At 73.6% G+C, this 57,671-nt stretch carries 44 protein-coding genes and 1 other RNA gene (1 of these 45 running past the window's edge); 20 read left to right on the top strand and 25 right to left on the bottom strand.

Features of this window, described 5'->3' with window-relative positions; all coding sequences use genetic code 11:
• Both ACFY15_RS25330 and ACFY15_RS25325 read right to left on the bottom strand, forming a co-directional pair.
• On the bottom strand, positions 1 to 872 hold the 5' portion of the coding sequence (locus tag ACFY15_RS25330) for a nitrate/nitrite transporter (RefSeq protein WP_390687523.1). 550 nt of this gene lie to the left of the window's left edge; only the first 872 of its 1,422 coding nucleotides appear in the window; its start codon is at positions 870 to 872; its stop codon lies off the left edge, out of view.
• Between the two features lie 97 nt (positions 873 to 969).
• Positions 970 to 1,938 carry a LysR family transcriptional regulator gene (locus tag ACFY15_RS25325; RefSeq protein ID WP_390826091.1) on the bottom strand — a complete coding sequence of 323 codons (969 nt, stop codon included), beginning with the start codon at positions 1,936 to 1,938 and terminating at the stop codon, positions 970 to 972.
• A gap of 84 nt (positions 1,939 to 2,022) precedes the next feature.
• Between ACFY15_RS25325 and ACFY15_RS25320 the strand changes: the two genes are divergently transcribed.
• Together ACFY15_RS25320 and ACFY15_RS25315 are read left to right on the top strand one after the other, a co-directional pair.
• The gene (locus ACFY15_RS25320) at positions 2,023 to 3,501 is read left to right on the top strand and encodes an MFS transporter (protein ID WP_390826090.1); all 1,479 of its coding nucleotides are present in this window, start codon (positions 2,023 to 2,025) and stop codon (positions 3,499 to 3,501) included.
• Positions 3,502 to 3,622: 121 nt separating this feature from the next.
• Positions 3,623 to 4,744 (top strand): SH3 domain-containing protein, encoded by a 1,122-nt coding sequence (locus tag ACFY15_RS25315; protein ID WP_390687526.1) that lies wholly within the window; start codon positions 3,623 to 3,625, stop codon positions 4,742 to 4,744.
• Positions 4,745 to 4,864: 120 nt separating this feature from the next.
• On the opposite strand, the gene ACFY15_RS25310 is transcribed toward ACFY15_RS25315, so the two are convergent.
• The 6 genes from ACFY15_RS25310 to ftsE all read right to left on the bottom strand — a co-directional run bounded on the left by ACFY15_RS25310 (position 4,865) and on the right by ftsE (position 9,476).
• Positions 4,865 to 5,413 (bottom strand): GNAT family N-acetyltransferase, encoded by a 549-nt coding sequence (locus ACFY15_RS25310; RefSeq protein ID WP_390687527.1) that lies wholly within the window; start codon positions 5,411 to 5,413, stop codon positions 4,865 to 4,867.
• Positions 5,414 to 5,527: 114 nt separating this feature from the next.
• Positions 5,528 to 5,916, bottom strand: a transfer-messenger RNA (tmRNA) gene (ssrA, locus tag ACFY15_RS25305).
• Positions 5,917 to 6,017: 101 nt separating this feature from the next.
• On the bottom strand, positions 6,018 to 6,503 hold the full coding sequence (gene smpB, locus ACFY15_RS25300) for an SsrA-binding protein SmpB (protein WP_390687528.1): 486 nt from the start codon (positions 6,501 to 6,503) through the stop codon (positions 6,018 to 6,020).
• A gap of 18 nt (positions 6,504 to 6,521) precedes the next feature.
• On the bottom strand, positions 6,522 to 7,715 hold the full coding sequence (locus ACFY15_RS25295; RefSeq protein WP_390687529.1) for a S41 family peptidase: 1,194 nt from the start codon (positions 7,713 to 7,715) through the stop codon (positions 6,522 to 6,524).
• 67 nt (positions 7,716 to 7,782) lie between these two features.
• Positions 7,783 to 8,769 carry a permease-like cell division protein FtsX gene (gene ftsX / locus ACFY15_RS25290; protein WP_390687530.1) on the bottom strand — a complete coding sequence of 329 codons (987 nt, stop codon included), beginning with the start codon at positions 8,767 to 8,769 and terminating at the stop codon, positions 7,783 to 7,785.
• A gap of 17 nt (positions 8,770 to 8,786) precedes the next feature.
• The gene (gene ftsE / locus ACFY15_RS25285) at positions 8,787 to 9,476 is read right to left on the bottom strand and encodes a cell division ATP-binding protein FtsE (protein WP_351887067.1); all 690 of its coding nucleotides are present in this window, start codon (positions 9,474 to 9,476) and stop codon (positions 8,787 to 8,789) included.
• A gap of 228 nt (positions 9,477 to 9,704) precedes the next feature.
• Here ftsE and ACFY15_RS25280 point away from each other — a divergent pair, with 228 nt between their 5' ends.
• Positions 9,705 to 9,893, top strand: a complete 189-nt coding sequence (locus tag ACFY15_RS25280; protein WP_042810246.1) for a hypothetical protein — start codon at positions 9,705 to 9,707, stop codon at positions 9,891 to 9,893.
• Between the two features lie 109 nt (positions 9,894 to 10,002).
• Here the strand turns inward: ACFY15_RS25280 and prfB are convergent, their stop codons facing one another.
• Positions 10,003 to 11,112 (bottom strand): peptide chain release factor 2, encoded by a 1,110-nt coding sequence (gene prfB / locus ACFY15_RS25275; RefSeq protein ID WP_390687531.1) that lies wholly within the window; start codon positions 11,110 to 11,112, stop codon positions 10,003 to 10,005.
• 319 nt (positions 11,113 to 11,431) lie between these two features.
• Between prfB and ACFY15_RS25270 the strand changes: the two genes are divergently transcribed.
• Positions 11,432 to 12,460 carry an isopenicillin N synthase family dioxygenase gene (locus ACFY15_RS25270; RefSeq protein ID WP_390687532.1) on the top strand — a complete coding sequence of 343 codons (1,029 nt, stop codon included), beginning with the start codon at positions 11,432 to 11,434 and terminating at the stop codon, positions 12,458 to 12,460.
• 215 nt (positions 12,461 to 12,675) lie between these two features.
• On the opposite strand, the gene ACFY15_RS25265 is transcribed toward ACFY15_RS25270, so the two are convergent.
• The gene (locus ACFY15_RS25265) at positions 12,676 to 13,947 is read right to left on the bottom strand and encodes a serine/threonine-protein kinase (RefSeq protein WP_390687533.1); all 1,272 of its coding nucleotides are present in this window, start codon (positions 13,945 to 13,947) and stop codon (positions 12,676 to 12,678) included.
• 189 nt (positions 13,948 to 14,136) lie between these two features.
• Positions 14,137 to 15,903 carry a serine/threonine-protein kinase gene (locus tag ACFY15_RS25260; RefSeq protein WP_390687535.1) on the bottom strand — a complete coding sequence of 589 codons (1,767 nt, stop codon included), beginning with the start codon at positions 15,901 to 15,903 and terminating at the stop codon, positions 14,137 to 14,139.
• A 478-nt stretch (positions 15,904 to 16,381) separates the two neighbouring features.
• On the opposite strand from ACFY15_RS25260, the gene ACFY15_RS25255 reads away from it, so the two are divergent.
• The 5 genes from ACFY15_RS25255 to ACFY15_RS25235 all read left to right on the top strand — a co-directional run bounded on the left by ACFY15_RS25255 (position 16,382) and on the right by ACFY15_RS25235 (position 25,582).
• Complete coding sequence (locus tag ACFY15_RS25255) at positions 16,382 to 19,432, top strand: FHA domain-containing protein (protein ID WP_390687572.1); 3,051 nt, start codon at positions 16,382 to 16,384, stop codon at positions 19,430 to 19,432.
• 103 nt (positions 19,433 to 19,535) lie between these two features.
• Entirely contained in the window at positions 19,536 to 20,987 is a 1,452-nt protein-coding gene (locus tag ACFY15_RS25250; RefSeq protein WP_390687536.1) for an ABC transporter substrate-binding protein, read from the top strand.
• A gap of 4 nt (positions 20,988 to 20,991) precedes the next feature.
• Positions 20,992 to 22,320, top strand: a complete 1,329-nt coding sequence (locus tag ACFY15_RS25245) for a carbohydrate ABC transporter permease (RefSeq protein ID WP_390687537.1) — start codon at positions 20,992 to 20,994, stop codon at positions 22,318 to 22,320.
• A complete protein-coding gene (locus tag ACFY15_RS25240) occupies positions 22,317 to 23,156 on the top strand; it encodes a carbohydrate ABC transporter permease (RefSeq protein WP_390687538.1) in 840 nt (279 codons plus the stop codon). Before ACFY15_RS25245 ends, ACFY15_RS25240 begins: the two co-directional genes overlap by 4 nt.
• Before the next feature lie 134 nt (positions 23,157 to 23,290).
• Positions 23,291 to 25,582, top strand: coding sequence for a CDP-glycerol glycerophosphotransferase family protein (locus ACFY15_RS25235; protein WP_390687539.1), 2,292 nt, complete (start codon positions 23,291 to 23,293; stop codon positions 25,580 to 25,582).
• Between the two features lie 9 nt (positions 25,583 to 25,591).
• Here the strand turns inward: ACFY15_RS25235 and ACFY15_RS25230 are convergent, their stop codons facing one another.
• The 3 genes from ACFY15_RS25230 to ACFY15_RS25220 all read right to left on the bottom strand — a co-directional run bounded on the left by ACFY15_RS25230 (position 25,592) and on the right by ACFY15_RS25220 (position 28,600).
• On the bottom strand, positions 25,592 to 26,488 hold the full coding sequence (locus ACFY15_RS25230; RefSeq protein ID WP_390687540.1) for an RNA polymerase sigma-70 factor: 897 nt from the start codon (positions 26,486 to 26,488) through the stop codon (positions 25,592 to 25,594).
• 136 nt (positions 26,489 to 26,624) lie between these two features.
• Positions 26,625 to 27,854, bottom strand: coding sequence for an NAD(P)/FAD-dependent oxidoreductase (locus ACFY15_RS25225; RefSeq protein WP_390687541.1), 1,230 nt, complete (start codon positions 27,852 to 27,854; stop codon positions 26,625 to 26,627).
• Positions 27,855 to 27,958: 104 nt separating this feature from the next.
• Positions 27,959 to 28,600, bottom strand: a complete 642-nt coding sequence (locus ACFY15_RS25220) for a TetR/AcrR family transcriptional regulator (RefSeq protein WP_390687542.1) — start codon at positions 28,598 to 28,600, stop codon at positions 27,959 to 27,961.
• Positions 28,601 to 28,782: 182 nt separating this feature from the next.
• Here ACFY15_RS25220 and ACFY15_RS25215 point away from each other — a divergent pair, with 182 nt between their 5' ends.
• Positions 28,783 to 29,688 (top strand): ABC transporter permease, encoded by a 906-nt coding sequence (locus tag ACFY15_RS25215; RefSeq protein ID WP_390687543.1) that lies wholly within the window; start codon positions 28,783 to 28,785, stop codon positions 29,686 to 29,688.
• The gene (locus ACFY15_RS25210; protein ID WP_390687544.1) at positions 29,681 to 30,487 is read left to right on the top strand and encodes an ABC transporter ATP-binding protein; all 807 of its coding nucleotides are present in this window, start codon (positions 29,681 to 29,683) and stop codon (positions 30,485 to 30,487) included. Before ACFY15_RS25215 ends, ACFY15_RS25210 begins: the two co-directional genes overlap by 8 nt.
• An 80-nt stretch (positions 30,488 to 30,567) precedes the next feature.
• Here the strand turns inward: ACFY15_RS25210 and ACFY15_RS25205 are convergent, their stop codons facing one another.
• From ACFY15_RS25205 to ACFY15_RS25190, 4 genes are all read right to left on the bottom strand, one after another.
• A complete protein-coding gene (locus ACFY15_RS25205) occupies positions 30,568 to 35,535 on the bottom strand; it encodes an NAD-glutamate dehydrogenase (RefSeq protein ID WP_390687545.1) in 4,968 nt (1,655 codons plus the stop codon).
• A gap of 364 nt (positions 35,536 to 35,899) precedes the next feature.
• Positions 35,900 to 36,586: an HAD family hydrolase gene (locus tag ACFY15_RS25200; protein ID WP_390826089.1), complete on the bottom strand. Its 687-nt coding sequence runs from the start codon at positions 36,584 to 36,586 to the stop codon at positions 35,900 to 35,902.
• Positions 36,583 to 37,083, bottom strand: a complete 501-nt coding sequence (locus ACFY15_RS25195) for a DUF6912 family protein (protein ID WP_390687547.1) — start codon at positions 37,081 to 37,083, stop codon at positions 36,583 to 36,585. The genes ACFY15_RS25200 and ACFY15_RS25195 overlap by 4 nt, the downstream gene beginning before the upstream one ends.
• Before the next feature lie 61 nt (positions 37,084 to 37,144).
• Complete coding sequence (locus ACFY15_RS25190) at positions 37,145 to 37,504, bottom strand: Rv3235 family protein (RefSeq protein ID WP_390687573.1); 360 nt, start codon at positions 37,502 to 37,504, stop codon at positions 37,145 to 37,147.
• A 929-nt stretch (positions 37,505 to 38,433) separates the two neighbouring features.
• On the opposite strand from ACFY15_RS25190, the gene ACFY15_RS25185 reads away from it, so the two are divergent.
• Both ACFY15_RS25185 and ACFY15_RS25180 read left to right on the top strand, forming a co-directional pair.
• Positions 38,434 to 38,556 carry a hypothetical protein gene (locus ACFY15_RS25185; protein WP_390687548.1) on the top strand — a complete coding sequence of 41 codons (123 nt, stop codon included), beginning with the start codon at positions 38,434 to 38,436 and terminating at the stop codon, positions 38,554 to 38,556.
• The gene (locus ACFY15_RS25180) at positions 38,549 to 38,806 is read left to right on the top strand and encodes a hypothetical protein (RefSeq protein WP_390687549.1); all 258 of its coding nucleotides are present in this window, start codon (positions 38,549 to 38,551) and stop codon (positions 38,804 to 38,806) included. Before ACFY15_RS25185 ends, ACFY15_RS25180 begins: the two co-directional genes overlap by 8 nt.
• 429 nt (positions 38,807 to 39,235) lie before the next feature.
• Here the strand turns inward: ACFY15_RS25180 and secA are convergent, their stop codons facing one another.
• Positions 39,236 to 42,037, bottom strand: coding sequence for a preprotein translocase subunit SecA (gene secA / locus ACFY15_RS25175; protein ID WP_390687550.1), 2,802 nt, complete (start codon positions 42,035 to 42,037; stop codon positions 39,236 to 39,238).
• Between the two features lie 238 nt (positions 42,038 to 42,275).
• Here secA and ACFY15_RS25170 point away from each other — a divergent pair, with 238 nt between their 5' ends.
• Both ACFY15_RS25170 and ACFY15_RS25165 read left to right on the top strand, forming a co-directional pair.
• On the top strand, positions 42,276 to 42,920 hold the full coding sequence (locus tag ACFY15_RS25170; protein ID WP_390687551.1) for a GNAT family N-acetyltransferase: 645 nt from the start codon (positions 42,276 to 42,278) through the stop codon (positions 42,918 to 42,920).
• A gap of 10 nt (positions 42,921 to 42,930) precedes the next feature.
• Entirely contained in the window at positions 42,931 to 44,106 is a 1,176-nt protein-coding gene (locus ACFY15_RS25165) for a winged helix-turn-helix domain-containing protein (protein WP_390687552.1), read from the top strand.
• 27 nt (positions 44,107 to 44,133) lie between these two features.
• On the opposite strand, the gene ACFY15_RS25160 is transcribed toward ACFY15_RS25165, so the two are convergent.
• The 6 genes from ACFY15_RS25160 to mtrA form a co-directional block, all read right to left on the bottom strand.
• The gene (locus tag ACFY15_RS25160; RefSeq protein ID WP_390826088.1) at positions 44,134 to 44,898 is read right to left on the bottom strand and encodes a response regulator; all 765 of its coding nucleotides are present in this window, start codon (positions 44,896 to 44,898) and stop codon (positions 44,134 to 44,136) included.
• Positions 44,899 to 45,086: 188 nt separating this feature from the next.
• Positions 45,087 to 45,785 (bottom strand): ribosome hibernation-promoting factor, HPF/YfiA family, encoded by a 699-nt coding sequence (gene hpf / locus ACFY15_RS25155; RefSeq protein WP_390687554.1) that lies wholly within the window; start codon positions 45,783 to 45,785, stop codon positions 45,087 to 45,089.
• Positions 45,786 to 46,182: 397 nt separating this feature from the next.
• Entirely contained in the window at positions 46,183 to 46,923 is a 741-nt protein-coding gene (locus tag ACFY15_RS25150; RefSeq protein WP_390687555.1) for a ComF family protein, read from the bottom strand.
• A 72-nt stretch (positions 46,924 to 46,995) separates the two neighbouring features.
• Entirely contained in the window at positions 46,996 to 48,840 is a 1,845-nt protein-coding gene (locus ACFY15_RS25145) for an LpqB family beta-propeller domain-containing protein (protein ID WP_390687556.1), read from the bottom strand.
• Positions 48,827 to 50,785, bottom strand: coding sequence for an MtrAB system histidine kinase MtrB (gene mtrB, locus ACFY15_RS25140; protein ID WP_390687557.1), 1,959 nt, complete (start codon positions 50,783 to 50,785; stop codon positions 48,827 to 48,829). The genes ACFY15_RS25145 and mtrB overlap by 14 nt, the downstream gene beginning before the upstream one ends.
• A 1-nt stretch (position 50,786) precedes the next feature.
• The gene (gene mtrA, locus ACFY15_RS25135; RefSeq protein WP_007264442.1) at positions 50,787 to 51,476 is read right to left on the bottom strand and encodes a two-component system response regulator MtrA; all 690 of its coding nucleotides are present in this window, start codon (positions 51,474 to 51,476) and stop codon (positions 50,787 to 50,789) included.
• 237 nt (positions 51,477 to 51,713) lie between these two features.
• Here mtrA and ACFY15_RS25130 point away from each other — a divergent pair, with 237 nt between their 5' ends.
• From ACFY15_RS25130 to ACFY15_RS25110, 5 genes are read left to right on the top strand one after another with little or no spacing between them, the layout of a single operon-like run.
• Positions 51,714 to 52,952 (top strand): hypothetical protein, encoded by a 1,239-nt coding sequence (locus ACFY15_RS25130; protein ID WP_390826087.1) that lies wholly within the window; start codon positions 51,714 to 51,716, stop codon positions 52,950 to 52,952.
• An 8-nt stretch (positions 52,953 to 52,960) separates the two neighbouring features.
• The gene (locus ACFY15_RS25125; RefSeq protein WP_390826086.1) at positions 52,961 to 53,623 is read left to right on the top strand and encodes a DUF4129 domain-containing protein; all 663 of its coding nucleotides are present in this window, start codon (positions 52,961 to 52,963) and stop codon (positions 53,621 to 53,623) included.
• Positions 53,620 to 55,182 carry a DUF4350 domain-containing protein gene (locus ACFY15_RS25120; RefSeq protein ID WP_390826085.1) on the top strand — a complete coding sequence of 521 codons (1,563 nt, stop codon included), beginning with the start codon at positions 53,620 to 53,622 and terminating at the stop codon, positions 55,180 to 55,182. The genes ACFY15_RS25125 and ACFY15_RS25120 overlap by 4 nt, the downstream gene beginning before the upstream one ends.
• Positions 55,179 to 56,141 (top strand): AAA family ATPase, encoded by a 963-nt coding sequence (locus ACFY15_RS25115; protein ID WP_390687561.1) that lies wholly within the window; start codon positions 55,179 to 55,181, stop codon positions 56,139 to 56,141. Before ACFY15_RS25120 ends, ACFY15_RS25115 begins: the two co-directional genes overlap by 4 nt.
• Positions 56,141 to 57,451: a DUF58 domain-containing protein gene (locus ACFY15_RS25110; protein WP_390687562.1), complete on the top strand. Its 1,311-nt coding sequence runs from the start codon at positions 56,141 to 56,143 to the stop codon at positions 57,449 to 57,451. Before ACFY15_RS25115 ends, ACFY15_RS25110 begins: the two co-directional genes overlap by 1 nt.
• Positions 57,452 to 57,671: the final 220 nt, after the last annotated feature.

Raw genomic sequence — 57,671 nt, 5'->3', positions numbered from 1 at the left:
GACGCGGCCTGGAGCGGGGTGCGCCCGAACTGGGTCTGGAGGACGAGCCCGAAGGCGAAGCTGTAGCCGATGAAGGAGCCGAAGCAGCCGACGTACAGCAGGGCCATGATCCAGGTGTGCGGCTCGCGGACGGCTTCCCGGACCGCGCCCGCGTCGCCCCGGACGGGGGCCAGGTTGTCCATGCGGGCGAGGGCCAGCGCGGCGGCGGCCACGATCAGCGGGAGGTACGCGGCGAGCAGCAGCCGGGGGTGTCCGGCGCCGGCGGCGGCGATGACGAGGAGCGCGGCGAGCTGGACGACCGGGACGCCGATGTTGCCGCCGCCGGCGTTGAGGCCGAGGGCCCAGCCCTTCTTCCGGAGGGGGAAGAAGGCGTTGATGTTGGTCATGGAGGAGGCGAAGTTGCCGCCGCCCACCCCGGTCAGCGCGGCGACGGCGAGGAAGGTCCCGTACGGGGTGCCGGGTTCCATGACGACCAGTGCGGCCGTGGTCGGCGCGAGCAGCAGCAGGGCGCTGACGACGGTCCAGTTGCGGCCGCCGAAACGGGCGACGGCGAAGGTGTAGGGGACCCGGACCAGGGCGCCGACGGCGGTGGCGGTGGCGATGAGGAAGAACTTCCCGGCGGGGTCGATCCCGTAGGCGGGGCCCATGAAGAGCACCATCACGGACCACAGCGACCAGATGGAGAAGCCGATGTGCTCGGAGAGGACGGAGTAGAGGAGGTTGCGGCGGGCGGTGCGCTCACCGGTCTCCCGCCAGAAGGCCTCGTCCTCGGGGTCCCAGTGCTCGATCCAGCGGCCTCCCCGGCGACCGCGCGGGCCGTCCCCCCGGCTGCCGCCCCCTTCGTGCGGTGCGGTCCTCGTCGTAGCGGTCATCACACGCCTCCACAGCTGTCGCGTACGTGGCGACGACGCTAGGAACGGCGCGTTTCGGCCCCGGTCCCCGCCGGATGACCGGGGGGAAACCTTGCTCTCACCCGCCGCGGGCGCCGGATGTGAGACCTCCCGGGAGCCAGCTGTCCGGGGGGAGTTCCAGCCAGCGGTGGGCGTCCTGGAGTTCGGCGGCGGCGCGGGCGAGGGCGTCCAGGCCGGGGTGGCGCAGCCCCGCGCGCCAGACCATGGACAGCGGGGAGAGCGGTACGGGGTCCACGAGGAGGCGTTTGACGCAGCCGGGCATGTCGAGGAAGCCGATGGTGACCAGGACCGGGTTGCGGGTCTTGGCCATCACCCGCATGAACTCCTCCTTGCCCATCGCCACCGGCGCGGGCGGCGCCACCGCGATGCCCCGCCCGGCGAACAGCTCGTGGGCCAGCCGGGTCCACTCCAGGGTGCGCGGGTTGCCCGCCCCGGCGTAGACGGTCTCCCCGGCGAGCGCGTCGAGCGGTACGGATTCCAGCGCGGCCAGGGGGTGTTCCTCGGGCAGGAGGACGGCGAGGGGTTCGTGGCGTACGGGCAGGTGCGCGAGCCTGGCCCGCAGGGCGGGGTCCAGGCCTGCGACGTAGCCGAAGGAGACGTCGAGCCGACCCGCGGCGATCTCGGTGGCGGCGTGGGTGAGGCCGCTCTCGAAGCGGGCCATCAGCTCGTGGCCGGGGGCGAGTTCGCGGGCGCGCTCCAGGACGAGGCGGGCGGTGGTGGGGCCGTCGGTGTTGAGGTCGACGAGGAGGGCGGGGGGCGGCCCGGCGAAGGCGGCGGCCAGTTCCTCGTGGGCGCGGAGCACCTCGCGGGCGTGGGGCAGCAGGCGCACCCCGTCGGCGGTGAGCTCGACGGCGCGGGTGGTGCGGGTGAACAGGGTCGTTCCCAGGGCGTGTTCGAGCCGGCGGACGTCGCGGCTGAGGGCCTGCTGGGCCACGTAGAGGCGGGCGGCGGCGCGGGTGAAGTGCAGCTCCTCGGCGACGGCGAGGAAGCCGCGCAGCAGCCGGGGGTCCACGTCGGGGGAGGTCACCCGGAGAGATTAACAACAGGGTGGCGTGAATGGCCCCGGAACAGGTGTTGGACCAGTGCCGGGGCCGGGCCGCAGGCTCGTGGCATGCCGCAGGAAACCCCGCTCATGGCCGTCACGGGCACCACCCTCGTCCTGGCCGCCCCGACCCCGCCCCCGCTCGGACCCCGCGCCCGGACCCGCGCCGCGACCCCGGCCCGGATCCCGCTCGGACCCCGCGCCCGGACCCGCGCCGCGACCCCGGCGCCGGCCGCCGCCCCGACTCCCGCAGGGGCACACGCCCCGGAATCCGCCGGCACCCCGGCGCCGACGGCGGCCGCCCACGACCTCCGGGCCCCGCGCACGGCCGGCGCACCCGCCCCGGACCCCGCCGGACCCCGCGCCCGGTCCCGCGCGGGGACCCGTGTCCTCGGCCCCTACGCCCGGCTGTTCACCGTCCCCGGGGCGCGCGGGTTCACCGCCGGGAACCTGCTCGCCCGGCTCCCCATGGGCATGTTCGCGATCAGCGCGGTGATGATGATCGCCGGGCAGCGCGGCTCGTACGCCCTGGCCGGCGCGGTCACCGCGACCGGCATGGCCGCCACCGCCGTCGTCGGGCCGTGGACGGCCCGCCTCGTCGACCGGTACGGGCAGGCCCGGATCGCCGTGCCCGCCACGGTGATCGCCGTCCTCGGCTCGCTCTCCCTGGTCCTGTGCGTCCGTACGGAGGCCCCCGCCTGGACCCTGTTCGCCTCCTACGCGGCCACCGCCACCACCCCCAACATCGGCGGCATGTCCCGGGCCCGCTGGACGCACCTGCTGCCCCGCTCCGCGCACCACACCGCGATGTCCTTCGAACAGGCCGCCGACGAGCTGTGCTTCATGCTCGGCCCGGTCCTCGCCGCCTTCCTGTGCACCGCCGCCTTCCCGGAGGCGGGCACCCTCACCGGGGCGGCACTGCTGCTGACCGGCATGCTGGTGTTCACCGCGCACCGCGCCACCGAGCCCCCGGCCGGCGGGGCGCCCAGGGCCGCGGGAGGCCGGTCCCCGCTGCGCGCCCTGCTCCCGCTCCTCGGCCTCTTCCTCGCCACCGGCCTGGTCTTCGGTTCGATGGAGGTCACCTCGATCGCCCACCTCTCCGCCCTGGGCCTCGGCGGCACGTCCGGCCCGGTGCTCGCGCTCCAGGCGGCGGGCTCCTGCGTGGCCGGACTGCTGTACGGGGCGCGGCGCCCGAGGAGCCTGCGGACCTGCCTGGTCGCGCTGGCCGGGGCGATGACCCTGCCCTGGGCGGCGGCCGCCACCGGCTCCCTCGTCCCGCTGGCCCTGGCCCTGCTGCTGGCCGGGATGTCCACGGCGCCGGTGATGGTCACCGCGATGGGCCTGGTCCAGTCCCGCACCCCCGAGGGCCGCCTCAACGAGGGCATGACGCTGGCCGTCACCGCGATCCTCGCCGGAATCTCGGCCGGCTCCGCCACGGCGGGCCTGGCCGTCGACCGCCTCGGCACGGGGATGGCGTACCTCCTGCCGGCCGCCGCGGCACTGGCCGCACTGCTCATCGGACCGGCGACTCCGCGACCGGGCCGTTGATCGGGATTTCATCCGGCTGCCGGGTGACGCCGCTCGCGTGGGTCGCACCCTTCCCGGCCGCGATCGGCCATAACTGGGGAGGCCTTCCCCCAGCACCCTTCCCTTCGCGGAGGAACCCCCCTTGTCTGCTTCGCGTTCCGTCTCCTCGGCCCTGATCGTCGCGGCCGTCACCGCGTCCTGCCTGATGCCGGCCGTGCCCGCCCTGGCGGACTCCCCGCACGTCCGCTTCTCCCAGCCGTACGTCCCCTCCATCGCCCCCGGGAAGACGGGCCGCGTCGTCATCGCGGCCCTGAACGGGGCGGACCCGGCGCACAGCGGCACCTTCCGGATCACCGCCCCGGAGCGGACCACGTTCCCCGAGGCCCGGTTCTACTGGAACGGCCAGCGGGCGGGCGGCTCGTGCACCCGGTCCTCCGACGCGCGCCGGCTGACCTGCTCCGCCGGGACCCGCGCCGGCTTCGCCTTCCCGGCGAACACCCAGACCCGGCTGGCGGTTTCCCTCGCCGTGGACGCCGCCGCCCCGGAGGGCACGACGCTGGACGGCGGCGAGTGGTCGGACGGGGAAGGCGCACCGGCCCTCTTCGCCGTGGCCACCCCGGTGCGCGGCCCGAAGGGCGACGACGGCCCGCCCGGACACGACGGCCACGACGGCCACGACGGCAAGCCGGGCCACCACGGCAGGCCCGGCCGCCCCGGCCCCAAGGGCGACAAGGGAGACAAGGGAGACACCGGAGAGCGCGGCCCCAAGGGCGACCGGGGCGACACCGGCGACCGCGGCCCGAAGGGCCACACCGGCGACCGCGGCCCGAGGGGCCCCAAGGGCGACAGGGGCGACCAGGGCCCGGCCGGACCGCAGGGACCGCAGGGCGACCGCGGCCCCAAGGGGGACAAGGGAGACCGGGGCAAGCCCGGCGACTGCAAGTGCGGCAGCGGCCACGGCGGCAAGGACGAGCACCACGGCAAGGGCGGCAAGGACCACCACGGCAAGGGCGACCACCCCGGCGAGGGCGGCCCGAAGGCCCGCATCGTCACCTCCGGCCAGGGCCTCGGCATCCGCTCCGGCCCCGGCACGGGCTACGGGAAGACCGGCAGGATCGCGGCCGACACGGTCGTCGCGCTCCAGTGCAAGGTCGACGGCGAGCAGGTCGACGACAACGCGATCTGGTACAAGCTCGCCGACGGCCGCGGCTGGATCGCCGCCCGCTACGCCCTGAACCTCAACAAGGTCCCGTACTGTTCCTGACCGCACCCGACGGCCGCACCGCCGCTCCCCCGCCGCCCGCACCGGCGGCGGACCGGCCCCGGACCGGGCACGACGAAGCCCCGCGGCCGGCCGGCCGCGGGGCTTCGTCCGCACCACCCGTCACACGCGCTTCGCCCACTCCTCGCGCAGCATCCCGAAGAGCACGCGGTCGTAACGCTCCCCCGCCACCAGCACGGCCGCCCTCAGGCGCCCCTCCTCGCGGAAGCCGAGCGCCGAGAACGCCCGCACGGCACGCTCGTTGCCGCTCCAGGTGTCCAGCTCCAGCCGGTGCAGCCCGTACGCGCCGAACAGGTGGTCCACGAGCATCCGCGTCGCGTCCCGGCCGTGGCCGCGGCCCCAGAACTCCCGCTCGCCGATGGTGACGCCCAGTGTGGCCACCCCGAGGTAGGGGTCGAGGTCGCGGTAGTCGGCCATGCCGATGACCCGCCCGCTCGCCAGGTCCTCGACCGTGAACACGGCCGACTCCCTCGGCACGAGCCGCAGCATCCGCTCGAACGCGAGCCCGACCGCCTCGGCGGTGACCGGCCCGAAACAGGGATCACCGGCCGAGGCCAGGCGCACGACCTCCGGGTCGTTGCGCCACCGCAGGTGGTGCTCGGCGTCTTCGGCGCGCAGCGCGCGCAGTCTCACCAGGTTTCCTTCGAACATCGCGCCACCCTAATCGATCATGGACGCGGATCAAGGGCCCGCACGCCCTGCGGGCGCCGCACATGACGAAGGCCCCGCAGCCGACCGGCTGCGGGGCCCTCGCCCACATGGGATGAGTGGAGATGGCGGGAATCGAACCCGCGTCCAACGGTGCAGAAGCAGGGCTTCTCCGAGCGCAGTCCGCTGCGCTTTTCTCGGCCCCGGAGATCACACGGACAAGTCTCCGACGGGCTCAGTCACTGTTTGGTTTCCCTCCAGCCCCCGTGACCGGGGCTAGAGGTTTAGATCCCTTGTTGACGCCAGGATCCGGACCGGGACCACTTCCGGGCTGACGCTCCTCACAGAGGCTTCAGCTCACTGTTATTAGGCAGCGAGGGTGAAGCGGGAGTTATCGCTCTTGGAGTTGGCGATTATTTTTTGCGACATGTGGTTAGCGAGATCATTGCCGCTTCCTCGGCTCGCTTCCCCTGCATCGACATCCGCTGTCGAAACCGATCATCCCCATGTTGTCACTCTTGAATTAGGTACTGCTCACGCTGCGCCGCCCCCTGGGGGGTGGTGCTGACGCCATGGTACGCGAAGTGGCCCACCGCGTGCCAGGAGATTAAACCGTGCCCCGCTGCTTGCGGCGGATCGCGGAGATCGTCCGCTGGGTCTCGCGCGTGTCCTGCTTCTCGCGCAGGGTCTGGCGCTTGTCGTACTCCTTCTTGCCCTTCGCCAGCGCGATCTCGACCTTCGCGCGGCCGTCCTTGAAGTACAGGGCCAGGGGCACGACCGTGTGACCCGACTCCTCCGCCTTGCGCTCCAGCTTGTCGATCTCCTCGCGGTGCATGAGGAGCTTGCGCTTGCGGCGGGCGCTGTGGTTGGTCCAGGTGCCCTGGCTGTACTCCGGGACGTGGACGTTGTACATCCACACCTCGCCGCTCTCGACCGACACGAAGCCGTCGACCAGCGAGGCCCGGCCCTGGCGCAGGGACTTGACCTCGGTGCCCGTGAGCACGATGCCGCACTCGTAGGTGTCGATGATCGCGTAGTCGTGCCGCGCCTTCTTGTTCTGGGCGATCAGCTTGCGCCCTTTTTCCTTAGCCATAGTGCGGCCATTTTCGCACTACGACCCCACCCCGAGGCCACCCAATACCGCCCGCGCCCGCTCCTCGGCCCCGTCGCCGACGGCCAGGTCCGGGGTGATGCCCCCGCCGTCGAGGCTGCGGCCCGCCGGAGTGCGGTACGTGCCGACCGTCAGCTCCGCCACCGCGCCGCCCGGGAGCTGGGTCGGCATCTGGACAGAGCCCTTGCCGAAGGTGCGGGTGCCCACCGTCACCGCGCGGCCGCGGTCCTGAAGGGCGCCGGTGACCAGCTCGGCCGCGCTCATCGTGCCGCCGTCCACGAGGGTCACCAGGGGGCGGGCCGTGTCCCCGCCGGGGGTCGCGTACAGGGCGCGCTCGGAGCCGTGCACGTCGTACGTCGCCACGAGCCCGCCGTCCAGGAAGGCGGAGGCCGCGGTGACCGCCTCGGCGACCAGCCCGCCCGGGTTGCCCCGCAGGTCCAGCATCACCCCGCCGCCCGGCGGGGCCTCGCGGACGGCCTCCTTGACGCGCTCGCCCGAACCCCGGGTGAAGGAGGACACCTTGATCACGGTGATGCCGCCCGCGAGGCGGCGCACGGTCACCGGGTCGGCGCGCAGCTCCTCCCGGCGGACGGTCTCGGTGAGGACGGCGCCGTCCCGGCCGAGGCCGAGGACCACCGGAGTGCCGGCCTCACCGCGCAGCCTGGCCACCACGTCGGCCACGGGCAGGCCGCTGACCTCCTGCCCGTCGACGCTCAGCAGCCGGTCGCCGGCGCGCAGGCCGGCCCGGGCGGCCGGGCTGCCGGGCTGGACCCGGTCGACCTCGATGCGGCCGTCTGCGCGGCGCCCGGCCCAGAGCCCGACGCCGGTCCAGCGGCCGTCGAGGTCCTCGGCGAAGGCGGCGTACTCGCCCTGGTCGTAGACGGTGCCCCAGCGGTCGCCGCTGCGGCTGACCACCTCCTGGGCGGCCTTCTTCCCGGACTTCCCCTCGGCGACGGCCTCGGCGGCGGCCCGGGCGACGGCCTCCCGGTCGGCGGTGCCGGGCGCGGGAGCCGGCGGCAGGCTCCGCTGCGGCTCCTCGGCGCTCGCGAAGGCGGTACGGGTCTCGTCCCCCTCGGGGGACCCCCAGCACCCGGTGGCCGCGGCGGCGCCCACGGAGACGGCGAACAGCAGCGTCAAGAAGGCCCCGCGACGCACGTCACGGGGCCGGAGACAGAGAGCGGGCAGACCCGGCATGCGGCCGAGTCTAGGACAATCCCCTCCGCCGCAAGCGGGGTTGACCGCACACGCCGGAGGGCGCTCGTCACACCTTCAGGTACTTGCGCAGCGCGACGAAGGCCGCCAGGGAGGGCATCAGGAGGCCGATGACCAGGACCAGCGGGAGCTTGGTGAGGACCGCGTCCCAGCCGATGAAGTTGATCAGCTGGAGCTTGTCGCGGAGCCCGATGCCGTGGTCGATCACGAAGTACTGGCCCGCGCCCAGCATCGCGCAGGCGAAGCCGGCGCCGATGAGGCCGGCCACGGCCGCCTCCATGATGAACGGCACCTGGATGTAGAAGCCGGAGGCGCCGACCAGGCGCATGATGCCGGTCTCCCGCCGACGGCTGAACGCCGAGACGCGCACGGTGTTGACGATCAGCAGCAGCGCCACGATCAGCATGATCATCATGATGCCGAGGGCGGCCCAGTTGAGGGTGCCCAGCAGGGCGAAGAGGTTGTCGAGCTCGGTGGACTGGTCGGCCACCGACTGGACCCCGTCGCGGCCGGCGAAGGCGGAGGTGATGACCTCGTACTTCTCCGGGTTCTTCAGCTTGACCCGGAAGGAGTCGGGCATCTGGTCGGGGGTGACGACGGAGGCCAGGGCGGTGTGCCCGAAGCGCTCCTTGTAGTGCTTGTAGGCCTCGTCCGAGGACTCGTACATGACGGTCTGGACGAGGGGCATCTTCTTGAGCTCGCGCTCGATGCCCTGCTTCTGGTCGGGCGTGACGGCGCCCTTGGAGCAGGGCTTGCCGTTGCCGGCGGCGGGTGCGGCGGGGGTGCCCGGCGCCCCGGCCGCCGCCGGGGCACTGCCCGCGGCGGCGTCGATGGCGTCGTTCTTGGTGCAGAGGTAGACGGTGACGTTGACCTTGTCGTACCAGTACCCCTTCATGGCGCTGACCTGGTCCCGCATGAGCAGGGAGCCCCCGAAGAGGGCCAGCGACAGGGCCACGGAGATGATGACCGCGAAGGTCATGGTGAGATTGCGGCGGAGGCCGACGCCGATCTCCGACATGACGAACTGGGCGCGCATGGCGTCTCAGGTGCCTTTCAGTGCTGGTAGCCGTAGACGCCGCGCGACTGGTCGCGTACGAGTCGGCCCTGTTCGAGTTCGATGACGCGCTTGCGCATCTGGTCCACGATCTGCTGGTCGTGCGTGGCCATGATGACGGTGGTGCCGGTCCGGTTGATCCGGTCCAGCAGCTTCATGATCCCGACGGAGGTCTGCGGGTCGAGGTTGCCCGTCGGCTCGTCGGCGATCAGCAGGGCGGGGCGGTTGACGAAGGCGCGGGCGATGGCCACGCGCTGCTGCTCGCCGCCGGACAGCTCGCCCGGCATCCGCCCCTCCTTGCCGCCGAGGCCGACCAGTTCCAGCACCTGCGGGACGGCCTTGCGGATCTCACCGCGCGGTTTGCCGATGACCTCCTGGGCGAAGGCGACGTTCTCGGCCACCGTCTTGTTGGGCAGGAGGCGGAAGTCCTGGAAGACGGTCCCCAGCTGGCGCCGCATGTGCGGGACCTTCCAGTTGGAGAGCTTCGCGAGGTCCTTTCCCAGGACGTGCACCTGCCCGTGGCTCGCCCGTTCCTCGCGCAGGACCAGCCGCAGGAAGGTGGACTTGCCGGAGCCGGAGGAGCCGACCAGGAAGACGAACTCGCCCTTGGCGATGTCGAGGGAGACATCTCTGAGTGCGGGCCGGGATTGCTTCGGGTAGGACTTGGAGACGTTGTCGAATCGGATCACGGGTGCACCACGGTCGCCGGGAGTAGGTGTGCGTGACCATACGCGAACGGGCGCGGAGTGGGGACCCGGCATCCTGAGTTGCCCGATTTATCCCCGACTCCCGGGGGAGTCGGACCGCTCGTGCCCGGACGGGCCGCGCCGAATGCCGGCGGAGCTGGCACAGTGGTAGGGGGAACGGACTCGGTCCCCCTGCCGTTATGCGTCACGAGGGGACGAGAGGAGGAGCGCATGACAATTGACCGGCTCGTGTGCGCGAACTGCGCCGCACCTGTCAGCCAGGGCCGCTGCCCGGTGTGCCGGGCGAACCGGGAGCGCCTCCAGCAGGAAGGCCCCTTCGCAGGGCTGAATCCGATGGCGCTCATCGCGCTCATGGTGGTGCTGGTGGCCGCGCTGGCACTCGTGGCCCGGACCGCGTAGGCCGCGCCGCGTCCCGATCGCAGACGGTTCACAGGCGAAGAGGAAGGGCTCGGACACCCACGGTGTCCGAGCCCTTCCTCTCTGTTCTGTCGCGCGTCGCCGCCGTCGGCTAGGCGGTCTGCTCCTGCTGCTTGCGCCAGCGGATGCCGGCCTCCAGGAAGCCGTCGATCTCGCCGTCGAGGACCGCCTGCGGGTTGCCGACCTCGAACTCCGTCCGCAGGTCCTTGACCATCTGGTACGGGTGCAGGACGTAGGAGCGCATCTGGTTGCCCCAGGAGCTGCCGCCGTCCTTGAGGGCGTCCATCCTGGCCTGCTCCTCCTGACGGCGCCGCTCCAGCAGCTTGGCCTGGAGCACGTTCATCGCGCTGGCCTTGTTCTGGATCTGGGAGCGCTCGTTCTGGCAGGAGACCACGATGCCGGTCGGGATGTGGGTGATGCGCACGGCCGAGTCGGTCGTGTTGACGCCCTGGCCGCCGGGGCCGGAGGCGCGGTACACGTCGATGCGCAGCTCGGACTCGTCGATCTCGACGTGGTCGCTGGTCTCGACGACCGGCAGCACCTCGACGCCCGCGAAGGAGGTCTGGCGGCGGCCCTGGTTGTCGAAAGGCGAGATGCGGACCAGGCGGTGGGTGCCCTGCTCGACGGAGAGGGTGCCGTACGCGTACGGGGCCTTGACCACGAAGGTGGTCGACTTGATGCCGGCCTCTTCCGCGTAGGAGGTCTCGTAGATCTCCGTCGGGTAGCCGTGGCGCTCGGCCCAGCGCAGGTACATGCGCTGGAGGCGCTCGGCGAAGTCGGAGGCGTCGACGCCGCCGGCCTCGGCGCGGATGTTGACCAGGGCCTCGCGCTCGGCGTACTCGCCGGAGAGCAGGGTCCGGACCTCCATCTCGTCCAGCGCCTTGCGGACGGACACCAGCTCGGCCTCGGCCTCGGCCAGGGTGTCCGCGTCCTCCATCTCCTGCGCGAGCTCGAAGAGCACCGCGAGGTCGTCGATGCGGCCGCGCAGCGCCTCGGTCTTGCGGACCTCGGCCTGGAGGTGCGAAAGCTTGCTCGTGATCTTCTGGGCGGCGTCCGGGTCGTCCCACAGGGACGGCGCGGCGGCCTGCTCCTCGAGCACGGCGATTTCTGCCCTCAGCTTGTCGAGGTCCAGGACGGCCTCGATCGACCCCATGGTCGAGGAGAGGGACTTCAGCTCTTCGGAAACATCGACGACTGCCACGGGTCCAGCGTAGCCGGTCCGCGGACGGCCATCTCCGGCCAGGCCCGATGAACGTGTTCGAAGGAGGGTGGGTACGGGCGTACGCTCACCGTATGACCGTTCTACTCGTGAAGCGCCGCCATGTGGACCACATGCGTGTCACCACCACGAGCTGTCTGCCGCCGGACCTCGCACAAGCCTGATCAACCCGATCCGACTTCGGTCCTGTACGCGGCCACCGCCCGCCCGGCGCCATCCCTGCCGGCGGTCCGTTCCATGCTGCCCGCCGCCCCGCCATCTCCGGGGCACAGGACCCCGTGACATCCGAAACGGAGCCGTCATGCCGTCCGCGCACCCCTCCTCCAGCCCCTCCTCCTCTTCCCTCGCCGTGATCGACCTCTCCCGGGCCGACGACCCCGCGGAGCGGGACGACTTCCTCAAGCAGCTGCACGCCGCCGCCCGCGACACGGGCTTCCTGTACCTGACCGGGCACGGGATCACGGAGGCCGAGACCGCCCGCATCCTGGAGCTGACCAGGGCCTTCTTCGCGCTCCCGGAGGCCGACCGGCTGGGCGTGAGCAACCTGAACTCCCCGCACTTCCGGGGCTACACCCGCATCGGGCACGAACTGACCGGCGGGGCCTCCGACTGGCGGGACCAGCTGGACGTCGGCGCGGAGCGCCCCGCGCCGGAGGTCGGACCGGACGACCCCGCGTACCTGTGGCTGGAGGGCCCGAACCAGTGGCCGCCGGCGCTGCCGGAGCTGCGGCAGGCGGTGCTGGACTGGCAGGAGCGGCTGGCGGGGGTGGCACACCGGCTGCTGCGGGAGCTGCTGACCGCGATCGGGGCGCCCGCGGACTTCTTCGACGCGGCCTTCGCGGACCGGCCGCACCTGCACACGAAGCTGATCCGCTACCCCGGATCGGCCCCGTCGGGCGCGGACCAGGGGGTCGGCGCGCACAAGGACTACGGCTTCCTGACGCTGCTGCTGCAGGACGGGGTGGGCGGTCTCCAGGTCGTCCGGGACGGCGGCTTCGTGGACATCCCGCCGATGCCGGGGGCGTTCGTGGTGAACCTGGGCGAGCTGCTGGAGATCGCCACGGAGGGGTACCTGGTGGCCACCGACCACCGGGTGGTCAGCCCGCCGGGGGCGGTTGAGCGGTTCTCGGTGCCGTTCTTCTACAACCCGCGGCTGGACGCGGTGATCGACACCGTGCCCGGGGAGTACCTGCGGTCCGCGCCCGGGGTCGCGCACGACGCGTCGAACCCGCTGCACGCGGAGTACGGCCGCAACGAGCTGAAGGGCTGGGTCCGCGCCCACCCGGCCGTGGCCCGGCGCTGGCACCCGTCGCTCATCACGGCGGCGTAGCCGCGCCCGGGACGGGCCGGGGGGCCGGGGGCGCGCCGCTGCGCGGGGCGGGGCCCCGGCTCCGCGCCCGGTGCGCTCGGACGCCGCACGGGCCGGGACGTGTCCGGCCCCGCCGGCGTTCGAGGCCTGGAGGTACCCCCAGCGGCAGCCGGGGGAGGCTCCGGGGCGGGCCGGAGGCCCGGAAAGGGCACCCGCACCGCCGCGCAGGGCTTCCGCTACGGCCGCGACGGCTTCGAGTGGGCCGGGCCCGCGGGCCGGGGGGCCGGATCCTCGCCGGAGGCGGCGAGCCAGCCGCCGACCCCCACCGCCGCGGCCAGCGCCACCGCGGACGCCGAGAGGACCAGCCGCCGCTTGCGCACCGCCTCCGACCGGTGCCGGGCGGAGCCCGGCTTGTGCCCGCCGGCCGGCCGCGGCACGCGCGCGGTGCCCAGCGCCCCGCCCGCGAGCTCGTCCGGCGTCGGCACGCGCATGGAGGTGTGCGTGTCCCGGTTGGAGTCCGTCGCGGACCCGGGGACCAGCGGCACCACCCCCCGCCGGCGCACCGGATCCGCGGCGGCCGACTCCTCGGCGGCGGCCGGGGCCTCCGGTTCCTGCTCCGCGTCGTCCGGCTCGTCCACGTCCAGCGGCGGCAGCCCGGCCAGCAGCGGCAGCAGCTCCCGCAGCCGTACGGACAGCTCCGAGGCCCGCAGCCGCGAGGCCGGCGCCTTGGCCAGGCACTGGACGATCAGCTGCCACAGCTCCTCGGGGATCCCCGGCAGCGGGACCACGGTCTCGGTGACGTGCCGGCGCAGCACCGCTCCCGGGTGTCCCCCGCCGAAGGGGGTGAACCCGGCCAGGAGCTCGTACAGGACCGTGGCGAGGGCGTATATGTCGACGGCCGCCCGCGGGGGCAGGCCCTCCACTATCTCGGGGGCGAGGTAGTCCGGCGTCCCGATGATCCGCGTGGTCGGCGCCGCCGCGCGGGCCCCGGGCGGCGCGGGGGCCCGGCGGGGGTGGTCGATGAGCTTGGCCACGCCGAAGTCGGTGAGCAGCGCGGGGTGCGCGCCGCCCGGCCCGAGCGGGCCCTGCATGTCGAGCAGGACGTTCTCCGGCTTCACGTCCCGGTGGACGACGCCCGCGGCGTGCGCCGCGGCCAGCGCGTCGGCCACGTCCGCGACGATGGCCGCGGCCGCCTCGGGGGCCAGCCGCCGCTCGCGGTCGAGGCGGGTGCGCAGGTCCGTGCCGCGGACGAGGTCCATGACGAGGGCCAGGTCGTTGCCGTCGACGACCATGTCCCGGACGGAGACGATGTGCGGGTGCTCCAGGCCGAGCAGCGCGCTGCGCTCCTGGACGAACCGTCCGACCAGTTCCTGGTCGGACGCGAGGTCCTCGCGCAGGAGCTTGACCGCGACGGGCCCGTCCGGCCCTTCGCCCAGCCACACCGTGCCCGCGCTGCCGCGCCCCAGGATCTGGTGCGCTGTGTACCGGCTGCCGATCTTCCGTGCCACGACTGCTCCCTCAGCGGCTGGCGTAACGCCCCAAAGTTACGCGGCCGAATGGGTGCCCGGCGCTCCGGATCGCGGTGACCTTCACTTCTGCGGGCGAAATCACGCCCTGGATGTCGACAAATCTACGAAGTCGGCGCCGTGCGGGGCGAAAAGAGCCCCGCGCGGCACCGGCCCGAGGCTGCCGCACCGTCAGGAACCGGCGCTGGCGCCGCCGTTCGCCTTGTCGCCGATGGAGGAGACGAAGTCCACGGCGTCGCTGCCCCAGCTCCACACCTGGTCCCACCAGCCCTTGCCCGTGCCGATCCACTCCTGGAGCGGGGTCAGTTCCCAGATCAGCCAGCCGCCCACGAAGAGCAGCAGGAGCAGGACGAAGCAGCCCTTGAGGCAGCCGAGACCCGGGATGCGGACGGGGTTCGCGCTGCGGCGGGGCTCGCGCGGCGGGCGGGGCTCGCGCGGGGGCTGCTGCCGGGGCGGGCGCTGCGGCTGCTGCTGCACCGGCGGCTGCGGCTGCTGCCGGTACGGCGCCTGCTGCTGCGGGGGCGGCGGGGGCTGGTACGCCTGCGGCTGCTGGTACGGCGGGGGCTGCGGGGCGTACTGGGGCGGCTGCTGGTACTGCTGCTGCGGCGGCGGGGCCGGGCGGTACTGCGGCTGCTGGTGCTGCTGCGGCTGGTGCTGCGGGGGCGGCGGCACGGGCGGGGCCTGGCGCTGCGGGCGGCGGCGCAGGGGGTCCTCGGCCGGGTCGAGGTAGTGCATCTGCGTCTGCTCGTTGCGGTCCCGCGCGGCCCGCATCTGCGACTGCCACGGGTGCGGGGCGTCGGGCCGCTGCACCGGCGGCATGACGGAGGTCGGGTCGGGGGCGCCCTGCGCCCCGCCGCCCGGCCCGCCGGCGACGGGCGGCAGCACGGTGGTGGCATCCGCCCCGTCGACGGGCGGCAGGACGCTGGTCATGGCGTTCGGGTCGTAGTCGCCCGCCGCCACGGGCGTCGCCTGCGTCGGCGCGGTGCTCCCGGGCAGCTGCGGGGCGGCGGCCGGGACCGGCGCGGGCGAGGGGTCGGGCGCGAGCAGCGCGCCGACGCCGAGCGCGGCCTCGACCTCGTCGGGCGACGAGTGGACGCGGATGCCGGCGGCGACCACGCGCAGGCCGCGGGCCAGGCTCTCCGCGCTCGGGCGCTCGTCGGGCTCCTTGCGCAGGCAGCGCTCGACGACGATCCACAGCGCCTCCGGCACGGACGAGGGCCGCTGCGGGTCCTCGCTGAGGTGGCGGTGGAGCACTTCGAGCGCGGTGCCGCCGGCGAAGGGCGGGCGGCCGGTGAGGAGCTCGTACAGGAGGATGCCGGCGCCGTAGATGTCGACGGCGGAGGTCTGCGGGCGGCCCTCGGCCGACTCGGGGGCGACGTAGGCGGGGGTGCCGACGAACTCGTGGGTGCGGGTGAGGCCCGGGGAGTCGGCGAGGCGGGCGATGCCGAAGTCGGTGAGCATCGGCTTCATCTGGCCGTGGCTCTCGTCGAGCAGGACGTTGGCCGGCTTCAGGTCGCGGTGGACGACGCCGTCGGCGTGGCTGGCGGCGAGCGCGTCGGCGATCTGCGCGGTCAGCAGGGCCGCGGCGACCGGGCTGAAGGGGCCGTTCTGCCGGATGTACTTGTGCAGGTCCGGGCCGTCGACCAGGTCCATGACGAGGGCGAGGAGGTCGCCCTCGACGACGAGGTCGCGGGTGCGGACGATGTTGGGGTGCGTCAGGCGCAGCAGGACGGAGCGTTCGCGCAGGAAGCGCATGACGATGTCCGCGTCCTGGGCCAGCTCCTCCTTGAGGACCTTGATGGCCACGGTCTCGCCGGGCTGGCCGGCGACGGCCGCCTCCGCGCCGGCGGCCTCCCTCTGGCGGGCACGCCAGACGGTGCCCGTGGCGCCGCGTCCGAGCGGCTCCTCGAGCAGGTACTTGCTGCCGACTGGCCGCACGTCTCGCGCTCCCCTGCTGTCGTTTTCCGGCTGAGTCCGCCGAGTGGGTTTCCCGAAGGGTTCCGGATGGGTTTCCGGCCCAACTCTAGGGGGTGTCTCCGTGGAGGACGCGGGTCACGGGAGGTTGGTTGCCGCACATTTGTGCGAAGGGTGAGTTTTGCGGCGTATGCCTGAGGGTCTTTTCCCCGGAATCACCTCGGCATTCGCTCGATCGGATGGCCGATTCCTTGCGGTGATCGGCGGCGGCCGTCATCGATCAAGATCATTTGTTGGCGGGCGCCGGGCGTGTTGCGGGTGACAGGTGCGAGGATGCACCCGTACGGAACGGCAGGGACGGGAGCCCCGCCTTCCGGCTGACCTGAACGGACGAAACGTCCGTGCCGGGCGGGGGGTTGACCGGGCAGACATGTCCCGCCGCACCCCGCCGGGCGCCCCGCACCGCGCACTGCGCTCCGCGCAGAAGGGACCGCTGACGGCGATGCAGATCCGGCTGACCGTCCTCGGGTCGCGCGGCGGCCATCAGGCCGCCACCGCGCCCGCCGGCTGTGACGTGCTCGTCACCGCACCCGCCGGGACCGCGCTGGCCGCGGTGGCCTCCGGGCTCGCGGCGACCGTCGGCGGCCCCGACACGGGCGGGACCGTGGTGTTGTACGCCGGGTCGCGCCGCCTGGACCTCCAGCGCACCGTACTGGGCGAGCCGCCGCTGGTGGACGGGGCCGTGCTGACGCTCCACGTCCCGGCGCCGGACGCCGACGCGCTGGGGGACGACGGACTCGGCGCCCCGCAGCTGCACGTGGTGGCCGGCCCCGACGCGGGCGGCGTGCACCTGCTGCACCCCGGGTCGGTGCGGATCGGGCGCTCGGCCGACGCGGACGTCCCGCTGGACGACCCGGACGTGTCGCGGCTGCACTGCACGGTGACCGTGATGCCGGACGGGCGCGTGGCGGTGGCCGACCTCGGCTCGACGAACGGCACGACGCTGGACGGCGCGGAGGTGGGAGTCCGGGCGGTCGCGCTGGCACCGGGGGCGCTGCTGCGGATCGGCGAGTCCACGCTGCGGCTGGCCACGGGCGGCGGCAGCCGCCTCCCGGTGGCCCCGGACCTGGAGGGCCACCTCGCCCTGACGACCGCCCCGCCCGGCGCCCCGGCCGCCTCCGGCGGCGCCACGGGTACCGGCGACGGCGCGGGCACCTTCGGCGACGGCGCGGGTAGCAGCGGCGGCGGCGCGGGCGCCTCCGGCGGAACGGGCCGGTTCACCGTGGCCGGTACGGGCCGGGACCCCGGCGCGGCCGTCGTCGGCGGAACGGGCCCGGGCGCCGCGGCCCCCGGCCCGGAGGCGGCCTTCCACCACCCCGCCGCGTACCCCGGCCCCTCCGGGGTTCCGGGCGAGCCGGAGCCGCAGGAGGCCCCGCGGCGCAGGCTCGGGGGCATCGGCGCCTGGGCCCGCAAGTGGGTGCGGGGCGAGGAGGAGGCCGTCGTCGAGGCCGTGGAGACGGCGGAGCCCGCTCCGGCCGCCCCCGACGCCGACGACCCCGCCGCGCTGCTGCTCGCCGCGCTCGGACCCACCGGGCGGCTGTGGTCGCGGGGCGCCGGGCACCCCGCGTTCCTGGAGGTGGGGCTCGGCGCCGGCAGCCGGGTGGCGCTGCGCGGGAGCGGCGCGCTCGGGGTCGCGGGCCCGCGGACGCGGCTGATGGGCGTCGCGCGGTCCGTCGTGGCACAGCTCGCCGGGCTGCACGCGCCCGCGCAGCTGGAGATCGTGCTGCTGGCCGCCGACCGCGTCCGGCCCCTCCAGGAGCGCCGCCGCGACTGGGCCTGGCTCGGCTGGCTGCCCCACGTACGCCCCGCGCACGGCCAGGACTGCCGGCTGCTCCTGGCGTACGACCGCGACCAGGCGGCCGCCCGCACCGCCGAGCTGACGCGGCGGCTGGACGACGGTCCGCTGGGCACCGGCTGGGCCACCGCGGATCCGTCGGCCGTGCGCCGGGCGGCCGACGCGTACGAGGGCCCCCGCACCCTGGTGGTCCTCGACGGCGACCCCGGCACCGCCGCCCTGCGCGACCTCACCGGCCGGCTGGCCTCGCACGGCGCCGCCGCCGGCATCCACGTCCTCGCGCTCGCCGAGGCCCCGGCCGCCACCCCCGCCTCCCCGGTGGGGCAGACGTACGACACCGCCTGCGCGGGCACCCCCGCCTTCCGGGACTGCGCCGCCGTCGCCCTGCTCAGCGGGGACGTCGCGACCGCCGTGCGGACCTTCGCGGTCAGCGGCGGCAGGCCCGTCCCGCCGGGCGCCACCGCCGTCGCCGACGGGGTCTCCGCCGCCTGGGCGGAGCGGTTCGCCCGCGCCCTGGCCCCGCTGCGCGCCGACGCCCCGCGGACGGACGGCCACGGCGGCCACCGCACGGCCGCCAGCCTCCCCGTGGGCGCCCGGCTCCTGGACGAGCTCGGGCTGGCGCGCGCCACCCCGGCCTCCCTGATGGCCCGCTGGGCCGCCGCGGCCGACCAGGGCCGGGCCGTGGGCGGGCTGGCCGACGTCGTCCTCGGGGCCGGCCGGCGCGGGCCGGTCGGCGCCGAGCTGGTGCACGACGGCCCGCACCTGTTCGTCGAGGGCCCCGCCGGCAGCGGCCGTACGGAGCTGCTGCGCTCCCTCGCCGCCTCCCTGGCGGCCGGGTCCCGCCCGGACCACCTGGGCCTGCTCCTCCTCGACGGCGCCGGCGGCGAACGCGGCGACGGCCTCCTGCCCTGTACGGAGCTGCCGCACGTGTCGGCGCACCTCGTGGCCTCCGACCCGCTGCGGATGCGGGAGTTCGCGCAGGCCCTCGCCACCGAGCTCAAGCGCCGCCACGAGCTGCTGGACGGCGTGCCGTTCGCCGACTGGCACGGCCGGCGCAGCCTGTCCGACGGGATGGTCTCGCCCCGGGACCCGGGTCCGGGCGAACACCGCGGCGACCTCGATCCGCAGCGCACCGGCACCCTGCGGCTGCGGCCCTCGGGGCCGCGCACCGATCCGGCGGCCGGCCCGAGCCCGCTGCCCCGGCTGGTGCTGCTGGTGGACGACTTCGACGCGCTGGTCGCGCCGGCGCTGGGCAGCACCGGGCGGCCCGCCGCGGGTTCCCTCGTACGGATCCTGGAGGGGGTGGCCCGTGAGGGCGCCCGCCTCGGGGTGCACCTGATCGCCGCCACCGCCCGCCCGGACCGCACCGCGGAGACCGAGCTGGCCCGGCGGGCGGCGCTGCGGGTCGAGCTGGAGGGGCCGGACCGGCCGGGCCCCGGCCGGGGCAGGCTGCTGTACGCCGACGGGCGGGCGGTCCCGTTCCAGGCGGGCCGGGTCACCGGGCGGATCCCGCGCACCGCGACCCTGAGGCCGACCGTGGTCCCGGTGGAGTGGGAGCGGATGGGCGACCCGCCGGCCCGCCGGCCGGTGCGCGAGCTGGGCAACGGGCCGACCGACCTCGCCCTCCTGGCCAGCGCCCTCGACCGGGCCTCGCACCTGGTCTCGGCCATACCTGTGCTGTTCCCGGCGGCCCCCTGACGCCCCGCCGATCCGCGCGACGCGGTATTGCGGGGGTGCGCCGCGCGGCGTAGACCTGGTGGCACGGAGCACACCACGGCCACACGGCATCGGGGGCGGCACCATGCGCGGACAGCACGGACGGTACGGATCGAGCCAGGCGAGAAACCTGGCGGGGAGCCGGACGAGAGGCCCGGCACGGACGCGGGCGCGGGCCTGGGCGGCCCTCGCCGCCGCGGGCGCACTCGCCCTGACGGCGTGCGGGGGCGGGGGAGGCGGCGGCAGCGCCGGCAGCACCCCGTCCACGGGCGGGGAGCAGGCCCACACCGTCGAGTTACCGAAGCTCCCGGGCGAGAAGCTGGAGGTCTCGGCGGTCTGGACGGGGCCCGAGCAGGCCAACTTCACGAAGGTGCTCAAGGAGTTCGAGAAGCGGACGGGCGCGACCGTCACCTTCGTCCCGGCCCAGGACCCCATCGTCACCTTCCTCGGCACCAAGATCGCGGGCGGTCAGCCCCCGGACGTGGCGCTGCTCCCGCAGGTCGGGGCGCTGGCCGCGGCGGTGCGGAACAAGTGGGCGCAGCCGGTGGGCCCGGAGGCCCGGGCGCAGCTCGACGCCAACTACTCGCCGGGCTGGCGGCAGCTGGGGGCGGTCGACGGCACCCAGTACGGCGTCTACTACAAGGCGGCGAACAAGTCGCTGGTCTGGTACAACGCGAACGCCTTCGAGGCGGCGGGCGTCAGGCCGCCGAAGACGTGGAAGGAGCTGCTGGCCGCGGCCGACACCCTCTCGGCCTCCGGCACCGCGCCGGTCTCGGTGGCGGGTGCGGACGGCTGGACGCTGACGGACTGGTTCGAGAACGTCTATCTCTCGCAGGCGGGCCCGCAGAAGTACGACCAGCTGGCGAAGCACCAGATCAAGTGGACGGACGACAGCGTCAAGCAGGCGCTGACCACCCTCGGTGAGCTGTTCGGCCGCAAGGACTTCCTGGCGGGCGGCACGGCCGGGGCGCTGGCGACGGAGTTCCCGAAGTCGGTGACGCAGGTGTTCACCGGGGGCGACCGGCCGGCGGCGGCGATGGTCTTCGAGGGCGACTTCGTGGCGGTGAACATCGGCCAGACGGAAGCGAAGGTCGGCAAGGACGCGCTGGTCTTCCCGTTCCCGGCGGTCGGGGCGAAGGCCCCGGTGGTCTCGGGCGGTGACGTGGCGGTGGCGCTGAAGCCGTCGAAGGGGGCGCAGGCGCTGCTGACGTTCCTGGCTTCGGCGGACGCGGCGCGGATCCAGGCCGGGGAGGGCGGTTTCGTCTCGCCGAACAAGGCGGTGGATTTCGCGGCGTACCCGAACGACATCCAGCGGGGCATCGCGAAAGCGCTGATCGCGGCGGGCGACGACTTCCGCTTCGACATGTCGGACCAGGCGCCGGCCGCGTTCGGCGGGACGCCGGGCGCGGGTGAGTGGAAGGCGCTCCAGGACTTCCTGGCGAACCCGTCGGACGTGGCGGGCGCCCAGGCGAGGCTGGAGGCGGACGCGGCCAAGGCGTGGGGGCCCCTCCCAGCGGCAACCGGGGGAGGGAACTAGGGCGGTGACGAGCACACGGGCGGCCCGGCCCGGCGCGCCGGGCCGCCGGGCGGCCGTGCGGCGGCGGCTGGTCGCGGCGGCGTTCCTGCTGCCGGCGCTGGTCCTGCTGGGCGCGCTGGTGGTGCAGCCCATCGGGTTCTCGCTCTACCGCAGCCTCTTCGACCGTTCCGGGGACGCTTTCGTGGGCGCCGCCAACTACGAGGCGATCGTGCGCGATCCGGCGATCCGCACCGCCCTGCGCAACACGGCGGTGTGGGTGGTGGTGGCCCCGGCCCTGGCCACCGCCCTCGGCCTGGTCTTCGCGGTGCTGACCGAGCGGGTTCGCTGGGGGACGGCGTTCAAGCTGCTGGTGTTCATGCCGATGGCCATCTCGATGCTGGCGGCGGGGATCATCTTCCGGCTGGTGTACGACCAGGACCCGCACCGGGGCGTGGCCAACGCGGTGGCGGTCGGGGTGCACGACACCTTCGCCCCGTCCTCGGCGTTCCCGAAGGCCCGGCCGGGCCTTCACTCGCCGCTGGAGCCCGCCGCGGGCGGTGCGCTCGTGACGCGCGAGCCGGTACGGGCGGGCGTGCCGGCGCTGCTGCCGCTGGTCGGGGTGGCTCCGGAGGCCCTGCCCGAGGGGGCCCGTGCGGCGCGGGCCGCGCAGGCGGTGCCGGGGAAGGTGACGGGCACGGTCTGGCAGGACTTCACCCGGGGCGGGGGCGGCGCGGTGAACGCGGTCGACCCGACGGAGACGGGCCTGTCGGGGATGCGGATCGAGGCGGTGCGCGGCGGCCGGGTGGTGGCGGCGGCGACGGCCCGGGCGGACGGCACGTTCACCCTGCCCGACTCCGCGGACGGCGCCCTGCTGCGGCTGCCGGCGTCGAACTTCCGGGCGGCGTACGCGGGCGTGGAGTGGCTGGGCCCGGTGCTGGTGACCCCGGCGGTGATCGGGGCGTACGTGTGGATGTGGGCGGGGTTCGCGATGGTGCTGATCGGGGCCGGGCTGGCGGCGGTGCCGCGGGAGCTGCTGGAGGCGGCCCGGGTGGACGGGGCGGGTGAGTGGCAGGTGTTCCGGCGGATCACCGTGCCGCTGCTGTCACCGGTGCTGGTGGTGGTCCTGGTGACCCTCGTCATCAACGTCATGAAGATCTTCGACCTGGTCTTCGTGATCGCGCCGGGCGCGGTGCAGGACGACGCGAACGTGCTCGCGCTCCAGCTGTACCGGACCGCCTTCGGCACGGACGCCGACCAGGGGCTGGGCAGTGCCATCGCGGTCCTGCTGCTGGTGCTGGTGGTGCCGGTGATGCTGCTGAATGTCCGCCGGATACGGAAGGGGGCCTCGCGGTGAGCGTCGTCCGGCGTCTCGCGGGGAGCGTGCTGCTGCGCGCCTTCCTCGTGCTGGCCGCGCTGTTCTGGCTGGTGCCCACCCTCGGCCTGCTGGTCTCCTCCTTCCTGTCCCCGGGCGACCTGAACCGGGGCGGCTGGTGGCAGGCGCTGACCGCGCCCTCGCGGCTGACGGCGTCCAACTACGCGCACCTGCTGGCGAACGACACGATCACCGGCTCCCTGCTGAGCACGGTCGCGATCGCGGTGCCGGCGACCCTGCTGGTCCTGGCCCTGGGCGCGCTCGCCGGATACGCCTTCGCCTGCCTGGAGTTCCCCGGCCGGGACTGGCTGTTCCTGGTCGTGGTGGGACTGCTGGTGGTCCCGGTACAGGTGGCGCTGATCCCCGTCTCCGAACTCTTCGGCGCGATCGGGCTGTTCGAGACGACCGCCGGGGTGGTGCTGTTCCACACCGCGTTCGGACTGCCCTTCGCGGTGTTCCTGCTGCGGAACTTCTTCGCGGAGATCCCGCGCGAGCTGCTGGAGGCGGCGCGGCTGGACGGGGCCGGTGAACTGCGGCTGTTCCGGCAGGTGGTGCTGCCGCTGGGCGGTCCGGCGATCGCCTCGCTCGGCATCTTCCAGTTCCTGTGGGTGTGGAACGACATGCTGGTGGCGCTGGTCTTCGCCGACTCGGCGCACCCGCCGGTGACGGTGGCGCTCCAGCAGCAGGTGCGGCAGTTCGGGAACAACATCGACGTGCTGGCGCCGGGCGCCTTCCTGTCGATGGTCGTGCCGCTCGCCGTGTTCTTCGCCTTCCAGAGGCAGTTCGTCACGGGGGTGATGGCCGGAGCGGTCAAATAGCCCGGAAAACCTTCGTGATCATGCCGTTGACGTGCCGTGTTGACGGTGGATCACCCGAATGCCGCAGGGTGCGTGACCCGATCGCCGTGGGGGCGTTCCAGGGGGGCACCTCCAGCGGCGGCTGGGGGAGGAACATGCCCGCGCCGACCCCTGGATGTGCCGTGCCCCGGTTCAGCGTCATCGTGCCCGCGTACAAGGTTCAGGCGTACCTCCAGGAGAGTCTGGACTCGGTCCTGTCGCAGTCCTGCCCGGACGTGGAGCTGATCGCGGTCGACGACGCCTCCCCGGACGCCTGCGGTTCGATCATCGACGAGTACGCGGCCCGCGACCCCCGGGTCACCGCCGTGCACCTGGCGCACAACCTCGGCCTGGGCCCGGCCCGCAACGCGGGCCTGGCCCGGGCCACCGGCGACTACCTGCTCTTCCTCGACGGCGACGACACCCTCGCCCCGGGCGCCCTCCAGGCCATCACCGACCGGCTGAAGGCCACCGGCTCCCCCGACGTCCTCGTCTACGACTACGCCCGCGCCTTCTGGACCGGCGAGGTGGTCCGCAACCGCCTCGCCGACCGGCTGTCCGAGGAGGGCCCGGCCAGCTTCCGGCTCGCCGACCGCCCGGCCCTGCTGGGCATGCTGATGGTGGTGTGGAACAAGGCGTACCGCCGCGAGTACGTGGAGCGCGAGGGCCTGGAGTTCCCGCCCGGCTTCTACGAGGACACCCCCTGGACCTACCCGGCGCTGCTGGCCGCAGAGTCCGTGGCCGTCCTCGACCGGGTCTGCGTGCACTACCGCCAGCGGCGCACGGGGTCGATCCTGACCACCACCAGCCGCCGCCACCTCGACGTCCTCGACCAGTACGACCGGGTCTTCGGCTGGCTCGCCCAGCGCCCCGAGCTGGAGCGCTGGCGCCCGGTGGTGCACCGGCGGATGGCCGAGCACTTCTGCGCCCTGTACGCCGACCCCCGGCGCCTCCCGCGCTCCGGCCGCGCCGAGTTCTTCGCCCGCGCCGGCGCCCTGCTGCGCCGCCACCGCCCCCCGGGCGGCACGGGCGTCCTGCCGCCGGCGCCGAGCCGCACCGACCGGCTGCGGCACAGCCTGATGCACCTCGGTGCCCGCCGCACCTACGGGCTCGCCTCGGCGGCCCGCGCGGCCGGCCTGGCCGCGGCCCGGGCGGGCTCGGCGCTGTGGCGGGGGCTGCGCGAGAGCGCCCTGCGCGCGCACTACCGGATCCAGCGGCTGCTGCCCCTGCGGCCCGAGCTCGCGGTGTTCTCCGCGTACTGGCACGGCGGCTACGCCTGCAACCCGGCGGCCGTCGAGGCCAAGCTGCGCGAGCTCGCCCCGCGGATGCGCACGGCGTGGATCTGCGACCCGCGGCACGCGGCGACCCTGCCCCCGGAGACGACGCCGCTGCGGCCGGGCTCGGCCGCGTACTGGACGGCCCTGGCCCGGGCCACCTACCTGACCACCAACGTCAACTTCGACCGGGCCCTGGTCAAGCGGCCGGGCCAGGTCCTGCTCCAGACCCAGCACGGCACCCCGCTCAAGCGGGTCGGCCTCGATCTCCAGGACCGCCCGGCCGCCGCCCCCACCACGGACTTCGAGGGCCTCCTGCGCGGCGCCGACCAGTGGGACTTCCTGCTCTCCTCGAACCGGCACTCCACCCTGGTCTGGGAGAAGGCCGTCCCCGCCTCCTACACCACCCTGGAGTACGGCTACCCGCGCAACGACCCCTTCCACCGGGCCACCCGGGACGAGGTCCTCGCCCTGCGCGAACGCCTCGGCATCGCGCCGGGCACCACCGCGATCCTGTACGCGCCCACCCACCGCGACTACCGGCGCAGCCGCCCCGAGCACCTGGACTTCGAGCGGGTCCTGCGGGACCTGGGCCCGCGCTTCACGGTCCTGACCCGCACCCACCTCACGTACGCGGGTACCGGCCCCGCCGGCGACCCGCACCCGAGGCTGCTGGACGTCTCCGCGCACCCGTCGGTCGAGGAACTCTGCCTGGCCTCGGACGCGCTCGTCACCGACTACTCCTCCCTGATGTTCGACTACGCGTCCCTGGACCGGCCGATCGTGATCCACGCGGACGACTGGGAGGCGTACGAGGCCGCCCGCGGCACCTACTTCGACCTGCGGGCCTGCCCTCCGGGGGCGATCGCCCGGACCGAGGACGAGCTCGTCGACATCTTCACCACCGGCCACTGGCGGGGCTCCCGCTCGGCCCAGCTGCGCGCCGCGTTCCGCGCGCGGTTCTGCTCGTACGACGACGGGTACGCGGCCGAACGCGTGGTGCGCCGGGTCTTCCTGGGGCAGCAGACCCCGCTGCCGGCCGTCACCCCGCCGCAGGACCGCCGTCCCGCGCCGCCGGCGACGGCCGCGGCGGCCGAGGCCCGCACGCCGCTGCCGGCGGGCCTGTGGCCGTAGGGGCTCCGGTCAGCGCAGGGTGAGGGGGGTCGGGGACAGGACGTGGGTCAGCTTCTCGGGGTTGCGAACGTAGTAGAGGCCGGTGATGCGGGCGCCCTCGATCCGCATCGCCATGACCCCGTCGAGCTCGCCGTCCAGGTGGGCGACCAGTGCCGGGGTCCCGTTGACCAGGGTGGGGGTGAGGGTGAGCGAAAGCCTGGTCTTGCCGAGGCCGCCGAGCAGGAAGCGGGCCACCTTGTCGGCCCCGCCGACCGGCCGCAGCGCGGCCTGCTTGAAACCGCCGCCGTCGCCGATCAGGACCACGTCGGGGGCGAGCACGTCGAGGAGGGTCTGCGGGTCGCCGGTCTCCACGGCCCGCAGGAAGGACTGCACCGCCGCGGAGGCCGCGCCCGGCGAGACCGCCTGGCGCGGGCGGCGGGCGTCGACGTGCCGGCGGGCGCGGTGCGCGATCTGGCGCACCGCGACGGGGGTCCTGTCCACGGCGGCGGCGATCTCCTCGTAGCCGAAGTCGAAGGCCTCGCGCAGCACGAAAACGGCGCGCTCGGTCGGCGAGAGGGTCTCCAGGACGAGCATCATCGCCATCGACACACTCTCGGCGAGCTCGACGTCCTCGGCGACGTCGGGCGCGGTGAGCAGCGGCTCGGGCAGCCACTGGCCGACGTAGGCCTCCTTGCGGCGCTGGAGGCTGCGCAGCCGGTTGAGGGCCTGGCGGGTGGTGATCCGGACCAGGTAGGCGCGCTGCTCGCGGACCTGGGCCAGGTCGACGCCGACCCAGCGCAGCCAGGTCTCCTGGAGGACGTCCTCGGCGTCGGCGGCCGATCCGAGCATCTCGTAGGCGACGGTGAAGAGCAGGTTGCGGTGGGCGACGAACGCGTCGGTCGCCGGGTCGGCGGGTTCGGTGGTCATGTGTCGGTGCCTCTCCTCGGCCGCCGGCGCCGGCCGGCGGTGGTCTTCGGACGTACGCCCGCCGCGGGATCGTCTTCCTCGGGGGCGCGCCGCCAGTGGTGTCGCACGGGCCGGACCCGCCCGCGAACCGCCGCGCTCAGACCGCCTCGACGGCGGCCGGCGTTCCCGCGGCCGGCGTTCCCGCGGCCGGCGTTCCCGCCTCCCGGGCGCGCAGCAGCTCCCGCCGCTTGGGGTCCTTGCTCCACCAGGTGCGCGCACCGGGCTTGCGCGCCTCGTACGCCAGCTGCCAGGGCACGCCCTTGCAGACCAGTTCCTTGAGCCGGGCGGCCGGGCGGCCGGCCAGGTGGTACCTGCGGGGGGTGTCGTCCTTGGCGGCGAGCTGGAGGACCCCGTCGCGGCGGCCCAGGCTGACGCACTGGGCGACGAAGCCGACGTCGATGGGGGCGGGCCGCTCGCCGGCGATCCGGCTGAGCACCGTCTCGGCGGCCTGCGGGCCCAGCTGGACCGCGGCCTGGCAGCTCATCCGCAGCGGCAGGTCCGAGGGGGCCGCCGAGTCGCCGGCCGCGACAATCCTCACGTCGTCCACGCTGGTCAGGGTCTCGTCCGTGAGCAGCCGGCCCAGGGCGTCGGTGCTCAGGCCGCTGCGCGCGGCCAGGTCCGGCACGCCGAATCCGGCGGTCCAGACGGTGGTCCCGCCCGTCAGTTCCCGGCCGTTAGCGAGGTGCACGGCGTCGGCGGTGACCGCCACCACCCTGGCGCCGGGGCCTTCGAGGACGGTGACGCCGAGCGCGGTCAGCCGCCGGGCGACCGCGCGGCGGCCGCGGGGGTGCAGGGAGGGCCCGAGCGTCACGCCGCCGGCCAGGGTCACGGCGCGGCCCTCCGCCGCCAGCTCGGCGGCGGTCTCGATGCCGGTCGTACCACCGCCGACGACCGTCACGGGGGCATGCGCGGGCGCGGCGTCGAGGGCGGCGCGCAGGCGCCGGGCGTCCTCGAAGGTGGCCAGCGGGTGGGCGTGCTCCGCGGCCCCGGGGACGTTCGCGCCGGCGCTGCCGCTGCCCACCGCGTACACCAGGTGGTCGAAGCCGGCCGTGCCGCCGCTCGCCAGCACGACGCGGCGCCCGGGGGCGTCGATGCGGGTCACGGTGTCGACCAGCAGCCGGACGCGCCCGCTCAGGACCTTCCCGTAGTCGAGGGCGGCCTCGTGGGTCCCGGCCGCCAGCTGGTGCAGGCGGATCCGCTCGACGAACTCCGGCCGCGGGTTGACCAGGGTCACGCTCACGTCGTCGCGCCGCGTCAGGCGGTTGGCCGCCATGACGCCCGCGTATCCGCCGCCGATGACGAGGACTTCGGTGTTCTTCGCGCTCATGGTGTCTCCTCCGGCTCCAGGGGGTCGACCACAGGACACCGGGGATCCCCCGAACGTGACACGTGTGCGGCGGATCACACCGGCGGCCGGCCCCGCCGGGGAGGTCAGTCGGCCTTCAGTCCGGCGACCACGGAGCGGGCGAGACCGTCCAGGTAGGCGGCCGGTACGGCGTCGCCCACCACCACCTGCCGCCAGTACAGCGGGCCGATCGCCAGGTCCAGGGCCCGCTCCGGGGAGGCCGACTCCTCCAGCTCGCCGCGCGCGACGGCCTCCGCGACGATCCCCTCGGCGAGGCGGCGCTGGCCGTCGAGCAGGGCTCCGCGCACCGCGTCGGCGATCTCCGGGTTCCGCGCGGCCTCCACCAGCAGGTCGGGGATCACGGCCGAGGCCACCGGGTGCCGCAGCACGTGCGTCATGACCTCCAGCAGCGCCCGTACGTCCCCGTAGAGGGAGCCGGTGGCCGGGACGGGCAGGCCGTCGGTGGCGAAGGCGCCGATCAGGTCGAGGACCAGGTGCAGCTTGGACTTCCAGCGCCGGTACACCGCCGTCTTGCCGACTCCGGCCCGCCGGGCGATGCCCTCGATGGACATCCGGGCGAAGCCGACCTCGGCCAGCTCCGCGAGCACCGCCCCGCGGATCGCCTCCGTGACGTCCTCGCGCAGGACGGCCGCCCCGGCGGGGGCGCGGCGGGCCGGGGCGGGAGCGGGCACGGGGGCGGCGGTCGGGGGGGCGGGCTCGTTGGTCATGGACAGAGCATAGCCGCGGACGCCGCCACTGACCCGTCACAACGATACGGTTGCGTTCCGACGAGGAGCGGCCTAACCTCGCCGTAGCGACGATACGGACCCGTCCCGTCGCCCGGCCCCCTCCTCCGGACCCCCTCCGGGGCCCGGCCGGCGGCGCCCCGACCCCGTCGAAAGCGAAGCCCGTGACCCGAGCGACCACCGCGCCACCCGCCGCGGCCCCCGCCACCCCCGCGGAACTGGCGGCGGCCCACGGCCTGACCCTCAGCGGCGCCCGTCCCTCCCTGCCCAGCTACGTCGCGCAGCTCTGGGACCGCCGCCACTTCGTGATCGCGTACGCCACCGCGCGCATGCACGCCACGTACAGCACGGCCAAGCTCGGCCAGGTCTGGCACCTGATGACCCCGCTGCTGAACGCGGCCGTCTACTACTTCATCTTCGGCATCGTGATGCACGCCAGCCACGGCGTGCCCGACTACGTGCCGTTCCTGATCACCGGCGTCTTCGTCTGGGACTTCATCGGCAGCTCGATCAACGCCGGCACCCGCGCCGTCCACAGCAACCTCGGCCTGGTCCGGGCCCTGCACTTCCCCCGCGCCAGCCTGCCCCTGTCCACGGTGGTCCAGCTCTTCCAGCAGCTGCTGGTCACCATGGGCGCCCTGGTCATCCTGCTGCTGGCCTTCGGACAGATGCCCTCCCCGAGCTGGCTGCTCGCCGCCCCGGCCCTCTTCCTGATGGCCGTCTTCTGCGCGGGCTGCGCGATGGTCATGGCCCGCATCGGCAGCAAGAACCCGGACGTCAGCCAGCTGATGCCGTTCGTCCTGCGGACCTGGATGTACTCCTCGGGCGTGATGTGGTCCATCGACGCCATGCTGCGGTCGGACCACCTGCCGCACTGGGTCACGATCATGCTCAAGCTCAACCCCGCGGCCGTCTACATCGACCTGATGCGCTTCGCGCTGATCGACAGCTTCAAGGCCTCGCAGCTCCCCCACCACGTCTGGCCGATCGCCATCGGCTGGGCCCTGCTCGCCGGCATCGGCGGCTTCGTCTACTTCTGGAAGGCAGAGGAGGAGTACGGCCGTGGCTGACACCCTGACCCGCACCGGCGGCGACACCGGCGCCGCCGCCGACACCCGTGTCCCGACCGTCATCGCCGACGAGGTGCACGTCGTCTACAAGGTGAACTCCGGCGGCCGCAAGGGCGGGGCCACCGCCGCGCTCAGCCGCATCTTCTCCCGCAAGCCCGCCCCGGGCGTCCGCGAGGTGCACGCCGTCCGGGGCGTCAGCTTCACCGCCTACAAGGGCGAGGCCATCGGCCTCATCGGCACCAACGGCTCGGGCAAGTCCACTCTCCTCAAGGCCATCGCCGGCCTCCAGCCCGTGGCCCGCGGCGCCGTCTACTCGCACGGCCAGCCCTCCCTCCTCGGGGTGAACGCGGCCCTGATGAACGACCTCACCGGCGAGCGGAACGTGGTCCTCGGCGGACTGGCGATGGGCATGACCAAGCAGCAGATCCGCGAGCGCTACCAGGACATCGTCGACTTCTCCGGCATCAACGAGAAGGGCGACTTCATCTCCCTGCCCATGCGCACCTACTCCTCCGGCATGGGCGCCCGGCTGCGCTTCTCCATCGCCGCCGCCAAGGACCACGACGTCCTGATGATCGACGAGGCCCTCGCCACCGGCGACGCCGCCTTCCAGCGCCGCAGCCAGGCCCGCATCGAGGAACTCCGCGCCCAGGCCGGCACCGTCTTTCTGGTCAGCCACTCCATCGGCACGGTCCGCGACACCTGCGACCGGGCGATCTGGCTGGAATCGGGCGTCATCCGCATGGACGGCCCCTCCAAGGAGGTATGCGACGCCTACGAGGCCTTCACCCGCGGCTGAGGCCGCCCACCAGGCCGAACGGGCCGGGCCCGGAACCCCGAAGGGTTCCGGGCCCGGCCCGTTTCCGTCCGCCCGCGCGACTATCCGTGCACCCGCAGCAGCGACCGCATCGTGCGCATCGCCACCGACAGGTTCGCCAGGTCGAAGTCGTCCGAGCCCCGGATCTCGTCCAGGGTCGTCCGCGCCCGGCCGATCAGCGCCGCGTTCTTCTCCTCCCACGCCTTGAAGCGCTCCTCGGGAGTCGAGTCCCCGTTGCCCACCGACAGCACGTCCGCGGTCAGCGCCGCGTGCGCCGCGAACAGGTCCTCGCGGATCGACGCACGGGCCATCGACTGCCAGCGGTCCGACCGCGGCAGCTCGATGATCCGGTCCATCAGCTGCGTGATGTCCAGCCGGTCGGCGAGGTCGTAGTACACCTCGGCGACGGCCAGCGGGTCCACGCCCGTACGGTCGGCGGTGGCGACGATGTCCAGCGTCGGGAAGGCCGACGAGAACCCGGCCACCTTCGCCGCGAGCTCCGAGGGCACGCCCTCGCTGGTGAGCTCGTCCATCACCGACTGGTACCACTCCAGGTCCGCGCCGCGCACCAGCTTCGGCAGCTCGGCCCACACCTGCGCCACCCGCGTGCTGAACAGCTCGACGGTCTCGGTGATCTGGAGCGGCTGCGGCCGGTTGTTCAGCAGCCAGCGCGTACCGCGCTCCACCAGACGCCGCGAGTGCAGCCGGATCCGGGTCTGGACGTCGGCCGCGACCCGGTTGTCCAGGGCCTCGACGGCGTCCCACACCTCGGCCATGCCGAAGATCTCGCGGGCCGACAGCTGCGCCCGGACGATCTCCTCCAGCGAGGCCCCGGTCTCCTCCCGCAGACGGTGCAGGAAGGTCGAGCCGCCGGAGTTGACGGTGTCGTTGACCAGGAGGGTGGTGATGATCTCCCGGCGCAGGGCGTGCGCGTCGACCTGCTCCGGGAACTTCGCCACCAGGGCGCCGGGGAAGTAGGCGTGCAGCAGACGGCGCAGGTACGGGTCGTCCGGCAGCTCGGTGTGGATGAGCTCGTCCGCCACGGTGATCTTGGTGTAGGCGAACAGGACGGCCAGCTCCGGCTGCGTCAGGCCGCGGCCGGTGTTCAGCAGCTCTCGGATCTGCCGGTCGTTGGGCAGGAACTCCAGCTGGCGGTCCAGCTGCCCGTCACGGCCCAGGCGGCGCATGAAGCGCTGCTGGGCGTGGAGCAGGCTCGACGCCTGGGCGGAGCCGTTGGCCAGGGCCACGTTCTGCGCGTAGTTGTTGCGCAGCACCAGGCGGCCGACCTCGTCCGTCATCTCGGCGAGCAGCTTGTTGCGCTGCTTGACCGTCATGTCGCCCTCGGTGACCAGCGCGTTGAGCAGGATCTTGATGTTCACCTCGTGGTCCGAGGTGTCCACGCCCGCGCTGTTGTCGATGGCGTCGGTGTTGACCTTGCCGCCCTCGCCGTCGGCGCCGGTACGGGCGAACTCGATACGGCCCAGCTGGGTCAGGCCCAGGTTGCCGCCCTCGCCGATGACCTTCGCGCGCACGTCCGAGCCGTTGACGCGGATGGCGTCGTTGGCCTTGTCGCCGACGTCGGCGTGCGTCTCGGCCGTCGCCTTGACGTACGTGCCGATGCCGCCGTTCCACAGCAGGTCCACCGGGGCCTGCAGGATCGCCTGCATCAGGTCGGCCGGGGTCATCTTGGTGACGCCCGCCTCGATGCCGAGGGCCGCCCGCATCTGCGCGTTGACCGGGATGGCCTTCGCGGAACGCGGGTGGATGCCGCCGCCCGCCGACAGCAGCTCCGTGTCGTAGTCCGCCCACGAGGAGCGCGGCAGCTCGAACAGGCGCCGGCGCTCCGCGTACGAGACGGCCGCGTCCGGGGTCGGGTCGATGAAGATGTGCCGGTGGTCGAAGGCGGCGACCAGGCGGATGTGCTCGGACAGCAGCATGCCGTTGCCGAAGACGTCACCGGACATGTCGCCGACGCCGACGACGGTGAAGTCCTCGGTCTGGGTGTCGTGGCCCAGCTCGCGGAAGTGCCGCTTGACGGACTCCCAGGCACCGCGGGCCGTGATGCCCATGCCCTTGTGGTCGTAGCCGGCCGAGCCGCCCGACGCGAAGGCGTCGCCCAGCCAGAAGCCGTACGACTCGGCGACGCCGTTGGCGATGTCCGAGAAGGTGGCCGTGCCCTTGTCGGCGGCGACGACCAGGTAGGTGTCGTCCCCGTCGTGGCGGACCACGCCCTTGGGCGGCACGACCTCGCCCGCGACCATGTTGTCGGTGATGTCGAGCAGCGCCGAGATGAAGATCTTGTACGAGGCGACACCCTCGGCGAGCCACGCGTCGCGGTCCACCGACGGGTCCGGCAGGTTCTTGGCGACGAAGCCGCCCTTGGCGCCGACCGGCACGATGACGGTGTTCTTGACCATCTGCGCCTTGACCAGGCCGAGGATCTCCGTACGGAAGTCCTCGCGGCGGTCGGACCAGCGCAGGCCGCCTCGCGCGACCTTGCCGAAGCGCAGGTGGACGCCCTCGACGCGCGGGGAGTACACCCAGATCTCGAACGCGGGGCGCGGGGCCGGCAGGTCCGGGATGGCCTGCGGGTCGAACTTCATCGACACGTACGCGTGCTGCTCGCCCGCGGCGTTCGGCTGGAAGAAGTTCGTGCGCAGGGTGGCCTTGATCAGCGTCAGGAACGCCCGCAGGATGCGGTCCTCGTCGAGCGAGGCGACCTGGTCCAGGGCCCCGTCCAGCTCCTCCAGCATGGCGTCGACGAGCTCGGTGCCGGCGGACTGGCGGCCCGGCGACATCCGCGCCTCGAAGAGGGAGACCAGCAGCCGGGTGGTGTGGACGTTGTTGCGGAGGGTGTCCTCCATGTAGTCCTGGCTGAAGGTGGAGCCCGCCTGGCGCAGGTACTTGGCGTACGCGCGCAGGACGACGGCCTGCCGCCAGGTGAGCCCGGCGCCCAGGACGAGGGTGTTGAAGTTGTCGTTCTCGGCCTCGCCGGTCCACACCGCCGCGAAGGCCTCCTGGAACCGCTCGCGCGCGTCGTCGCCGAGGTAGCTGTCCCCGTTGCCGCTGGACAGCGGCATCCGCAGGCCGAAGTCGTAGATCCAGGCGCTCACCCGGTCGCTGCGGCGCAGCTCGTACGGGCGCTCGTCGGTGACCTCGACGCCCAGGCGCTGGAGGACCGGCAGGACCGCGGACAGGGAGACCTGCTCGCCCTCGCGGTAGATCTTGAAGCGGCGCTCGCCCGGGCCCGCACCGACGGGCTCGTACAGGGAGAGCGCGAACTCGCGGTCGCTCGCGGACAGCCGCTCCAGGTGGCACAGGTCCGACACGGCCATGCGCGGCGTGTGGTCGGCCTTGTAGCCCTCGGAGAAGGAGCCGCTGTACTTGCGCAGCAGCTCGGCGGCGCGCTCCTCGCCCAGCTCGGCGGTCAGGGCCTCGCCGAAGCCGTCGCTCCAGGAGCGTGCCGCCTCGACCAGGCGGGACTCGACGCGCTCGACGTCGGCGTCGGTCAGCGCGGGCAGCTGGGTGCCCTGCGGGACGCGGACGACGAAGTGGATGCGGGAGAGGATCGACTCGGTGTTCCAGGCGGTGAAGTCGACGCTGGTGCCGCCGAGCTCCTCCTTCAGGATGTCCATCAGGCGCAGCCGGACGCCGGTGGTGAACCGGTCGCGCGGCAGGTAGACCAGCGCCGAGTAGTAGCGGCCGTACTCGTCCTGGCGCAGGTAGAGCCGCAGGCGGCGGCGTTCCTGGAGGTACAGGACGGAGGTGGCGATCTCGCGGAGCTTGTCGACCGGGGTCTGGAACAGCTCGTCGCGCGGGTAGGTCTCCAGGATCTGGAGCAGGTCGCGGCCGTCGTGGCTGGACGGCGAGAAGCCGGCGCCCTCGAGGACCTCGGAAACCTTGCGGCGGATCACCGGGACGCGGCGCACGGACTCGGTGTACGCGGCGGAGGAGAACAGGCCGAGGAAGCGGCGCTCACCGACCACGTTGCCCTCGGCGTCGAACTTCTTCACGCCGACGTAGTCGAGGTACGAGGGGCGGTGCACGGTGGCGCGGCTGTTGGCCTTCGTCAGCACCAGCAGCCGGTGCTCGCGGGCCTTGGCGCGGGCGTCGGCCGGCAGCCGGTTGAAGGACGGCGAGACGGGGTGCGCGTCCTCCTGGGCGTGGTGGACCGGGTCGGAGCGCAGGATGCCGAGGCCGGTGCCGGGGACGGCCGCGAGGGCGTCGCCGTCGACCAGGTTGTACTCGCGGAAGCCGATGAAGGTGAAGTGGTCGTCGGCCAGCCAGCGCAGCAGCTCGCGGGCCTCCTCCTGCTCGTACTCGCGCAGGTCCGGGGCGGTCGGCTCGTTCGCCAGCTCGTCGGCGATGCGCAGCGCGGTGTCACGCATCTTCTCCCAGTCCTCGACGGACTCGCGGACGTCGGACAGGACGCGCAGCAGGTCGCCGGTGATCTGCTTGAGGTCGGCCCTGTCGGTCTCACGGTCGATCTCGACGTGGATCCACGACTCGACGAGGGAGTCGTGGGGGCGCGCGGTCCTGGGACCGTGGGCGTCGCAGTCGGGACCGAGGATCTCGATCAGCTTGCCGGTGACGTCACGGCGCACGACGACCTGCGGGTGGATCACGACGTGGATGCCGCGGCCCTGGCGGGACAGCTCGTTGGTGACCGAGTCCACGAGGAACGGCATGTCGTCCGTGACCACCTCGACGACCGAGTGGCTGGAGGTCCAGCCGTTCTCCTCGACCGTGGGGGTGTGCACGCGCACGCTCGCCGTCCCCTGCGGGCGGTTCTCGGCCAGCCGGTAGTGGGAGAGCGCCGCGCCGAACACGTCGACCGGGTCGCGGTCCGCGAGGTCCTCGGGGGCCGTGTGCAGGTAGTAGCGCTGGAGGTAGGCGAGCGTCGCGCCCTGTCCGGGGTGCTCCCCGTGCTCGGACCCAGTCGGAAGTAGCCCCCCGGCCGGGCTGTTCTCAGCTACCCGTGCCGCCCGCGCGAGCAGCTCGGCCTTTGCTTCGTCCAGCTTGGTCTGCATGTCCTCTGGCTCCTGTCGCGCGCCATTGCGTGACGTAGGGGAAGGAAGGAATGACAAAGCGCCGCGATGAGGCGGGAAGTCCGTCCGGATCCGGTCGCGACGCATCGTCGTCGGGAGAGCCGCCGGGGAGTGCTTCGACCGTGATCGGCAGGTCCCGGCGGCGGGGATCAGCGAAGGCCCGGGCACGAACGTGCGCCGGGCGCGGGCCGGGGGCGTCAGTGCCCCCGAGGACTATCGCGCTGATCACGGGTACAAGGCTATCTCGCCCCACCCCCCGGTCGTCATTCACTGCATCTGTACAAAACCTGGGGTAAAACCTGGACAGTCTGGCCAGCGACTCGGCCGCCGCCGCGTGCGGGGGTGCCTATCCGGCCAGCTCACGGGCGGTGGCGACGGCCTCGGCGAGGCTGTCGACGACCGGGACGCCCGCGGACTCCAGGCTGGCCCGGCTGTGCGAGCCGCCGGTGTACAGGACGGCACGGGCGCCCACGTGGGCGGCAGCCAGCGCGTCGTCCACGGCGTCACCGACGAGGACCGTACGGGAAGCCGTCACGCCGGCCGCCTCCATGGCCGCCATATGGCGTACGAGGTGCCCCGCCTTGGAGGTGTGCGAAGGCCCGGTACGGCCGTCGACCCGCAGGAAGTGCGCGTGGATGCCGTGCTCGCGGACGAGCGGCAGGAGCTTCTCGTGGGGCGCGAGCGACAGCAGGGACTGGGTGAACCCGTCCTCCTGCCAGCCCCGCAGCAGCTCCCGCGCCCCCTCGGCGAGGCCGGAGTCGGCGGCGGCCGTCCAGTAGTGGCGGTGGAACGCCTCGTCCATGACGACCCACTCGTCCTCGGTGGGCAGCCGGCCCATCAGCCGCTCGTAGAACTTCGGCACGGGGACGACGTACAGGTCGCGATACCGCTCCAGGGTGATCGGCGGAAAACCGAGCTCCGCGAAGGAGGCGTTGGTGGCGATCATGACGGCGTCGATGTCGTGCAACAGGGTCCCGTTCCAGTCCCACACGATGTGGGCCGTAGCGACGCTCACCCGGATCTCCGTACTCATCCCAGCAGCCCCGGGATCTCCTGCACGCCGAACCAGAGCAGCTCGTGGTCCTCGGCCCCGTCGACGAGGAACCGCGCATCGTCGTCACCGCCGTCCGCGGCCGCCAGGGCCCCGGCGGCGGCCGTCACGTCCTGCTCGGCGTCCCCGGCGTCGACGTGCACAGCGGCGGCCACGGCGAGCCGCACGGCGGCGGCGAGCGTCACCTGCCCGAGGGTGGCCTCGTCGACCCCCGGGGACGCGACGGCGGCCTTCTCGTCGACGTCGACGGCGACGACGACCCGCTTGCGCGGGGCGGCGGCGTCCTCGGCCAGCATCCGCAGCGAGGCGGCGGCGGCCCGGCTCAGCGCCGCGTACTCCAGCTCCTCGATGTCGTCGGACACGTACCACTCCCGCAGCCCGGGGGTGACGGCGTAGGCGCGGAGCGGGGCGGGCCCCAGCTCGCCCGCCTTGTGCGCCTCGGCGAGCCCGGGGAGGGTCAGGGGGACGTACACGCGCATGGCCGGCTGCTTTCGGTAGTCGGAAACCCCCTCAGGATACGACCGCGACGCGTGAACTCCCCTAGGGGCGACGCCCCTGGATCTCCACGGCGGCGCACCGCCAGCGCAGATCAGGCCCCTGTTCGAGCCGGAAGGCCATCGCCGAGACCCGGTCACCGGTCGCGATCCGCGCGAACGCCTCGATGACCCCCGGCCCCGGGTGGAACCGCCCGCAGTGCCGCAGCACGGGCCGCAGCCGGTCCCGCAACGGCCCGCTGGGCGCGAGCTCGACCAGCTGGTCGTACGCCTCCCCGACGGTCAGCCCGAGCAGCGAGTGCACGGGCCGCTGCCCGCTGACGACGGCCAGGATCCGCTGCGCGAACCAGTCATGGGGCCCCGCCATCCGCCCGGCCCGCACCCCACCGACGGGCCGCGCCCCCACGCCCGCCCGGGACCCGGCCCCCGCCCGGAAACCCCCGACACCGGACACACTCCCCGCCCCGGGCCGGGACACCCCGACACCGGACACACTCCCCGCCCCCGCCGGGGACCCCCCGACACCGGACACACTCCCCGCCCCCGCCGGGGACCCCCCGACACCGGACACACTCCCCGCCCTCGGCCGGGGACCCCCAACACCGGACGGGCTCCCCGCCCCCGGCCGGGACCCGGGACCCGGCCGCCGCTGGTCCTGCCGCCCGGCGGGCCGGCTCCGCCCCGACCCGCCCCGCCTGCTGCGACTGCCCTCGCCGCCGATGGTGCCGCGCGTGGTGGTGTCCATGCCGATTCCCCCGATCAACCGTGCCCGGCGGCACCAGGCGGTAACGTGATGCGGGTTTTCTACGACCCCCGAACACGCTCCGCAACCGACGGCAGCCGCCACGGAACCCCCGGCCGAGGTTCACCTATCCGAGTGCCCGAACCTGCCCCCAGGGCACCCGAAACCCCCCAGGAAGGCCCGGGAAGCCCCCCCGAAGCCCCTCCCGGCGCGGCCCGAAAGGGTCCCCCCACCTCACCCTCCCGGCCCACAAAACCCACCCCCAGCCCCACCCCACACCCATCACACTCGGTATCCACCAGGCAGCCCGCCGGGGCACGACCGGACGGCGGGACGGGACCGGGAGGGCTTGGGGCTTTCCCGTCAGTCTCATCGTCCTTCCGTGGCGGGACGGTCAGTCAAGGGCGCTCCTTCGTCGCGTCGCTTCGCGATGGCCTTCGGCCACCCTTGACAGACCGCCCCGCCACGAAAAGCCGAAGACTGCCGGGAAACCCCCAAAAGAACGGCACGGTCCATTGATGGACATGCGGCCGTGTCAGGGATGAGGCGGGGTGGTCGGGGGTCACCTCACCGCCCATCCGGCCCCTTTGAGGATGCGATCGGGACCCGAGGTGCGCGCCAAGGCCATACACGGGCCCAGCATCGAACTCCTCGACCGGGCCCTTGCCGGGTGGGAGCGCTTCCTCGACATCTTCGAGGAGGTACCCGATGAGTGAGCAGTATGCATACGTCCCCCACCGGCTTCTCCGCCACCGCGTCCGCGACATCGCCTCCGGCACCGAGGGTGTGCTGATGGCCGTGATCAACGAGAACGTCTCGGACTCCGCCGCATACGAACGCTGGATGGAGCTGGCCTACATCCGGGGCGCATCCGGCCGCGAGTTCACCACTGCCGTCGACAACGTCCAGCCCGCCTATGAACAGCCCCGGACGGACCGCAGACGCCGAGACCTGGGCAGCGCGTAGCGATCTGATGCGCCCACCGGCCCCGGAAGACAAGCTGATCGTCCTTTGGCGCACGTAGTGGCCACAGACGGACTGCGGACGCCGAGACGAGAGGAGCGCGTAGCGATCTGATGCGGGCGGAGGCCCCGGGCGCGGCTGATGTCGGCCCGGATGCCCGGCGGGGCGGGCCCCGACGACCTCGTCTGATCCCTGGCACCGCCGCATGTCCGACTCTGGACCGTGCCGTTCTTTTGGGGGTTTCCCGGCAGTCTTTGCCCCGCCCAGCTCAGGTCCCGCCCATCCCGGTACCGATCGGCTTCTCACCGCCGCCCGGCCACGGCCCGCCGGCCCGCGCCACACCCCCACACCCCCACCCCCCAACAACAACAACAACCGGGCCCGGACACCCCAAGGTGTCCGGGCCCGACCGACGGGTCTCCTGCGCGCAGGCTACTTCTTGCGGCGGCGGCCGCCCGAGGCCTTCTGGGCCTTGCGGCGCTCCGCGCGGGTCAGGCCGTCGCCGCCGCCGTTGGCGTCGTCGAAGTCGCCCTCGACCACGCCGCCCTCGCCGTCCACCGTCGGGGCGGAGAAGTGCAGGCGGTCCGGGCGCTGCGGGGCGTCCAGGCCCTTGGCGCGGATCTCCGGGCGCGCCGACGGCACCGGCTCCTTCGTCAGCGACGGGGCGGCCGCCTCGGCCGGCACCGGGAGCTCCTCGACCTGCTGCTCGACCTGGACCTCCAGGTTGAACAGGTAGCCGACGGACTCCTCCTTGATGCCCTCCATCATGGCGTTGAACATGTCGAAGCCCTCGCGCTGGTACTCGACCAGCGGGTCCTTCTGGGCCATCGCGCGCAGGCCGATGCCCTCCTGGAGGTAGTCCATCTCGTAGAGGTGCTCGCGCCACTTGCGGTCGAGGACCGACAGGACCACGCGGCGCTCCAGCTCGCGCATGACGTCCGCGCCCAGGGCGGCCTCGCGCGCGCTGTACTGCTCGTAGATGTCGTCCTTGACGGACTCGGCGATGAACTCGGCGGTGATGCCCGCGCGGTCGCCGGCGGCCTCCTCCAGCTCCTCCACCGTCACCTTGATCGGGTAGAGCTGCTTGAAGGCGCCCCACAGCCGGTCGAGGTCCCACTCCTCGGCGAAGCCCTCGACCGTCTCGGCGGCGATGTAGGCATCGATGGTGTCGTCCATGAAGAAGCGCACCTGCTCGTGCAGGTCCTCGCCCTCCAGGACGCGACGGCGCTCGCCGTAGATGACCTCGCGCTGGCTGTTGAGGACCTCGTCGTACTTCAGGACGTTCTTGCGGGTCTCGAAGTTCTGGGTCTCGACCTGCGACTGGGCCGACGCGATCGCGCGCGTCACCATCTTGTTCTCGATCGGGACGTCGTCCGGCACGTTGGCCATGGCCATGACGCGCTCGACCATCTGCGCCTTGAACAGGCGCATCAGGTCGTCACCCAGCGACAGGTAGAAGCGGGACTCGCCCGGGTCGCCCTGACGGCCGGAACGGCCGCGCAGCTGGTTGTCGATACGGCGCGACTCGTGCCGCTCGGTGCCCAGCACGTAGAGGCCGCCGAGCTCCTTGACCTCCTCGAACTCCGCCTTCACGGCCGCCTCGGCCCTGGCGAGCGCGTCGGGCAGGGCGTGCGCCCACTCCTCGATGTGCTCCTCCGGGTCGAGGCCGCGCTGGCGCAGCTCCGCCTCGGCGAGGTCGTCGGGGTTGCCGCCGAGCTTGATGTCGGTACCGCGGCCGGCCATGTTCGTGGCGACGGTGACGGCGCCGCGGCGGCCGGCCTGGGCGACGATCGTGGCCTCGCGCTCGTGCTGCTTGGCGTTGAGCACCTCGTGCGGGATGCCGCGCTTGGAGAGCTGCTGGGAGAGGTACTCGGACTTCTCGACCGACGTCGTACCGACGAGGATCGGCTGGCCCTTCTCGTGCTTCTCCGCGATGTCGTCGACGACGGCGGCGAACTTGGCGACCTCGGTGCGGTAGATGAGGTCGGGCTGGTCCTTGCGCTGCATCGCGCGGTTCGTCGGGATCGGGACGACGCCGAGCTTGTAGATCTGGTGGAACTCGGCGGCCTCGGTCATGGCCGTACCGGTCATACCGGACAGCTTCGAGTAGAGGCGGAAGAAGTTCTGGAGGGTGATCGTGGCGAGGGTCTGGTTCTCGTCCTTGATGTCCACCCCTTCCTTCGCCTCGATCGCCTGGTGCATGCCCTCGTTGTAGCGGCGGCCGGCGAGGATACGGCCGGTGTGCTCGTCGACGATCATGACCTCGCCGTCGATGACGACGTAGTCCTTGTCCTTCTTGAACAGTTCCTTCGCCTTGATGGCGTTGTTCAGGTAGCCGACGAGCGGGGTGTTCACCGACTCGTAGAGGTTGTCGATGCCCAGCCAGTCCTCGACCTTGGCGACGCCGGCCTCGTGGATGCCGACGGTCCGCTTCTTCTCGTCGACCTCGTAGTCGCCGGTCTCCTCGATGCCCTTGAGCGGGTTGCCGGCCTCGCCCTTGGTCAGGCGGGTGACCAGCTTGGCGAAGTCCGCGTACCACTTGGTGGCCTGGTCGGCCGGGCCGGAGATGATCAGCGGGGTGCGGGCCTCGTCGACGAGGATGGAGTCGACCTCGTCGACCACGGCGAAGTTGTGGCCGCGCTGGACCAGCTCGTCCTTCGACCAGGCCATGTTGTCGCGCAGGTAGTCGAAGCCGAACTCGTTGTTCGTGCCGTACGTGATGTCGCAGTTGTACTGCTCGCGGCGCTGGGCGGGCGACATGTTCGCCAGGATGCAGCCGACCTCCAGGCCGAGGAACTTGTGCACCCGGCCCATCAGCTCGGAGTCGCGCTCGGCGAGGTAGTCGTTGACCGTGATCAGGTGGACGCCCAGGCCCGACAGGGCGTTCAGGTACGCGGGCAGCGTGCCGACGAGGGTCTTGCCCTCACCGGTCTTCATCTCGGCGACGTACCCGAGGTGCAGCGCGGCGCCGCCCATGATCTGGACGTCGTAGTGCCGCTGGCCCAGGACGCGCTTGGCGGCCTCGCGGACGGTCGCGAAGGCCTCGGGCAGCAGGTCGTCGAGGCTCTCGCCGTCCTGGTAGCGCTGCTTGTACTCGTCCGTGAGGGCCCGCAACTCGGCGTCGGAGAGGTTGACGAAGTCCTCTTCGATGGAGTTGACCTGGTCCGCGATGCGGTGCAGTTTGCGCAGGATCTTGCCTTCGCCTGCACGCATGAGCTTGGTGAGGACGGACACTGAGGCTGGTCTCCTTGCCGGTCGGGCCTGGGCACTTTACGTAGCCGGGCACGGCAGGTGGGCCCCACCGCAACGGCCATCGTAAGCGAGGACGTGGTCGCGTCGGGAGGTCCGCCATCGCCGCAGGGCAGCGGGCACCCGTATTGAGAACGCACGGGGGACCCGGAAGGTGCCGGTCTCCCCTCATCTGCGTCGAAAACCGCTCGTCGGCGTCCCGCGCCGACCGGATAATCCGGTCATGGAACCGACCACCCTGACCACGGAGCGCCTCGTCCTGCGCCCGCACGTGCCCGCCGACGTCCCCGAGACCCACGCGGCCTGCCAGGACCCGGAGATCCAGCGCTGGATCCCGGTCCCCGTGCCGTACGGGGAGGAGGACGCGGTCGAGTACGTCACGCGGAACGCGCCCGCCCGCTGGGAGGACGGCACCGAGTACAACTTCGCCGCCCGGCTCGGCCCCGAGGGCCCCCTGGTCGCGACGCTGGGTCTGCACCCGCGCGGTGACTTCGCGTACGAGATCGGCTTCTGGGCCACCGCCGCCCACCGCGGCCGGGGCTACACCACCGAGGCCGTGCTGGCCCTGGCCCGCTGGGCCTTCACCGAACTCGGCTGCGACCGCCTCGTCTGGCGCGCCGGCGTCGGCAACACCGCCTCCCGCGCGGTGGCGGAGAAGGCCGGCTTCACGGTCGAGGGCGTCCTGCGCGCCGGCATGGAGCACCGCGGCACCCTGCGCGACTGCTGGCTCGGCTCCCTGCTCCCCGCCGACCTGGGGCTGCCGTCCCGGCTCCCGTACCTGCCGGCGCCCGCCCGGGACGCCGGGACCGCCGCCCAGGACCCGGCACCCCGGCCGGGGACGGGCCCCGTTGTCAGTGTCCGGCCGTAGGCTGCGGCGCATGACCACCGCCACCGCCGCCGTGTCCCTGTCCGCCGACGAGGCCCGCCGGATCGCGCTGCGCGCGCAGGGCTTCCTCGGGGCGCCCGACCGGAGGGCCGGCGTGCGCGGGGTGCTGCGGAACCTGGGCGCCGTGCAGCTGGACACCATCTCGGTCCTGGCCCGGTCGCACGAGCTGATCCCGTACGCCCGGCTCGGCGCGGTCGGCCGGGACACCGTGGAGAAGGCGTACTGGTCCGACGCCCACGCCTTCGAGTACTGGTCGCACGCGGCCTGCATCCTGCCCATCGAGGAGTGGCCGCACTTCTCCTTCCGGCGCCGCGCCCGGCGGGCCCGCGGCCACCGCTGGCACGTCCTCCAGGACAAGGAGCGCTCGACGCGGACCGTCCTGGACCGGCTGCGCGCCGAAGGCCCGCTGACCTCCTCCGGGCTCGGCGGCGCCAAGAACGGCGGAGAGTGGTTCGAGTGGTCGGAAACCAAGATCGCGGTGGAGTGGCTGCTCGACACCGGCGAGGTGGTCTGTACCGAGCGGCGCGGCTGGAAGCGCGTCTACGACCTCGCCGAGCGGGCCGTGCCCGACGCCCTGTTCCACGACGACCTGGACGACCGCGAGTGCCTGCGCCGCCTGGTCGCGCTGGCCGGGCGGTCCCTCGGCGTGGGCACCCGCGCCGACATCGCCGACTACCACCGCCTCAAGGGCGAGGAGTTCGACGCGGTGGTCGCGGACTCCGGGCTGGTCCCGGTGGAGGTGGAGGGCTGGGGCAAGCCCGCCTGGGCCCATCCCGGGGCGCTGGCGTCCGAACCGCGCGGCCGCCACCGCACCACCCTGCTGTCGCCGTTCGACTCGCTCGTCTGGGACCGCCCCCGCACCGAGCGGATCTTCGGCTTCACCCACCGCCTGGAGGCCTACGTCCCCAAGCCGAGGCGGATACACGGGTACTTCGCGATGCCGCTGCTGGCCGGCGGCCGGCTCCAGGGCCGCGTGGACCCGGGCCGCGAGGGGCGCACGCTGGTGGCCCGGCAGCTCTCCCTGACCACCCCGAAGGCGGCCGGCGCGATGGCCCTGGCGCTGCGGGAGGCGGCGGAGTGGGTGGGCTGCGACGCGGTCCGCGTGGAGCGGGCGCGGGACGCCGCCGAGGCGGCCGCGGTGACCGCCGAGCTGGACCTGCTGGACTGAGCGGCCCCACCGGGGCCGGGACACCCCCTAGCGGATCTCCAGGATCTTCTCGCGCATCGCGTAGACGACGGCTTCCATCCGGGAGTGCAGCTGGAGCTTCTCCAGGATGTTGCGGACGTGGTTCTTCACCGTGTTCTCGGAGATGAACAGCTGCTTGGCGATGTCCCGGTTGTTCATCCCGGTCGCCACCAGCTTGAGCACCTCCAGCTCCCGGTCGGTCAGCCGGGGCGCCGGCACCAGCCTGCGCTCGTCGGTCCGCTGGATCATCGACTTGAACTCGGTCAGCAGCTTCGACGCCATCGAAGGGCTGATCTGCGACTGCCCGTCCGCCACGGCGCGGATCGCGGTGGCGACCTCGTCCGTGGAGATCTCCTTGAGCAGGTAACCCGTCGCACCCGCCTTGATCGCGTCGTAGAGGTCGGCCTCCTCGTCGCTGATCGTCAACATGATGATCTTCGCGGAGGGGGCGACCTCCTTGATCGAGGTGCAGGCCTCGATCCCGCCGCGCCGCGGCATCCGGACGTCCATCAGCACGATGTCCGGAAGCAGGTCGGCGGCCTTGTCCACGGCCTCCGCCCCGTCCCCGGCCTCACCGACGACCTGGATGTCCTCCTCCTGCGCGAGGACGATCTCCAGCCCGCGCCGGAACAGGGCGTGGTCGTCGACCACGAGGACCCGGATGGGCTCCCCGGCGAGCTCCCCGGCCCCGTCCCGGTCGCCCGCCTCCACCGCGTCCGCCGCGCGACAGCCGGCTCCGTCGTCACCGCGCACCGGCCCGAAGCTGTCCGCCATCGTTCCTCCCCCTGCATGTACCGGGCTGCTGGGCCAACCCGGCGGGGGCGGCCGCCGGTTGACTGCCCGCCATGATTCCATGCCCGCACGGTCACCCGCGGGTCTGGCGGAATCCCTTTGGCTCATACGAGTCATACAGGTGCCCCTGCGGAAACACCGTGGCTTCCGCAGGGGCAACGGATCGGTGATCAGCCTCCGAGCGCTCCGCCGGCACCGCCGACGGCCGGCTCCTCGGAGCTGGACGCCCCGTCGGGGTCCACGTGGATGACGCCGTAGTCGTAGGCGTGGCGCCGGTAGACGACGCTCGGCATCTTGGTCTCGGAGTCGACGAACAGGTAGAAGTCGTGGCCGACCAGTTCCATTTCGTAAAGGGCCTGGTCGAGCGACATGGGCCGGGCAGGATGGGTCTTCTCGCGGACGATCAGCGGGCCCTCGCCCTGCACTTCGAGCGATCCGATCCGGGTGGTCGGAATTGCACCCTCGATCTCTTCACCGACCGGCTGGCCACTCCCGTTGAGCGTCGCGACGCCCGGCACGCTGTCGGCGACCTCGGCCGCCGACAGCCGTCCGTTGCCGCGGCGGGTGAAACGCTTGTCGTGCTGCTTGCGCAGCCGGGCCTCCAGCTTGTCCTGAGCCAGGTCGAGGGCCGCGTACGGGTCGGCGGCAGCGGCCTCGGCGCGGATCACCGGGCCCCGCGAATGCAGGGTGATCTCCACGCGGTCGGAACGGTCGGCCTGGCGCGGGTTGTGCTCCTTGGACACCTCGACGTCCAAGCTGATCACCTTGGCGTCGAGCTTCTGGATCCGCTCCGGATTCAGCTTCTCGGCCACGTGCTTGCGGAACCGCTCGGGCACCTCGGTCTTGCGGCCCTTGACGACGATGTCCACGCAGAACTCCGTTCCCGGAGACCCTCACCGCGAGCGGCGAAGCGTCTCCCTTTCGCACCAGGCTCCGGTGAACACCGGAGCCTCGGACTTGGCGACTTTCACCTCCTCCTCCCCCATCGGCAAGATCTGCATCCCACCGACTTCGGAGTAGAGGGACACCCCTCTGACACGAAGATTCCAAAACGGGCGGACTGGCGCTCCGATACCGGGGGGCCCAAGGATCGCCAGTTCCTCACAACCGAACATATCTCTCCATGCCGGTTGTCGGCACCCGCTACCGGAACCTGCCTCCGTCGAGGTGGCTGGTCCCTCTTACTACCTGCAACGATGCGCATTCCCCAGCGGTTCCAAATCTATTCACGAGAATTTTGCTCTGTACGAGTAGTCCACCGGAGCTCTAGCATCGGGCCCGGGTGAACGATCCGGACGGCGCCGCCACCACGGCCGCCGCGTCCGCCCACAGCCCCGCCGCGCGCAGCGCCCGGGCCGCCTCCGCGAGGGTGGCCCCGGTCGTCACCACGTCGTCCACCACCACGATCCGCGCCCCTTCCACCAGCCGCATCCCGCCGGGGCGCACCTCCAGGGCCCCGGCCAGGTTCCGCTGCCGCTGCCGGGCCCCGAGCCCCGCCTGGTCCGCGACCTGCCGCCGCAGCCGCAGCACGGGCGCCACGCGCGCGGGTGCGCCGGCCCCGCGCAGCCGCCGCGACGCGGCCAGGGCGGTCCTGCGCGTCGCGTCGTGCCCGCGCGCCCGCACCGCCCGCCGCGCGGACGGCACCGGGACCAGCACCAGCTCCCCCGCCGCTCCGCCCGCCCCCGCCGCCGCCGCCCGGGGAGCGGACACGGCCGCCGCGGACACGGCCGCCGCGAGGGCGGCGCCGAGCGGGCCGGCCAGCGGAAGGGCCCCACGCTCCTTGTGGGCCAGCACGACCGCCCGTACCGCCCCCTCGTACCGGGCCGCCGCGTACACCGGCGGCAGCCCCTCCGGGCCCCCGTCCCACGGCTGCGGACGCACCGGCCCCGCGCCCGCCCCGGCCAGGACCCCGCGGCAGGCCTCGCACAGCAGCGGGCGCGGCGCCCCGCAGCCCGCGCAGTCCGAGGGCAGGACCAGCCCGGCCAGCTCCTGCCACCACCCCCGCATACGTCCACCCTGCCCGGCGTCCGGGCAGGGCGCGACCCCTGTGGACAACGCTGACCGCGGGGCCCCCGGGGGTCAGCCCGGATACACCGGCGCGCGGCCGCCCGCCGCCGCCGTACGCCACTGCGCGCCCGGCGGGAGCCACACGATGCCGTCCTCGGTGGAGGAGGCCACCACCGGCTTCGCCTCGTCCTCGGAGGCGGCGATGGCGCTCAGTCCGGTCGCCCCGGGCAGGCTCGCCGCGACCATCGACCCGTCGGCCAGCATGTAGCGGGCCTGGTCGACGCCGCCGCTCTCGCGGCCCACCACCAGCAGCCTGCCCCGCGGCGCCCAGCTCATCGCGGTCACCTCGGCCATCTGCGGAGCGGCCGGGCGCAGCTCGCGCACCGACACCCTGGAGGGGTCCCCCTTGCCCTCGGGCCGCTCGATCCGCCCGATGTAGAGGTTCTTGCGGCCGCCGTCGCGCTCGACGAGCAGCGCGATGCGCACGCCGTCCGCGGAGGCCTTCAGCCCGCTGATCCTCGCCCCGTCGAGTCCGGTGACGTCCACCTTCTGCGGGGTCCCGGTCCCGCCGGGCACCCGCCACAGGCCCTGGCCCTGCGGGTCGAGGTCGGAGATCCACAGGTCGCCGCGGGCGTCCCAGCTGGGGGCGGTGAGCTTGCCGCTCCTGCTGGTCAGCAGCGGCTGCGGCATCGGCCCGGCGGTGGTCATCGTGACGACGTACAGCCCGTGGCCGTCCTCGGAGACGACCGCGGCCCGCTTCTCGTCGTAGGTCACGGCGGCCGAGCCCACCTTGAACCCGGTGGCGGTGGCCAGCGGGCCGGGGGCCGGCTCCGGCTTCTCCTGCTGCTGCTCGTCGGCGCCCGCGTTGAGGACCATCCTCACGAGCCGGCCGTCCTTGTCCACGTAGTACTGGTGCTGCGGCGACGACGGCCGGTTGGCGATGACCGCCGCGGCCGAGCCGGTCACCCAGCACAGCGAGGACTTGCCGTCGGAGCGCAGCAGCTCGACCCGGTCCAGCCGGGAGGCCGTCAGGTCCCGGACGGTGTACAGGAGTTGGGTGGCCATCTTCTGGCACTGCGGCTGCGCGACGTTCTCCGCGGCCGCGTTGAGCGGGACGCGCAGGGTGTTCTGGCCGTCGTACGCGAGGGACTTGGTGCCCGCGCGCAGTTCGGTGCCGGTCGGGAAGGCGGTGGAGGCGACGGGGCCGAGCCACTTGGAGGGGCCGGCGAGCAGCGATTGCACAGTGAGGGTGGTGGGGTCCATCCGCGACTCGGGGTCGCTGCGCTGGCGCACGTACACGGGGTCGGCGACGAGCGTGTTGCCCGCGAAGTAGTACTTGTTGACGGGCTTGTAGATGCGCTGGAAGTCGGACTCGCCGAGGACGAGGCTGCTGGGCGGGGTGGCGATCCGCCACTGCTTGTTGACCTGGACCAGCTGGAGGTACTCCTCGTAGCGGCCGCCGCCGGTCTCGGGCTGGTAGGCGCTGCGCTCGTCGACGGTGGCGAGCTTCTTGCCGGTGACCTTCCAGCGGGGCCCGTCGGGGTCCTTCTCGCCCTGGACGGGGACGCGGTCGAGGCCGGAGGAGAGCACGGTGACGGCCGAGGAGGGCTTCCAGTTCTTGGCGGCGTCCTCGGTGAGGTACTTGCGGGCGGTGGCCAGCTGGGGGTCGTCGCCGGTCATGGCCTCCAGGAAGCCGTCGACGATCTCGGCCGGGCTGGCCTTGTCGGCCGGGGGCACGCCGAAGACCCGCACCTGGGAGTCGACCCCCTGGGAGGCCTCCACGCGCCGGATCTCGCCGCGGTCGGGCATGGAGGCGCAGCCCGCCACGAGCAGCCCGACGGCCCCCAGGGCCAGGAGCGGGCGGGCGCTCCTCAGCGGGCCCGGCCGAGCCCGCCCGCGGCGGTCAGCGTCCTGCACCGTTTCCATCCTCCTGTGCTGGGCCCTGGTCGGCGGGCCGGGCGACGACGCGGGCGCCGTTGCCGGGCAGCGCGGTCGGGTCGGCGGGCACCGGCAGGGCGGTGGTGACCGCCGGCCGGGGCGGTATCGGATCGCGGTCGGCGCGCTCGGCGCGGCCGTCGGGGTGGCTGCCGGGGCCCGCGGCGGCGGTGCGTCCGGCGGCCTCGGCGGCGGCCCGGGCCCGGTTGCCCCGGGAGTCCTCGGGCTCCAGCGGGATCGGCGATCCGCGCAGCGGCTCGTCGGCGGTGCGGGGCAGGGTGAGGCGGAACTGGGAGCCGCCGCCGGGCTCGCCCCAGGCCTGGAGCCAGCCGCCGTGCAGCCGGGCGTCCTCGACGGCGATGGACAGGCCCAGGCCGGTGCCGCCGGTGGTGCGAGCCCGTGCGGGGTCGGCCCGCCAGAAGCGGTTGAAGACCCGGGTGGCCTCGCCGGGCTTGAGTCCGACGCCGTAGTCGCGGACGGCGACGGCGACGGCCCCGCCGGCCGAGGCCAGGCGGACCACGACGTCGCGGCCCTCGCCGTGCTCGACGGCGTTGACGACGAGGTTGCGCAGCACCCGCTCGACGCGCCGGGGGTCGGCCTCGGCGATGACGGGCTGGGTGTCGCCGAGGACCCGGATGCGCGTGCCCTTGTGCTCGGCGAGCGGTTCGGCGCCGTCGATGACGCGGCGCACGACGTCCCGCAGGTCGATGGGCTCGGCCTGGAGGTCGGCGGCGCCGGCGTCGAAGCGGCTGATCTCCAGCAGGTCCGCCAGGAGGGACTCGAAGCGGTCGAGCTGTCCGGCGAGGAGCTCCGCGGAGCGTGCCGTGATCGGGTCGAAGTCGACGCGGGCGTCGTGGATGACGTCGGCGGCCATGCGGACGGTCGTCAGCGGGGTGCGCAGCTCGTGCGAGACGTCCGAGACGAAGCGGCGCTGCAGCCGGGACAGCTCCTCCAGCTGCCGGATCTTGTTCTGGAGGTTCTGGGCCATCTTGTTGAAGGCCTCGCCCAGGCGGGCGATGTCGTCCTCGCCGGTGACCTTCATCCGCTCCTGGAGCCGGCCGGCGGACAGCCGCTCGGCGATCCCGGCGGCCATCCGGACGGGGGTCACGACCTGGCGTACGACGAGCCAGGCGATGGCGCCGAGCAGCACGACCACGAACACGCCGGCGGTGGCGATCGTGACCTTGACCAGGTTGAGGGACTCCTCCTCCTGGGTGAGTGGGAAGAGGTAGTACAGGTCGTAGGGGTCGCCGTTGATGTCGGTGAGCCGCTTGCCGACGACCAGCGCGGGCTCGGGGTGCTTGCCGGTCCCGGCGGTGTACCGGACCTGCGAGAAGGTCTTGAAGGTGCCGGTGTTGTGGTTGACGGCCTTGCGCAGGTCCAGGGGGACGCTGGCGGTCGGGTCGACGTTGCCGGAGGCGCGGGCGCCCTTGACGCCCTGGCTGGTGGGGGCCTGCTCACCGGTGCCGGCGCCGAGCGCGGCCACCTCGAAGGCGGTCTGGCCGCCGCTGGCGAGCTGCTTGACGAGCGAGTTCATCCAGGTGCTGGCGTCGCGCCCGACCTTGTTGTCGGTGGCGTCGGCCCCGTCCGAGGCGGAGGGGGTGTTGGCCTTCTCCTGTGCGACCGCGAACCCTCCCGCGGCCTGGCTCTGCGCGGCCTCCTCCTTGGCGTCGAGGAGGCCCTTGCTGACCTGGGCGATGACGACGAAGCCGAGCGCGAGGACGACGGCGAGCGACATCAGGAGGGTCGCGGCGACCACCCGGAGCTGGATGTTGCGCCGCCATATGCGGACAGCCGGAAGCAGCGGCCGGCGTACGAGGCGTACGCAGAGCCGCAGCAGGGGGCCGCCGGGTGTTCCGTCCTGGAGCAGCCGGCCGCCCCGCAGGGCTCCACGGCGGGAACCGCTCCGGGCCTTGCCGGGCTGCACGTCAGCTGGGTCCGGCCTTGTAGCCGACACCACGCACCGTCACGACGATCTCGGGGCGCTCGGGGTCCTTCTCGACCTTGGAGCGCAGTCGCTGCACGTGGACGTTCACCAGTCGGGTGTCCGCCGCGTGCCGGTAGCCCCAGACCTGCTCCAGCAGCACCTCACGGGTGAAGACCTGCCAGGGCTTGCGCGCGAGGGCGACCAGCAGGTCGAACTCGAGCGGGGTCAGGGCGATGGATGCGCCGTCGCGCTTGACCGAGTGCCCGGCCACGTCGATGACGAGGTCACCGATGACGAGCTGCTCGGGCGCCGGCTCCTCCGAACGGCGCAGGCGCGCCCGGATGCGGGCGACCAGCTCCTTCGGCTTGAACGGCTTGACGATGTAGTCGTCGGCGCCGGACTCCAGGCCCACCACGACGTCCACCGTGTCGCTCTTGGCGGTGAGCATGACAATGGGCACGCCCGATTCCGCCCTGATCAGTCTGCACACCTCTATGCCGTCCCTCCCGGGCAGCATGAGGTCCAGCAGCACCAGGTCCGGCTTGGCCTCCCTGAAGGCAGCCAGTGCCTTGTCGCCGTCCGCTACGAACGACGGCTCAAAACCTTCTCCACGCAGCACAATGCCGAGCATCTCGGCCAGCGCGGTGTCGTCGTCGACGACGAGGACGCGTCCCTTCATGGTTGACATCATCCCATTAGCTAATCGTTACCTGGCGGTGAGCTGTCCCACAGCCAAAAGGGCTGGAAATCGCCCCTCGGACCTGCGTGGCGATCAGGACGAACAGTCTGCCCCGGATCCGCGCGACAATTGAAGGGAAGAGCGGACCGGGATCCGGAGGGGGACGGCCGGTCACGACGGGGCTCCCCCATGGCACGATGACAGCCGACCAGCGCGCCCGCCACGGCAGGTGCACGTGAAGGAGCGACGATGAACGACTCTCCGGGCTGGGCCGCGCCCGGATCCCCGTCCGACGGCCAGGGCCCCGACGCCGCTCCGCCACCGCCCGCCGAGGACTCCGGCGCGTCCAAGTGGTCCGCGGCCCAGCCGCCGCCCGGCCAGTGGAGCAGCCCCGACGCCGGCCAGACCCCGCAGCAGCCGCAGCAGAACGCCGGCTGGGGCACGTACCCCACCCCGCCCGGACAGCAGCCCCCCGCCGCCCCGTACGCCTACGGGAACCCCGGCGGCGGCTGGGGCGGCCCGCCGCCCGCCGCCAAGCCCGGCGTGATCCCGCTGCGCCCGCTCGGCCTCGGCGAGACACTGGACGGCGCCGTCGGCATCCTGCGCGGCCACTGGCGCTCCGTGCTCTCCGTCAGCCTGGTCGTCGCCGCCCTGTCCCAGATCGCGCTGCTCGTCGCCCAGCGCCTCACCATGGACAGCCTCCCGACGCCCTCCACCGAGCCCACCACCCCGGGCGAGGCCGTCCGCGCCCTGGGCGACGCCGGGCTCCTCTACGGCTTCCAGTACTACCTTGAGATCCTCGGGCTGATCCTGGTCACCGCCCTCCTCGCCCCGACCGTCAGCCGCGCCGTCCTCGGCCAGACCTCCACCCTCGGCAGCACCCTGAAGGCCGTACGCCCGCTGGCCCCGCGCATGCTCGGCCTCACCGGCCTGCTGCTCCTGGGCTCCCTCGCCGCGGGCCTGCTCCCGGCCCTGCCCGGCATCCTGCTCGGCAGCGCCGCTCTGGCCGCCCTCGGCGTACCCGTCGGGCTCGTGCTCCTGGCCTGGTTCTACGTGACCTTCGCGCTGGCCCCGCCCGCGCTGATGCTGGAACGCGGCACGCCCGTCGCCGCCCTCAGGCGCTCCGCCAAGCTGGTCAAGGGCGCCTGGTGGCGCATCTGCGGCATCAGCCTGCTGACCTGGGTCATCCGCACCATCACCTCCACGGTGATCGTCATGCCCTTCGCCGCCATCGCCATGGTCCTGGCCCCCGGCGGCCTCAGCAGCTTCCTGGACGGCTCCGCCACCCGCGACTGGGCCGTCCTGATCGTCACCGGGATCGGCGCCGTCGTCGGCGCCACGGTCACCATCCCGATGCAGACGGGCGTCACCACCCTCCTCTACATCGACCAGCGCATCCGCCGCGAGGCGCTCGACCTGGAGCTCGCCCGCGCCGCCGGCGTCGAGGGCTACGGCAGCACCCGCACACCGGCCCCCACCGGAGGCTGACGCGCCGCATGAGCACGGGGGGACTCATCACCATCGCCGACGGCGACGCGCCACCGCTCACCACCGGACGCGAGGCCGCCCGCGAGGCGGCCGAACGCGAGCTGGCCAAGCCCATCTACCACCAGGACGAGCCGGGGCTCTTCCAGCGCGCCCTGGACCGCTTCTGGGAGTGGCTGGGCGAGTTCTTCGACCGCGCCGCGGGGGCCACCCCCGGCGGCGGCCTCGGCCTGCTCGCCATCGCCCTGGTCGTCGTCCTGGCCGCCGCCGCCCTGTGGTGGCGCCTGGGCAAGCCCGGCCGGACCGCCCGCGGCGACGGCACCCTCTTCGACGACGGCCCGCGCAGCGCCGCCGACCACCGCGCGGCCGCCGACACCCACGCCGCCGCCGGCCGCTGGAACGACGCCGTCCGCGAGCGCATGCGCGCCGTCGTCCGCTCCCTGGAGGAACGCACCCTCCTCGACCCCCGCCCCGGCCGCACCGCCGACGAGGCCGCCGCCGAGGCCTCACGCTCCCTCCCCGACCACGCCGACGGCCTCCGCGCGGCCGCCCGTGCCTTCGACGACGTCACCTACGGCGGCCGCACCGCCGACCCCGACACCTACGCCCGCCTGCGCACCCTCGACCTCACCCTGGAGCGCACCAGGCCGATCCTGACGGAACCCACCCCATGACCGGCCACCCCCAGCCCCCGGCCCCGCCCCCCGGCAACGACCCCGACCAGGACCCCGGCACGCCGCCCCACACCCCGCGCGACACCGACCGCGCCCCCACCACGGACACCGCCACCCCCGGACCGGCACACCCGGCACCCACCCAGGACACCGCCACCCCCGGACCGGCACACCCCGCACCCACCCAGGACCCCGGCCCACGGCCGGGCCGTTCCCACACCGGCCCGGCCACCACCGCCCCCGCGCCCACCGGCGCGCCGGCGCCCGCCGGAGCCGCGCCCGCCCCCGGCACCCCCGAGCCCGGCCCGGACCCGGCCCCGGTCAGCCCCCCGCACGCCGCCGACCCGGCTCAGGCCCCCGCCGGAGGCCGTGGCGGGCGGGCCGCCGTCACCTCCACCGCGCTCACCCCCGCCCAGCTCTGGGCCCGGGCCCGCGGGCTGCTGCTCGCCCTGACGGTGCTCCTCGTCGCCGCCGTCGCCCTCGCCGGCCTCCGGGCCGGCGACCACCACGGCCGCCTCGACCCCCGCTCCGCCGACCGCGACGGCAGCCGCGCCCTCGCCCAGCTCCTGAAGCAACGCGGCGTCACCACCCGCGTCGTCACCAACGCCGACGAGGCCGCCGCGGCCGCGGGCCCCCGCACCACCCTCCTCGTCGCCGACCCCGACCTCCTCGGCGCACCCCAGCGCCGCGCCATCCGCTCCGCCATCGACCTCTCCGGCGGCCGCACCGTCCTCGTCGCCCCCACCGGCACCGCCCTCGCCGAACTGGCCCCCGCCGCCCGCACCAAGGGCTTCGCCCACCAGCGCGACCTCGACCCCGGCTGCCCCCTGCCCACCGCCACCACCGCCGGCCGCGCCGCCACCGGCGACGGCCTCCGCTACACCACCACCCTCCCGGGAACCGTCGGCTGCTACTCCAGCGACGGCCACCCCACCCTCCTCGTCCTGCCCAGCACCACCCGGGGCGGCGACACCGTCCTCCTCGGCTCCGAACGCATCCTCCTCAACCGGCGCCTCACCGAGGAGGGCAACGCCTCCCTCGCCCTCCAACTCCTCGGATCCCGCCCCGAAGTCGTCTGGTACCTGCCCACCCCCGCCGACATGCCCGCCGAAGGCGCCACCGAGGAGAAGTCCCTCCTCGACCTCGTCCCGTCCGGCTGGTACTGGGCGCTGCTCCAGCTCTTCGCGGCCGCCGCCCTCGCCGCCCTCTGGCGCGCCCGCCGCCTCGGCCCCCTCGTCACCGAGGACCTGCCCGTCGCCATCCGCGCATCCGAGACCACCGAGGGCCGCGCCCGCCTCTACCGCAGGACCGCCGCCCGCGACCGCGCCGCCACCGTGCTGCGCGCCGCCTCACGCGAACGCCTCGCCGCGCTGGTCGGCGTACCGCCGGCACGGGCCCACGACCCGGAGACCCTGACCTCCGCCGTCTCCGCCCGCCTGACCGACACCGGACGCGACGTCACCACCCTTCTCTTCGGCCCCACTCCCGCCGACGACGCGGCACTCGTCGCGCTCGCCGACCACCTCGACGCCCTCGAAAGAGAGGTCCGCACCTCATGACGGCCACCACGGACAGCGCCCGCTCCTCCCTGGAAGCGCTCCGCACCGAGATCGGAAAGGCCGTGGTCGGCCAGGACTCCGCCGTCACCGGTCTCGTCGTCGCACTCCTGTGCCGCGGCCACGTCCTCCTCGAAGGCGTCCCCGGCGTCGCCAAGACCCTCCTGGTCCGCGCCCTCGCCGCCTCCCTCGAACTCGACACCAAGCGCGTCCAGTTCACCCCCGACCTGATGCCCAGTGACGTGACGGGCTCTCTGGTCTACGACGCCCGAACCGCCGAGTTCTCCTTCCAGGACGGCCCGGTCTTCACCAACCTCCTCCTCGCCGACGAGATCAACCGCACGCCCCCCAAGACCCAGTCCTCCCTCCTGGAGGCCATGGAGGAGCGCCAGGTCACCGTCGACGGCACCCCCCGCGGGCTCCCCGAGCCCTTCCTCGTCGCCGCCACCATGAACCCCGTCGAGTACGAGGGCACGTACCCGCTCCCCGAAGCACAGCTGGACCGCTTCCTCCTCAAACTCAACGTCCCCCTCCCTTCCCGCGAGGACGAGATCGGCGTCCTGACCCGGCACGCCGCCGGCTTCAACCCGCGCGACCTGCACGCCGCCGGCATCCGCCCGGTCGCCGGCGCCAGAGAACTCGAAGCCGCCCGCGAGGCGATCACCCACGTCACGGTCTCCCCCGAGATCACCGGCTACGTCGTCGACATCTGCCGCGCCACCCGCGAATCGCCCTCCCTCACCCTCGGCGTCTCCCCGCGCGGTGCGACCGCCCTGCTGGCCACCTCCCGCGCCTGGGCCTGGCTCACCGGCCGCGACTACGTCACCCCCGACGACGTGAAGGCCCTGGCCCTGCCGACCCTGCGCCACCGCGTCCAGCTCCGCCCGGAGGCCGAGATGGAGGGCGTCACCGCCGACTCCGTCATCTCGGCGATCCTCACCCACGTCCCCGTCCCCCGCTGATGGCCCTCACCGGACGCGCCGCCCTCCTGGCGGCCCTCGGCAGCCTGCCCGTCGGCCTCCTCGAACCGAGCTGGACGGGCCTCCTCGCCGTCAACGGCACCCTCGGTCTGGCCTGCGCCGTCGACTACGCCCTCGCCGCACCCGTCCGCACCCTGCGGCTGGCCCGCTCGGGGGACACGTCCGTCCGCCTCGGCGAGAGCGCCGACGTGCACCTCACCCTCACCAACCCCGGCACCCGACGGCTCCGCGCCCGCGTCCGCGACGCCTGGCCCCCCAGCAGCTGGCAGGCCGGCACCGAAACCGCCGCCTCCCGCCACGAGGTCACCGTCCCCGCCGGGGAACGCCGCCGCCTCACCACCCGTCTGCGCCCCTCCCGGCGCGGCGACCGCAGGGCGGACCGCGTCACGATCCGCTCGTACGGGCCGCTGGGCCTCCTCACCCGCCAGGGCTCCCACACCGTCCCCTGGACGGTCCGCGTCCTGCCGCCCTTCACCAGCCGCAAGCACCTCCCGTCCCGCCTCGCGCGCCTGCGTGAACTGGACGGCCGCACCAGCGTCCTGACGCGCGGCGAGGGCACCGAGTTCGACAGCCTGCGCGACTACGTCCCCGGCGACGACACCCGCTCGATCGACTGGCGGGCCACCGCCCGCCGACAGGGGGTGGCCGTCCGCACCTGGCGCCCGGAGCGGGACCGCCACATCCTCATCTGCCTGGACACCGGCCGCACCTCCGCCGGCCGCGTCGGCGACGCTCCCCGCCTGGACTCCGCCATGGACGCGGCCCTGCTCCTCGCCGCCCTCGCGACCCGCGCCGGCGACCGCGTGGACCTCCTGGCCCATGACCGCCGCACCCGCGCCCTCGTCCAGGGCCGCGCGGCCGCCGACGTCCTTCCGGCGTTCGTGAACACGATGGCCGGCCTCGAACCGGAACTGGTCGAGACGGACTCCCGCACCCTGGTCTCCACCGTCCTGCGCAGCGCCCCCCGCCGCTCCCTGGTGGTCCTCCTGACGAGCCTGGACGCGGCCCCAGTGGAAGAGGGCCTGCTCCCGCTCCTCCCGCGCCTCACCCAGCGCCACACGGTGGTCCTGGCCTCGGTCGCCGACCCGCGCATCGCGTCGATGGCCGCCTCCCGGGGCTCCGTGGACGCGGTCTACGAGGCGGCGGCCGCGACCCAGACCCGGTCCCAGCGCCGCCGTACGGCGGACCAGCTCTCCCGCCACGGCGTCCACGTCGTCGACGCCACCCCGGACACCCTGGCCCCGGCCCTGGCGGACACCTACCTGGCCCTCAAGGCAGCAGGCCGCCTGTAGCCCTCCCTCTCCAGGCTGGTCGGTACCCACCAGGAGGACACCATGGCCGGCCTCACCCCGGAGCAGATGCAGGACACCGATGACACCGCGAAAGGTCGTGAAGGGCCGCCTGGCTCCGGCCTCCGGCCCGTAAACGCAGAAAAGCCCCGCACCAGAAGGTGCGGGGCTTTCCCACAATGATTGTTCGGCGGCGTCCTACTCTCCCACAGGGTCCCCCCTG

The sequence above is a fragment of the Streptomyces sp. NPDC001373 genome (assembly GCF_042895815.1).
Lineage (GTDB): Bacteria > Actinomycetota > Actinomycetes > Streptomycetales > Streptomycetaceae > Streptomyces.
The sequence above is the reverse complement of the archived record's forward strand: the minus strand, read 5'-3'. Positions and strand labels throughout refer to the sequence as shown.

Excerpts from the sequence above, each read along its gene's own strand:
- ACFY15_RS25255 (WP_390687572.1), top strand. The coding sequence starts at position 16,382 with ATGCAGATCCGGCTGACCGTCCTCGGGTCGCGCGGCGGCCATCAGGCC.
- ACFY15_RS25225 (WP_390687541.1), bottom strand. The coding sequence starts at position 27,854 with ATGAGCGCGAAGAACACCGAAGTCCTCGTCATCGGCGGCGGATACGCG.
- ACFY15_RS25165 (WP_390687552.1), top strand. The coding sequence starts at position 42,931 with ATGACCACCGCCACCGCCGCCGTGTCCCTGTCCGCCGACGAGGCCCGC.
- ACFY15_RS25110 (WP_390687562.1), top strand. The coding sequence starts at position 56,141 with ATGGCCCTCACCGGACGCGCCGCCCTCCTGGCGGCCCTCGGCAGCCTG.
- ftsX (WP_390687530.1), bottom strand. The coding sequence starts at position 8,769 with ATGCGCGCCCAGTTCGTCATGTCGGAGATCGGCGTCGGCCTCCGCCGC.
- ACFY15_RS25205 (WP_390687545.1), bottom strand. The coding sequence starts at position 35,535 with ATGCAGACCAAGCTGGACGAAGCAAAGGCCGAGCTGCTCGCGCGGGCG.
- ACFY15_RS25220 (WP_390687542.1), bottom strand. The coding sequence starts at position 28,600 with ATGACCAACGAGCCCGCCCCCCCGACCGCCGCCCCCGTGCCCGCTCCC.
- ACFY15_RS25320 (WP_390826090.1), top strand. The coding sequence starts at position 2,023 with ATGCCGCAGGAAACCCCGCTCATGGCCGTCACGGGCACCACCCTCGTC.
- ACFY15_RS25270 (WP_390687532.1), top strand. The coding sequence starts at position 11,432 with ATGCCGTCCGCGCACCCCTCCTCCAGCCCCTCCTCCTCTTCCCTCGCC.
- ACFY15_RS25160 (WP_390826088.1), bottom strand. The coding sequence starts at position 44,898 with ATGGCGGACAGCTTCGGGCCGGTGCGCGGTGACGACGGAGCCGGCTGT.
- ACFY15_RS25230 (WP_390687540.1), bottom strand. The coding sequence starts at position 26,488 with ATGACCACCGAACCCGCCGACCCGGCGACCGACGCGTTCGTCGCCCAC.
- ACFY15_RS25115 (WP_390687561.1), top strand. The coding sequence starts at position 55,179 with ATGACGGCCACCACGGACAGCGCCCGCTCCTCCCTGGAAGCGCTCCGC.
- ACFY15_RS25280 (WP_042810246.1), top strand. The coding sequence starts at position 9,705 with ATGACAATTGACCGGCTCGTGTGCGCGAACTGCGCCGCACCTGTCAGC.
- ACFY15_RS25125 (WP_390826086.1), top strand. The coding sequence starts at position 52,961 with ATGAGCACGGGGGGACTCATCACCATCGCCGACGGCGACGCGCCACCG.
- ACFY15_RS25120 (WP_390826085.1), top strand. The coding sequence starts at position 53,620 with ATGACCGGCCACCCCCAGCCCCCGGCCCCGCCCCCCGGCAACGACCCC.
- ACFY15_RS25295 (WP_390687529.1), bottom strand. The coding sequence starts at position 7,715 with ATGCCGGGTCTGCCCGCTCTCTGTCTCCGGCCCCGTGACGTGCGTCGC.
- ACFY15_RS25235 (WP_390687539.1), top strand. The coding sequence starts at position 23,291 with ATGCCCGCGCCGACCCCTGGATGTGCCGTGCCCCGGTTCAGCGTCATC.
- ACFY15_RS25180 (WP_390687549.1), top strand. The coding sequence starts at position 38,549 with ATGAGTGAGCAGTATGCATACGTCCCCCACCGGCTTCTCCGCCACCGC.
- ACFY15_RS25310 (WP_390687527.1), bottom strand. The coding sequence starts at position 5,413 with ATGTTCGAAGGAAACCTGGTGAGACTGCGCGCGCTGCGCGCCGAAGAC.
- ACFY15_RS25185 (WP_390687548.1), top strand. The coding sequence starts at position 38,434 with ATGCGATCGGGACCCGAGGTGCGCGCCAAGGCCATACACGGGCCCAGC.
- ACFY15_RS25170 (WP_390687551.1), top strand. The coding sequence starts at position 42,276 with ATGGAACCGACCACCCTGACCACGGAGCGCCTCGTCCTGCGCCCGCAC.
- ACFY15_RS25250 (WP_390687536.1), top strand. The coding sequence starts at position 19,536 with ATGCGCGGACAGCACGGACGGTACGGATCGAGCCAGGCGAGAAACCTG.
- ACFY15_RS25200 (WP_390826089.1), bottom strand. The coding sequence starts at position 36,586 with ATGAGTACGGAGATCCGGGTGAGCGTCGCTACGGCCCACATCGTGTGG.
- ACFY15_RS25195 (WP_390687547.1), bottom strand. The coding sequence starts at position 37,083 with ATGCGCGTGTACGTCCCCCTGACCCTCCCCGGGCTCGCCGAGGCGCAC.
- ACFY15_RS25130 (WP_390826087.1), top strand. The coding sequence starts at position 51,714 with ATGAACGACTCTCCGGGCTGGGCCGCGCCCGGATCCCCGTCCGACGGC.
- mtrA (WP_007264442.1), bottom strand. The coding sequence starts at position 51,476 with ATGATGTCAACCATGAAGGGACGCGTCCTCGTCGTCGACGACGACACC.
- smpB (WP_390687528.1), bottom strand. The coding sequence starts at position 6,503 with ATGGCTAAGGAAAAAGGGCGCAAGCTGATCGCCCAGAACAAGAAGGCG.
- ACFY15_RS25150 (WP_390687555.1), bottom strand. The coding sequence starts at position 46,923 with ATGCGGGGGTGGTGGCAGGAGCTGGCCGGGCTGGTCCTGCCCTCGGAC.